At 41.4% G+C, this 47,424-nt stretch carries 51 protein-coding genes and 1 pseudogene; 26 read left to right on the top strand and 26 right to left on the bottom strand.

The annotated features are described in order from the left end of the window. Nucleotides 1–122 (top strand): annotated as a pseudogene (locus tag O9316_RS07195) (IS982 family transposase); the annotation flags it as partial. Here O9316_RS07195 and O9316_RS07190 read toward each other — a convergent pair. Then, complete coding sequence (locus O9316_RS07190) at nt 103–516, bottom strand: hypothetical protein (RefSeq protein WP_298347090.1); 414 nt, start codon at nt 514–516, stop codon at nt 103–105. The pseudogene O9316_RS07195 and the gene O9316_RS07190 sit on opposite strands and share 20 nt — an antisense overlap. A 6-nt stretch (nt 517–522) precedes the next feature. Beyond that, nucleotides 523–1,542, bottom strand: coding sequence for an SIMPL domain-containing protein (locus tag O9316_RS07185; RefSeq protein ID WP_298204696.1), 1,020 nt, complete (start codon nt 1,540–1,542; stop codon nt 523–525). 176 nt (nt 1,543–1,718) lie between these two features. On the opposite strand from O9316_RS07185, the gene O9316_RS07180 reads away from it, so the two are divergent. Both O9316_RS07180 and O9316_RS07175 read left to right on the top strand, forming a co-directional pair. Beyond that, nucleotides 1,719–2,633 carry a hypothetical protein gene (locus tag O9316_RS07180; RefSeq protein ID WP_298204697.1) on the top strand — a complete coding sequence of 305 codons (915 nt, stop codon included), beginning with the start codon at nt 1,719–1,721 and terminating at the stop codon, nt 2,631–2,633. A 2-nt stretch (nt 2,634–2,635) separates the two neighbouring features. Then, nucleotides 2,636–3,193, top strand: coding sequence for a hypothetical protein (locus O9316_RS07175; protein ID WP_298204698.1), 558 nt, complete (start codon nt 2,636–2,638; stop codon nt 3,191–3,193). Here O9316_RS07175 and O9316_RS07170 read toward each other — a convergent pair. The 5 genes from O9316_RS07170 to O9316_RS07150 form a co-directional block, all read right to left on the bottom strand. Continuing rightward, nucleotides 3,185–3,853 carry a DNA alkylation repair protein gene (locus O9316_RS07170; RefSeq protein WP_298204699.1) on the bottom strand — a complete coding sequence of 223 codons (669 nt, stop codon included), beginning with the start codon at nt 3,851–3,853 and terminating at the stop codon, nt 3,185–3,187. The two genes, O9316_RS07175 and O9316_RS07170, sit on opposite strands and share 9 nt — an antisense overlap. After that, nucleotides 3,840–4,451, bottom strand: coding sequence for an acyl carrier protein phosphodiesterase (locus tag O9316_RS07165; protein WP_298204700.1), 612 nt, complete (start codon nt 4,449–4,451; stop codon nt 3,840–3,842). Before O9316_RS07165 ends, O9316_RS07170 begins: the two co-directional genes overlap by 14 nt. Nucleotides 4,452–4,513: 62 nt before the next feature. After that, nucleotides 4,514–5,452 carry a hypothetical protein gene (locus tag O9316_RS07160; protein ID WP_298204701.1) on the bottom strand — a complete coding sequence of 313 codons (939 nt, stop codon included), beginning with the start codon at nt 5,450–5,452 and terminating at the stop codon, nt 4,514–4,516. A 150-nt stretch (nt 5,453–5,602) separates the two neighbouring features. After that, nucleotides 5,603–5,977 carry a hypothetical protein gene (locus tag O9316_RS07155; protein ID WP_298204702.1) on the bottom strand — a complete coding sequence of 125 codons (375 nt, stop codon included), beginning with the start codon at nt 5,975–5,977 and terminating at the stop codon, nt 5,603–5,605. A 2-nt stretch (nt 5,978–5,979) separates the two neighbouring features. Continuing rightward, entirely contained in the window at nt 5,980–6,351 is a 372-nt protein-coding gene (locus tag O9316_RS07150; RefSeq protein WP_298204703.1) for a response regulator, read from the bottom strand. Nucleotides 6,352–6,620: 269 nt separating this feature from the next. On the opposite strand from O9316_RS07150, the gene glmM reads away from it, so the two are divergent. Next, nucleotides 6,621–8,009, top strand: a complete 1,389-nt coding sequence (glmM, locus tag O9316_RS07145) for a phosphoglucosamine mutase (protein ID WP_298204704.1) — start codon at nt 6,621–6,623, stop codon at nt 8,007–8,009. A 29-nt stretch (nt 8,010–8,038) separates the two neighbouring features. On the opposite strand, the gene O9316_RS07140 is transcribed toward glmM, so the two are convergent. After that, nucleotides 8,039–8,419: a DUF2809 domain-containing protein gene (locus O9316_RS07140; RefSeq protein ID WP_298204705.1), complete on the bottom strand. Its 381-nt coding sequence runs from the start codon at nt 8,417–8,419 to the stop codon at nt 8,039–8,041. Between the two features lie 95 nt (nt 8,420–8,514). Between O9316_RS07140 and O9316_RS07135 the strand changes: the two genes are divergently transcribed. From O9316_RS07135 to O9316_RS07115, 5 genes are all read left to right on the top strand, one after another. Next, a complete protein-coding gene (locus O9316_RS07135; protein ID WP_298204706.1) occupies nt 8,515–10,125 on the top strand; it encodes a S41 family peptidase in 1,611 nt (536 codons plus the stop codon). 356 nt (nt 10,126–10,481) lie between these two features. After that, nucleotides 10,482–11,075, top strand: a complete 594-nt coding sequence (locus O9316_RS07130; RefSeq protein ID WP_298204707.1) for a hypothetical protein — start codon at nt 10,482–10,484, stop codon at nt 11,073–11,075. 56 nt (nt 11,076–11,131) lie between these two features. After that, nucleotides 11,132–11,614 (top strand): hypothetical protein, encoded by a 483-nt coding sequence (locus O9316_RS07125; RefSeq protein ID WP_298204708.1) that lies wholly within the window; start codon nt 11,132–11,134, stop codon nt 11,612–11,614. Between the two features lie 117 nt (nt 11,615–11,731). Beyond that, nucleotides 11,732–12,247: a hypothetical protein gene (locus O9316_RS07120; RefSeq protein ID WP_298204709.1), complete on the top strand. Its 516-nt coding sequence runs from the start codon at nt 11,732–11,734 to the stop codon at nt 12,245–12,247. Nucleotides 12,248–12,367: 120 nt separating this feature from the next. Beyond that, nucleotides 12,368–12,796, top strand: a complete 429-nt coding sequence (locus O9316_RS07115; RefSeq protein ID WP_298204710.1) for a hypothetical protein — start codon at nt 12,368–12,370, stop codon at nt 12,794–12,796. Between the two features lie 34 nt (nt 12,797–12,830). Here the strand turns inward: O9316_RS07115 and O9316_RS07110 are convergent, their stop codons facing one another. Next, a complete protein-coding gene (locus O9316_RS07110) occupies nt 12,831–14,399 on the bottom strand; it encodes a YdiU family protein (RefSeq protein WP_298204712.1) in 1,569 nt (522 codons plus the stop codon). A gap of 153 nt (nt 14,400–14,552) precedes the next feature. Between O9316_RS07110 and O9316_RS07105 the strand changes: the two genes are divergently transcribed. Beyond that, nucleotides 14,553–16,037, top strand: a complete 1,485-nt coding sequence (locus O9316_RS07105) for an aminotransferase class V-fold PLP-dependent enzyme (RefSeq protein ID WP_298204713.1) — start codon at nt 14,553–14,555, stop codon at nt 16,035–16,037. 71 nt (nt 16,038–16,108) lie between these two features. Here the strand turns inward: O9316_RS07105 and O9316_RS07100 are convergent, their stop codons facing one another. The 5 genes from O9316_RS07100 to O9316_RS07080 all read right to left on the bottom strand — a co-directional run bounded on the left by O9316_RS07100 (nt 16,109) and on the right by O9316_RS07080 (nt 19,689). After that, nucleotides 16,109–16,639, bottom strand: coding sequence for a hypothetical protein (locus O9316_RS07100; protein ID WP_298204714.1), 531 nt, complete (start codon nt 16,637–16,639; stop codon nt 16,109–16,111). Nucleotides 16,640–16,679: 40 nt separating this feature from the next. Next, on the bottom strand, nt 16,680–17,273 hold the full coding sequence (locus O9316_RS07095; protein ID WP_298204715.1) for a hypothetical protein: 594 nt from the start codon (nt 17,271–17,273) through the stop codon (nt 16,680–16,682). A 9-nt stretch (nt 17,274–17,282) separates the two neighbouring features. Further along, nucleotides 17,283–17,909: a hypothetical protein gene (locus tag O9316_RS07090; RefSeq protein WP_298204716.1), complete on the bottom strand. Its 627-nt coding sequence runs from the start codon at nt 17,907–17,909 to the stop codon at nt 17,283–17,285. Between the two features lie 43 nt (nt 17,910–17,952). Further along, nucleotides 17,953–18,411 (bottom strand): hypothetical protein, encoded by a 459-nt coding sequence (locus O9316_RS07085; protein ID WP_298204717.1) that lies wholly within the window; start codon nt 18,409–18,411, stop codon nt 17,953–17,955. 210 nt (nt 18,412–18,621) lie between these two features. Continuing rightward, a complete protein-coding gene (locus O9316_RS07080) occupies nt 18,622–19,689 on the bottom strand; it encodes a branched-chain amino acid aminotransferase (RefSeq protein ID WP_298204744.1) in 1,068 nt (355 codons plus the stop codon). Nucleotides 19,690–19,914: 225 nt separating this feature from the next. Between O9316_RS07080 and O9316_RS07075 the strand changes: the two genes are divergently transcribed. The 4 genes from O9316_RS07075 (at nt 19,915) to O9316_RS07060 (ending at nt 21,880) form a co-directional block, all read left to right on the top strand. Continuing rightward, nucleotides 19,915–20,430: a DUF4920 domain-containing protein gene (locus tag O9316_RS07075; protein ID WP_073362504.1), complete on the top strand. Its 516-nt coding sequence runs from the start codon at nt 19,915–19,917 to the stop codon at nt 20,428–20,430. A gap of 1 nt (nt 20,431) precedes the next feature. Then, nucleotides 20,432–20,908 carry a hypothetical protein gene (locus tag O9316_RS07070; RefSeq protein ID WP_298204718.1) on the top strand — a complete coding sequence of 159 codons (477 nt, stop codon included), beginning with the start codon at nt 20,432–20,434 and terminating at the stop codon, nt 20,906–20,908. Next, entirely contained in the window at nt 20,908–21,570 is a 663-nt protein-coding gene (mnmD, locus tag O9316_RS07065; RefSeq protein ID WP_298204719.1) for a tRNA (5-methylaminomethyl-2-thiouridine)(34)-methyltransferase MnmD, read from the top strand. The genes O9316_RS07070 and mnmD overlap by 1 nt, the downstream gene beginning before the upstream one ends. 112 nt (nt 21,571–21,682) lie before the next feature. Continuing rightward, nucleotides 21,683–21,880 carry a hypothetical protein gene (locus tag O9316_RS07060; RefSeq protein WP_073362501.1) on the top strand — a complete coding sequence of 66 codons (198 nt, stop codon included), beginning with the start codon at nt 21,683–21,685 and terminating at the stop codon, nt 21,878–21,880. 436 nt (nt 21,881–22,316) lie between these two features. Here O9316_RS07060 and O9316_RS07050 read toward each other — a convergent pair whose 3' ends face one another. Next, complete coding sequence (locus O9316_RS07050; protein WP_298204720.1) at nt 22,317–23,258, bottom strand: LysR substrate-binding domain-containing protein; 942 nt, start codon at nt 23,256–23,258, stop codon at nt 22,317–22,319. Nucleotides 23,259–23,393: 135 nt separating this feature from the next. On the opposite strand from O9316_RS07050, the gene O9316_RS07045 reads away from it, so the two are divergent. From O9316_RS07045 to can, 3 genes are all read left to right on the top strand, one after another. After that, on the top strand, nt 23,394–23,873 hold the full coding sequence (locus tag O9316_RS07045; protein WP_298204721.1) for a ferritin-like domain-containing protein: 480 nt from the start codon (nt 23,394–23,396) through the stop codon (nt 23,871–23,873). A 247-nt stretch (nt 23,874–24,120) separates the two neighbouring features. Further along, the gene (locus O9316_RS07040) at nt 24,121–25,764 is read left to right on the top strand and encodes a SulP family inorganic anion transporter (RefSeq protein WP_298204722.1); all 1,644 of its coding nucleotides are present in this window, start codon (nt 24,121–24,123) and stop codon (nt 25,762–25,764) included. A 28-nt stretch (nt 25,765–25,792) separates the two neighbouring features. Next, the gene (gene can / locus O9316_RS07035; RefSeq protein WP_298204723.1) at nt 25,793–26,431 is read left to right on the top strand and encodes a carbonate dehydratase; all 639 of its coding nucleotides are present in this window, start codon (nt 25,793–25,795) and stop codon (nt 26,429–26,431) included. On the opposite strand, the gene O9316_RS07030 is transcribed toward can, so the two are convergent. The 7 genes from O9316_RS07030 to O9316_RS07000 all read right to left on the bottom strand — a co-directional run bounded on the left by O9316_RS07030 (nt 26,428) and on the right by O9316_RS07000 (nt 34,720). Next, a complete protein-coding gene (locus O9316_RS07030) occupies nt 26,428–27,624 on the bottom strand; it encodes an LETM1-related biofilm-associated protein (protein WP_298204724.1) in 1,197 nt (398 codons plus the stop codon). The genes can and O9316_RS07030 overlap by 4 nt on opposite strands. 61 nt (nt 27,625–27,685) lie before the next feature. After that, nucleotides 27,686–28,207 (bottom strand): superoxide dismutase family protein, encoded by a 522-nt coding sequence (locus O9316_RS07025; protein WP_298204725.1) that lies wholly within the window; start codon nt 28,205–28,207, stop codon nt 27,686–27,688. Nucleotides 28,208–28,323: 116 nt separating this feature from the next. Then, entirely contained in the window at nt 28,324–30,114 is a 1,791-nt protein-coding gene (locus O9316_RS07020) for an acyl-CoA dehydrogenase family protein (RefSeq protein WP_298204726.1), read from the bottom strand. A gap of 77 nt (nt 30,115–30,191) precedes the next feature. Next, a complete protein-coding gene (locus tag O9316_RS07015; RefSeq protein WP_298204727.1) occupies nt 30,192–30,545 on the bottom strand; it encodes a four helix bundle protein in 354 nt (117 codons plus the stop codon). 42 nt (nt 30,546–30,587) lie between these two features. Next, nucleotides 30,588–31,769 carry an acetyl-CoA C-acyltransferase gene (locus O9316_RS07010; RefSeq protein ID WP_298204728.1) on the bottom strand — a complete coding sequence of 394 codons (1,182 nt, stop codon included), beginning with the start codon at nt 31,767–31,769 and terminating at the stop codon, nt 30,588–30,590. 103 nt (nt 31,770–31,872) lie between these two features. Beyond that, nucleotides 31,873–34,263 carry a 3-hydroxyacyl-CoA dehydrogenase/enoyl-CoA hydratase family protein gene (locus O9316_RS07005; protein ID WP_298204729.1) on the bottom strand — a complete coding sequence of 797 codons (2,391 nt, stop codon included), beginning with the start codon at nt 34,261–34,263 and terminating at the stop codon, nt 31,873–31,875. Between the two features lie 25 nt (nt 34,264–34,288). Then, nucleotides 34,289–34,720: a MarR family transcriptional regulator gene (locus O9316_RS07000; protein WP_298204730.1), complete on the bottom strand. Its 432-nt coding sequence runs from the start codon at nt 34,718–34,720 to the stop codon at nt 34,289–34,291. Between the two features lie 49 nt (nt 34,721–34,769). On the opposite strand from O9316_RS07000, the gene O9316_RS06995 reads away from it, so the two are divergent. The 3 genes from O9316_RS06995 (at nt 34,770) to O9316_RS06985 (ending at nt 37,054) form a co-directional block, all read left to right on the top strand. Beyond that, nucleotides 34,770–34,892 carry a hypothetical protein gene (locus tag O9316_RS06995; protein WP_298347088.1) on the top strand — a complete coding sequence of 41 codons (123 nt, stop codon included), beginning with the start codon at nt 34,770–34,772 and terminating at the stop codon, nt 34,890–34,892. Between the two features lie 166 nt (nt 34,893–35,058). Continuing rightward, nucleotides 35,059–36,297, top strand: coding sequence for a hypothetical protein (locus O9316_RS06990; RefSeq protein WP_298204731.1), 1,239 nt, complete (start codon nt 35,059–35,061; stop codon nt 36,295–36,297). 199 nt (nt 36,298–36,496) lie between these two features. After that, complete coding sequence (locus tag O9316_RS06985; RefSeq protein ID WP_298204732.1) at nt 36,497–37,054, top strand: thioesterase family protein; 558 nt, start codon at nt 36,497–36,499, stop codon at nt 37,052–37,054. Here O9316_RS06985 and O9316_RS06980 read toward each other — a convergent pair. The 3 genes from O9316_RS06980 to O9316_RS06970 form a co-directional block, all read right to left on the bottom strand. Beyond that, on the bottom strand, nt 37,051–37,437 hold the full coding sequence (locus tag O9316_RS06980) for a DoxX family protein (protein WP_298204733.1): 387 nt from the start codon (nt 37,435–37,437) through the stop codon (nt 37,051–37,053). The genes O9316_RS06985 and O9316_RS06980 overlap by 4 nt on opposite strands. Nucleotides 37,438–37,498: 61 nt before the next feature. Then, nucleotides 37,499–38,119 (bottom strand): SOS response-associated peptidase, encoded by a 621-nt coding sequence (locus tag O9316_RS06975; protein ID WP_298204734.1) that lies wholly within the window; start codon nt 38,117–38,119, stop codon nt 37,499–37,501. Nucleotides 38,120–38,205: 86 nt separating this feature from the next. Then, a complete protein-coding gene (locus tag O9316_RS06970) occupies nt 38,206–38,595 on the bottom strand; it encodes a hypothetical protein (RefSeq protein WP_298204735.1) in 390 nt (129 codons plus the stop codon). A gap of 305 nt (nt 38,596–38,900) precedes the next feature. On the opposite strand from O9316_RS06970, the gene O9316_RS06965 reads away from it, so the two are divergent. The 6 genes from O9316_RS06965 to O9316_RS06940 all read left to right on the top strand — a co-directional run bounded on the left by O9316_RS06965 (nt 38,901) and on the right by O9316_RS06940 (nt 46,848). Continuing rightward, entirely contained in the window at nt 38,901–40,211 is a 1,311-nt protein-coding gene (locus tag O9316_RS06965) for a TolC family protein (protein ID WP_298204736.1), read from the top strand. Nucleotides 40,212–40,259: 48 nt separating this feature from the next. Beyond that, nucleotides 40,260–41,339: an efflux RND transporter periplasmic adaptor subunit gene (locus O9316_RS06960; RefSeq protein ID WP_298204737.1), complete on the top strand. Its 1,080-nt coding sequence runs from the start codon at nt 40,260–40,262 to the stop codon at nt 41,337–41,339. A gap of 11 nt (nt 41,340–41,350) precedes the next feature. After that, nucleotides 41,351–44,545 (top strand): efflux RND transporter permease subunit, encoded by a 3,195-nt coding sequence (locus O9316_RS06955; protein ID WP_298204738.1) that lies wholly within the window; start codon nt 41,351–41,353, stop codon nt 44,543–44,545. An 85-nt stretch (nt 44,546–44,630) separates the two neighbouring features. After that, entirely contained in the window at nt 44,631–44,936 is a 306-nt protein-coding gene (locus tag O9316_RS06950; RefSeq protein WP_298204739.1) for a hypothetical protein, read from the top strand. An 11-nt stretch (nt 44,937–44,947) separates the two neighbouring features. Continuing rightward, nucleotides 44,948–45,133, top strand: coding sequence for a DUF2892 domain-containing protein (locus O9316_RS06945; RefSeq protein WP_298204740.1), 186 nt, complete (start codon nt 44,948–44,950; stop codon nt 45,131–45,133). Between the two features lie 110 nt (nt 45,134–45,243). Next, on the top strand, nt 45,244–46,848 hold the full coding sequence (locus O9316_RS06940; protein WP_298204741.1) for a hypothetical protein: 1,605 nt from the start codon (nt 45,244–45,246) through the stop codon (nt 46,846–46,848). A gap of 394 nt (nt 46,849–47,242) precedes the next feature. On the opposite strand, the gene O9316_RS06935 is transcribed toward O9316_RS06940, so the two are convergent. Further along, a partial coding sequence (locus O9316_RS06935; RefSeq protein ID WP_298204742.1) for a T9SS type B sorting domain-containing protein occupies nt 47,243–47,424 on the bottom strand: 182 nt, incomplete at its 5' end.

The raw sequence follows: 47,424 nt of genomic DNA, 5'->3' as shown, positions 1-47,424 counted from the left end.
AATCTTTTGAAGGTTTTAAAACAAGAATTTTAGCAAAAATAACAGCATTAACTTTGGTTCAGTATATCAATAAATTTATCTTTAATAGACCAATAAATAAAATCAAAAATCAATTAATTTAATTTCACCCAACGGGTTATTATTATCTGAAAAAAACAAAGGTTCCTCAAGCGAAAGTGATTCCATGCCATGAGTGATGAGGTAAAAAAGCGTGTTTTTTTGTAGAACCGTATCGCTACGATAAACCACCCCTTCATAAACGCATACCAAAGTGGGAAATTTGACCCCTACAATGTAATGGTTTCCACCTATAACGGTGATGGAATTGGTTTCTTCATTCGTTATACAATGGACATTTTCGATGTAATTTCCATTTTTCTCATAGACATACATTTTGATCTTTTCTACGGGAAATTTCCAATCAAACAAAAGGGTAAAAGAAAATGCGCTTGAACCCGATGCCTGGCTCCAACTCTGGAGGGAGAACAGTGTACATATTAATAAGACTTTCATCATCCCTAACTATAAATTCAACAATTTAATATCGCCTGCAGGAGTCACTATATAGTAGCGGTTATTGCGAATGATGGTGTTTTTGGGCAGTTGGTCTTCTTTGAGTTTGATGCGAATGGTTAAGTCATAAAACGCCTGAATAGAAGGTTCGGCAATATCGCCGTTGATGACAAAACTGTGGTCTTTCATGAGTGCGGGATTGTAGTATTCGGTGCTGTTTTTCTTAATATCGTTTACCGAACTTTTTGGGTCAAAATTTGCCGAAGCTTGGGCATAAGCCGTGTATTTGCGGTAACTTTCCATGGGGTACGACACGTTGAAACCTTCTTGCAATATTTTTTCTTTTTTACTCAAGTCCATGTTCATCAACAACGAATAGTTGGCCGTCATTTCTTTGAATTGTTCCAAGGCTTTGCGTTGCATTTGGGCGCGAATTTGATCAAAATTAACCGTGACATAATCGACTTTGGCCAAATCGTAAATTTCATTTTTGCCGCAAATAGAAATGATTTTATCCATATCGCGACTGGTACGAAAGCGAATGATGAGGTTCTTTTTCAACTCAAAGCCCGAGGGTTTCTCATTGTAGGTTTTGGGATTGAAGATTTTTTTCTCTACCGCATATTCATACGTGGGGACAAACGAAATCATGTCGGTCATGACCACAATATCTTTACTATACGCATCCAATTCTTTGATGACGTTATTGATGCGTTCATCCATTAAATTGGTGGCTTCTTCGGCCGATTTCCCCAATTGTAATACGCTAAAGGTGGCGACTTGTGTCGTGGCTTTTTCGTTGTAAATTCCTTTAATGACTATTACCATCTCATTTTCGGTACTCGATGTGGTTTGCAAGGTATTGACCCGATTAACGGAATACGGATTATTGCCATAGTTGGCATTGCCTTTTTGAAGTTCGTAGTTGGCATTGCCCGATGCTTCGTTATAATTCGCATTGCCTGAATGTTGTGCGGTGGCCCATAAAGTGGTGCACAGGGTTGCTGCTAAAATTACTTTTGTGTTCATGTGATTTGATTTTTAAAATTTGATGCTCCAAAAGTAGTTGGCAGGATTTCCAACCTTTAGCAAATCGACTTTCTCTTTACTGTAAAGTAATTTGGTTATTTTTACAGTGAATTTACAGTGAACTTTCTACAGGAATTTTCATTGTTCTCCTACCTTTGAACCGCGGCATGAATGAAATGCAACATTTTCAGGAATTGAAACGACGAGTGCTTGAGCGCTACCGTCAGGATTATCCGTATTTTCAAGGGGACTGGAAAACCTTTTCATCGCAGGATATTTTGAATCTGATTGCTTTATTGGAAAAGGAATGCAAGGAAACGGTGAGTGAAAAGTGGATTTATACTCATTTGAAACCCGAAACAAATTCGAAGTTGCCCCGAAAAAACATGCTCCATGTGTTGTGTCGTTTTGTGGGGGTGTCGAGTTGGGATGAATTTATTTATGCCCCCCTCGCAACGAACGCAGTAATTGTTTCAAAGGATGTAACGAATCGTTCAAAGCGAGGATATTTCTGGGGAATAGGGACGGGATTCTTGCTGTTGGCGTTAGGCTATTTTATTTGGCCAGAAAAAAAAGTAACGAAAATGCCTCCCGTAAAATTGCAAAATCAATATACCCAAGAAACCGTGGACAGTACAGAAGTTCAAGTCTTTGATGCGACCAATACCACTGCGGTCAAACCGATGACTCCACAACAATTTGAGGCAAAAGTGAGAGAAAAGCCTTTAAAGGTTTTAGTGAAAAGTCCGTTTTATAAAGATACCATCGTGCAAATTCCCCCAAGTTCCTCGGTTCAAACGCCGCCCGTAGTTACGTTGCAACCCGACGATTACGCCATGATGGTAAAAGCCTTTTTGAAAGCTGATATTACCGATTGGCAAAAACGAAAGATGCAATTGCAACACATTTTATCCGATGAGTTGCAAGTGATGGTAATGTTGAAAGACGGATTGGGGACGGAGTTTTACAATAAACCCCAATTTGTTCAAAAGCTTACGATTCCCACGCCCGTACTAAAACGGTGGGCGATTGTAGATATTAAAAATGAACCCGACGGAAGGCTGAAAGCGATCCGTATCAAACAAGAATAACTATGCGCAGTTGGTTAGTAGGTATCGTTTTTCTATGGGGTGCTTCGGTGTGGAGTCAGGCCGCAACAGAATCTATGAAAACCGCCAAAGAACAATCGTTGCAACAGGTTTTTGCAGCGCCGGTTTTGCAAGCCTACCAAGAGAATTCGGATGTAAAAATTCAAGAATTGTTTTTTTACCTGCAGCAACTCACACAACCCGGACTTGACCCATCGTTGCGCAACGAAATGGAAACCGCATGTTTGGCTTTATTTGTAAATGAAGAATCCTTGGTAGTAGACCTTACTTCACCTACGCCAACACTTATTCCGATTGCGAAGTTGCTTCAAAAATTGGCACAAGCTGCTCCGATACAAATAACAGTATCAGCACTTGTGAAATACAAAACGGTAACTTACCACAGTTGGAAGAGTGGCTTCACGATTAGTTGTATACAAAACGAACGTACTTGGGAATGTGCGCTTACGCAAGAGGTCTATTTTCAATTACTCCCCCAACAGTTTGGCGCCAACCAACAACAAACCTATCAGTACCGTTTGGGCGCGATGGAGTTACGGTAAATTGCGTAAAGCTTCCCGTTTGCTCAAAGGCTTTAAATCGGTAGTTTCTACAAAATCACGCACGCCTTTAGGATTGAACCGACTGTAATCACGTAATGCCCAACCGATGGCTTTTTGAATAAAAAATTCCTTGGAATCTTTGTGTTTAAAACATTCGGCTTTTAAAAGGTCAAAGTCCGTTTGGGCTTTATAAGCCAATTGAAAAAGGAGGCCACTACGGTTTAACCAAAGCGATGGAGCCACCGAAAACCGTTCGATCACCAACGGTATGGCTTCAGGAAATTGTTTTAAATACCCACCCAACAAATATTTGGCGATAAAGTCAACCGTATCCCACCACGAATGGGTTGTTATCAAATGTTCAATAAGCTGTATGTCTTCGGGGAGGTACTTTTTTTTCACCGCTTTATAAAAAAGTTCCATACCACAATAATGGAGTTCTCTGTAGGGTTGTTCAAAAAGTGCTATAGTGTACGTGCGGAAATTATGTTGAATGGATTCTTTGTTTTTTTCATACCATTGGTGAAACAAGTCCCTACGTGGGGTGGCTTTGATTCCTAAGAATTCAAAATGGTTTTTCATATACGCCTTCATCGGTGTGGCGTTTTCAGGATTTTGGTGCTGTTTCATGAGCTGCACCAATTCGTCAAGTGGATGCATTGATAAATTGTTGGTTTAAGGTTTCTCTTTTTTCCCGGCAGGCGAATTCTAATTCATCAAAAAATGCAAAAAATTCATTTTCAAATTCGGTGTAAAATTGTTTCAATTCGATCATAGCTTCATGCATTTGCACCCGTTGTTGGGTGCGACGGTCCATTTGAAATAAAATTTTTTCCAAACCTTCCAAGGAGGCATAGCTTACCAACCAGTTACGAGCAATCATATAGGGTACCATGTGTTGAGCTTTTTCGGTGAGCCAACTGTGTTTTTCTTTGAGTAGAGCATAAAAATCGGCAGCATACTCTTCGAGTGAAGTGGCGGAGTACCGACCCCAATTTTTCGCCAAAAAATGGTCGTAAAAAATATCCATAATAACCCCCGAATAGTGTCCGTACTTTGCATGCAGTCGGTGTTTGCTTTGGCGGTACAACGGATGTGTATCGGTAAAACTATCAATGAAGCGGTGCAAAAGTATTCCTTTTTGCAACTCGCTGGGAAGATGCTTGTATTGGGAGCCCCGCACACTGTCGGCCATAAAATTTCCGATCCGCAGTAAATCGGAGGCGCCTGAAAGGTAAATATGGGCGAGGAAATTCATAAAAAAAAAGTTGCTCTCAGGTAAAGATAGCAACTTTTCAAAGAATTGATAGTATAGATTTGTTAATTGATTGCTTGTTGGAGCGCATTCGTATTCGCCGGGGGTGTCTCAGGTAAAGGCTGTTCCAAAACCACTCTTTTACGGTATTGTTGCAATGCATCCTGCGATTCAGGTTGCAAATATCCATCCAATAAATGTATGGCAATGGCTCCTAGCGATTTGTGTGCGTGAAAGGCCAATTGTTGTAACGTGCGCATCTCCACAGGAAGTTTGTACTCTTGCGCTAAGGCCAGACAAAACCATAAAAATTGAGGTTCTGTAGCCTCCAGCCACGTCGGTAATTGCTCGGCTACCCATTGGGTTTGATGGCCATATAGGGCAACCAGTTGTTGTACATCATCTTTGGTAAGTGTGTGAGGATAGATGCGTAATGTATCGGGTTGGTAATTACATAGTTCCAATAAAGAGGCTAAAGCAGGAATTCGTATCGACTCAGCACCATAGAACGCCAATTGTGTCACGGTGTCTTTTAACTGTAGACTGGGAACCGCTTTGGCATATTCCAAGGTTTCTACCTTTACAGTTTCATTGGTGCTGGATAATTCTTTAACAATAAAGGCTTCAAGATTCCATTCCTTGACAAGGGTGTTCAACTTAGGGAGATTGGCTTTGTTTCGGTAGGGGGAAGCCGGTGCCAAAAGTTTACGTAAAACCAAACGACAAGCCTCAGCTTGGTCTAAAAAAGTATGTTTAAAATGGTCGATTTCAATTTGCGATTCTACCGTATCCCATTCTTCGGCAAAATAACCAGAGAGGAAATTGCTTAAGGCCACATTCAACTCAGGACGATCAACAACAGCTTCCGGCGATGATTTTGTACGAAAGAAAAACGCATACACCATATACAATACCGCCAAACCTGCGCAAACAGGCAGAACCACAGCGCCCCAGTCGGTGGCTGTAATTTGTTGGTAAAATGAAAGAAGCGTGTAGGCGCGCATGGGTTATTTTTTAACAAATCAAAAGTAAACGAACAAGGAGTGGAAATAAAATTTAATCGGTATAACGACAAAAAACTCGATAACGGAGCAAAAAAGTACGTTGGGAGGCTTTATCGATTCAAAAAAAAACTGATAACGAGTGGCTTATATTTATGGAAGGGTTAAACTGTATTGCATACGAGGAAGCAATTCGGGATCCCAAAGCAATCCCGCTACGGCCAAAATACTTATTGCGGTGAGGAAAATCCATAGCGCTTTTGGAATCAATCCCTCTGACGGTTTCATCAATAGGTGTGTTGTGCGGTGGGAAAGTAACAACAGTAAACCTGAAAAAAGTGCAATCAGAAGCCATTGAAGGCTGTAAAATAGTATAGGGGGCCAAGCGTAGTATTGTGCTTCATAGCTTACCCAATACATCGGACCAAAGGAGAGCGTGAGAATTCCCAAAGGAAAAGACCAGCAAAGCAATACAAACGCAAATGTTGGGAAATGTAAGGAGGGAAGGGTTGCTGGTGATTGTGCCATGGTTATACCGCTTCTAAAAGTAAAACGTTTCTAATTTTTTCAGCGATGTCCTCAAAAGCAATGGGTTTGGTTAAAACTTCGTTGGCCCCTTGTGCTAGGGCTTCTTCTACAATTTCGGTCTCACTCCCTAAAGAAGAAACCACAAAAACAGGTCGGTTGGGGTTCAGTTTTTTACTCAAAGTCACCAACGTCATTCCGGAGACATGCGGCAATTGAATATCGGTGATCACGACATCGGGGTCGGTATGGAGTAATTTCCGGGCACCTTCTTCGCCATCCATGGCAAAATCAATACAGTAGCCTTCTTTACCCAGTAAGTGGTTGAGGATGGTTTTGATCATTTTATCATCCTCAATTACGAGTACTTTTTTCATTCTAATGATAAACAACAGACCTGTTGTTGGGGTTTTTAACTAGGGTTTAACGGTACAAAAGTACTGGGCAGGCAGTGCTTACGAAAAAAAAATCGCTGTAGAGTACGAAAACTCGATTAATTAGCCTTTTTAATAAATCTAATGTAAATCAGCGATTTATTCGGTTGTTTAACCAAGGGTTCTATGAAAAAATCATTACTTTTTTTACCTTCGTGCCACTTATAAGCCTTAAACTGTATTTTTGTTCAACTCTAAAAAAATGAAAAAGCATGACACTTATTAAATCCATTTCAGGTATTCGCGGCACTATAGGAGGAGCTGTGGGTGAAAATTTGACGCCAATAGATGCTGTGAAATTTGCCGCTGCCTATGGAACTTTTTTAAAACAACACACGCCAAAGTCCACGTTGAAAGTCGTAATTGGTCGTGATGCCCGAATTTCGGGACCGATGATTCATCAATTGGTCGTCAACACACTGGTTGGTTTGGGGATTGATGTTATTGATCTCGGACTTTCAACCACACCAACCGTTGAAATAGCCGTCCCTTTGGAACAAGCCGACGGTGGAATCATTCTCACCGCTTCTCACAATCCAAAACAATGGAATGCCTTGAAACTCTTGAATGCAAAAGGCGAGTTTTTAAGTGGTGCCGACGGGGCTGCGATTTTAGAAATTGCCGAAACTGCGGCTTTTGATTTTGCCGATGTAGATGCGCTTGGCACAGTAACGGAGAACGATGCCTACATGGATATTCACATTGATGAGGTACTCAATTTACCATTGGTCGATGTTGAAGCCGTAGCAAAACGCCAATTTAAAGTCGTGGTCGACGGGGTAAATTCTTCGGGGGGTATCATTATTCCGAAATTACTCGAACAGATGGGCGTTGAAGTTGTCAAGTTGTATTGCACCCCCAACGGTCATTTTCCGCACAACCCTGAACCATTGAAGGAACATTTGGGTGATATCTGTCAAAAAGTAATCGAAGAACAGGCCGATTTTGGAATCGTGGTTGATCCCGATGTTGATCGTTTGGCGTTCATCACCAATGAAGGAGAGATGTTTGGCGAAGAGTATACCTTGGTTGCTGTAGCCGATTATGTATTGAGTAAAACCCCAGGTAATACGGTGTCTAATATGAGTTCCTCACGCGCCCTGCGCGATGTGACCGAGTTTCATAACGGATCGTATCAAGCCAGCGCCGTTGGGGAGGTTAATGTCGTCGAGTTGATGAAGGCCACGCAAGCGATAATAGGAGGTGAAGGGAATGGTGGCATCATTTACCCAGAATTGCATTACGGACGCGATGCCTTGGTGGGCGTGGCATTGTTTCTAACCCATTTGGCGGGCTTAGAGCAAACAGTGGCCGAACTTCGGGCGGGTTTACCTGAATATTTTATGAGTAAGAATAAAATCGAACTCACCCCACAAATTGATGTGGATGGGGTTATGGCCGAAATTGCTAAGCGCTATGCTCATGAACCTATAGCAACTATTGATGGGGTAAAAATTGATTTCCCGACAGAATGGGTGCATTTGCGTAAATCGAATACCGAGCCCATAATACGCATTTATACCGAAGCGCCATCGCAAGCAGCAGCCGATGCCTTGGCCAGTCGTTTTGTGAATGAATTAAAAAGTATTGCTGGGATATAATCGGCAAACATTCTAATAATTAGGCCACTTCATTTGGAGTGGCTTTTTTTATTACGTACATATTCTATGGGAAAAAGGGCCAAAAATCCGAAGCTATAACAAAGCAAATCATGGGCCGAAAAGGAAGTGCCTAGTACCGTTTGAGCGATGCGGTTGTGGGATAATTGTAACCATTCAATAGCTTTTACGTATTGTAAATATTCAATCAGGAACGCAAAAAGCAGTACCGCTGTAGCAAGGACTCCAGTGGATTGTTGCAACACACTTTGTAAAGCATAGAAAAGCAAAAAAATGACCAGTACATCGCCAAGATAGGGTCGTACAAAACGATCACGTACCCACAAAGCAATGGCGATTTCAACGGCCAAAAGAAGTATAAAAAGGCGAAATGCAGAACGGTTAAAATACATGAGGTAAAGGTATCCGTTTTTCGTTTTTTGGCAAGAGATTGTTAAGAATTTTGACGACTTGATGCGAATTATGTATCATTGCCAAAAATTCAGGTATGATCCCAACGTTCAGATTGTGGCTTGTTTTCATCGGTATTCTTGGCATGTGTTTTTCCTGTACCTCGGTGGAACGTTACAACCAGCGAATTGCCCAACCCATTCCTGTGGTGCAATTGCAAGAAGATATTGATTTTATCCAAAAAAAGCTAAAGCGCTTGTATCCGCAATTGCATGGCTATATCACTGAAGCAACGCTCAATCATAAATTTGACAGCATTCGTCGTGTGGTCCAACAGCCAATGACACCTAAGGATTTTTATTTTGTGATCGCTCCCGTTATTGCATCAGTTCGGCAAGGGCATATGAGTACCAGTTTTCCACAACCGACACTGACCCGGGCACAACGAAAACACCTCAAAGGTTTTGGTGAGGGACCCTTGTCTCAGTTTACTTCGGAGTGGATTGGGGGTGAAATGGTGGTGCTCAAAAATAAGTCCGCGCATAAACATATCCGTCCTGGCGCTTCCATCGTATCCATTAATGGCATTACACCACAAACGTTGTATGCGCAATACCGCCCGACACTCACTTCGGATGGATTCAATGAAACGTATATTCGCAAGGGTTTTGGCCGCCGATTGCCAACCTATTTTACTGCTGCATTTGGGGTTCGTGACAGTTTACAGTATGTATTTAAGCAAAATGATTCGCTTTATCATTTGTGGGTGAAACGCAAACCCAAACCTAAGCCGACGAAAAAAAACGTTCAAAAAACAATCAAAGAAGCGCCCAAAGATACCGCAGTGGCCGCCAAGAAGGTTGAAAAACCAACACCCAAAGGGCGGGTTCTTACACGTAAAGAACGTCGCATTTTTGGGTACGACCCAACAACGAAAGAGTGTGCGGTGAGTTTGAAACGTTCGGAGTTGGATTCATCGCTGTATGTGTTACGAATTAAAAATTTTTCGGCGAGCAGCCACCGCAAAGCGTATCCTATCCTTTTTGACTCTATTCGCAAAATGGGACTTACTACACTGGTGTTAGATTTGCGTGACAATCCAGGGGGTCGGGTAGCGGATGCGGTGAATTTATACCGTTATTTTACCGATCAACCGTTTACGCTTTTGCAACCTGCCGAAGTTACCTCCAAAACGAGTTTATGGAAGTTGGGCGCGTTGCCCAATATGTCCCCCGTAGCCTATCCATTTTTCTTTGTTGGTTATCCGTTTTACATGGCGTTTACCTATCTCCGTACCACCCAAAGTTCGAAGGGCGTCTATCAGTACAAACTCACAGGAAGTCGATCGGTAGTACCCGCATCTCAAGCCTATAGGGGTAAATTATATGTGTTGATTAACGGCGGTAGTTTTTCGGCGGCTTGTATTGAATCGGCGGCCTTGAAACAACGTCCAAACACGCATTTTGTAGGGGAGGAAACGGGCGGAGCCTTCAACGGAACTGTAGCCGGAATCATGCCGGTGGTTCGTTTGCCTCATTCCAAAATTTCAGTGCGCTTGGGATTGATGCATATCCAACCTGTAGCGCAATCGGAAGCGATGGGGCGCGGCGTTTTCCCTGATACACCAATTGTACCTTCGCGTGAAGATCGGGTCAAAGCCCGTGATGTTGAGATGGAGTGGGTGGTGAACGATGCAGCACGGAAGTAAGAGAAATGATTTCTTTGGGAAATAGGGACATTCGAATGGGATAAAAAAGCAAGTAATAGCTCTTTTTGTTCAAAATAGGTTACAAAGTAAGTATTTTGTTTATGAAATAAAGATTATTTTAGCGAAAGTAATCCGTTTACAGCTACAATTCTTTATTATTGAGCCATAAAAAAGTACAATTTAGGATGGAAAGAGAAGGTAATGATTTTAGTATTGGGCTATTTTTATGGCAGGTTTTGAATGTCATTCTTATCGTTTTGATTCTTTATTTTTTGTTCAAATTGTTGAAATGGTGCTTACACTATTTTAGACGTTCCCATTAAAAATCAAAATAATGGATTTATAAATTTTAGGTAATGAAAAAAATCTGGTCAATTGTTTTTGTTTGTTTTACGTACACCGTGTATACTCAACCCAACGAGGCACGACTCCAACAACTTAGAACGAATGTAACAATTGATGCTACTGATACTTCAGTTATTGATTTATTGGATGATTTTTATGAGCAAGGATTGCAATCGGATGCAGGGGAACTTAGTCCCGATCTCGCGCAACGGATCGAAAAAATTGCACGAAATAAGAAAACTAAAAATAAGCATCTTTTTCTCCTGTTTATGGCCTATCAAGATCACATTTCACAAACAGCTGCGGTGGGTAAAGCACCCAATTCGAAGTTTCAACTCGAACTTATGGTAGATTTAGCTCATGAGTGTAAAATGATCTATAACAAAATACCAGCAATTGTCTATGTGTACCATTACGAAGCCCTTGTTTCTAATGGACGCTCTACAGCGGCTGCCACCTTATTGCAAGAAGCTTTGAATATTTATCCCGATGCTATTCCGCTTAAAGTATACCAGTACTTACTATCAAAAGAACCGGCATTAAAAACGGATTTGCTTAACAATCATTCGAATCATTGGATGGTAAAGCAATTTGAAATTAAGTAAAAAAATATTGGGGTAAGTTTATTTGTAAAATTCTCGACATTCTTAAATAAAAAATCATGAAAAAGTTGTATGTTTTACCCCTCTTTTTGATGCTAATAAGTTGTGAAACAGATTATTATTTTTGGAGTATCGATAAATTTGAATTCAAGAAAGATGCGCTAAATGACGATGAAAAAGTAAAGCTATTATATACTTCAAATGGTCCTGATGAGAATACCAATCGCGATTATTATTATCATTTGATTGTCGTTTCGCAAGTCACTGGCGATACGGTCAATGTATTAACTGCCTCACAAAATGGGTTCAATGAAAGTTCTGAGAATGAGGTTTTTAATTTTTACAATGAAAAAAATATTATTACCATAATATCTCATAATAAATTAGATATCAATCAATTAGATGGTAAAAATATACGTGAAACGGAACAGATAAAATTGAAAAAAATTAGCAAAGTTGCCCGAGTTAAAGCGTATGATTACGTGGCGGATAATAATTTTCCAACGGTAATTGGTTCAATAGGTAAAACATCAAAAAACTAAATATTACTCCTGTTGACGGTTTGCCATGATGACAAAAATTAATCCTAAATCCTAATTCAATACAATCGAAATTACAGTCAAAAATCAATTTATTTTAAATATAAAAATTACACTACTTTGTACATCAATACCTTTTGGAAAATAATATTGAAAGCCATCGGACTTTGGTTATTAATGCATTGTATTTGGATTATTCCACAATTAACGGCTGTTTTTCATTTTGACAATGGTAATCTCGATTGGGATGTTTTATGTTGGGTTTGGGGAATCAGTTTTGTTACACTAATGATTTTTCTGTTGATTACCTGGGTTTTCTTGTTTCAAACGGATGGCTTGGTGCGACGATTGAAATTAGATCAAAGTTTTAAAGAAGATCGTATCGACATTCAAACCCCTCCAAAAACCATATTAACTATCATCATTACACTCATGGGTGGATTGTATTTTATGCAATCCTTCCCTCAATTTTTCAATACGGTTTATGAATTTTTAAAGCAAAAAATCTTATTCAAGGATTATAGGGATTCGGGTTGGATGATTTATTTGTTTTGCGCGTCGGGGATAGGTTTTTGGGTGATGACTAATGCACAAAAAATAAGTAACTACCTTTGGAAAAACACTTCAAATCAATAAGTGACCTTTCCTTTTTGACCTTACCTTTGGTTTCTTCCACAACTATTAAATTAATACTAATCTCGTTTTTTTTCAACAATTGCCTCTGATTTTCCATTATTTTTACCTAAATAAACTAACATGGCGAAGTCGCGTTTGTTTTTGTTTAACGTATTCGTTTGTTGCGCTTTCGGTATAACATCTTGGGCGCAATCCGCTACTGCATTGTCGCCTACTATTGAACATACGCCAACAAAATATACGTTTCGCTTTCCGTTGGGAACGCCAACATCAGCACCTTCAACTCCCCCCGTTTTGCATCCAATAAATGCCTCCACTACGATACGCCCCTCTTTTGCGACGGAAGTACTACCTATGGATACTCGAACTTGGAACGTCAATTCTACCGTTGGATTCCGCTCGCGATTTTCCATGCAAGATGTTCCCGTCCCTTTTTGCAGTCTTCCAACACAAGGCGCAGCTTTTAGTATTTCAGGACGCGACGTGTTTTTGCCCTGCCTCGCCGATCGATTGCTTCAATGGGCCGTGCAATCGGTTATCAACCGGTAACTTTTTTAGAATAAAATAGAAAAAGATTAACGACTTACGAACTACACGACAACATGGAGCATCCCACTTTAGTGCGGGCCCAATCCGGACGTTTGGCAAACCATTTCTCGTGTTCGGGTTGTTCGTCGTAGGGGTGTTTTAGGAGTTCATATAATTCGTGTACCAAACTAAAATCATCTTGATTGGCAGCGTCAATGGCCAATTGCGCCATATAATTACGGAGCACATATTTGGGATTCACCCGATGCATCGCAACAGCGCGCTCCGCATCGGTGCGGGTTTCTTGTGCCAATCGATGTAGGTAATTTTGCAGCCCATTTAACCAAGCCGTTTTTACTGCACCCGAACATTGACTAGGGGTATAAAAAGCCTCTTGAAGTTTCGCCAAAGCCGCTTCTGGGCTATCGTTTTTCTTGAGGTTAGCCAACAATCGAAAGAATATCGTGTAGTCGGTTTCAATGCGTTCCAAAAGCGTCAATACCTCACGAACAAGTCCTTCATCAGCATCCAGTTTGTGTTCTAGTCCAAGCTTGTTACGGTTCATTTGCAAAAAAGCGTCATCAAATTGACGTCCGTAAGCATTCAACACCGCTTCCAATGGTTCGGCCGCACCAATCAAGGGGTACAAAGCATTTGCTAACTGAATCAAATTCCACAGCGCTACATCGGGTTGGTTCCCATACGCATAACGGTGGTGCTGACTGTCGGTGGTGTTGGGGGTCCAATTCAAATTAAAATCTTCCAACCAACCGTAGGGTCCGTAATCGATAGTAATCCCGTGAATCGACATGTTGTCGGTATTCATCACCCCGTGTACAAATCCGACACGTTGCCATTCAATCATCAACTGCAAGGTTTGCTCACAGACAATTTTGAAAAAGGCTGTATATTTTTCAGGACCTTCGCATGCAATCGAGGGAAAATAGTCCCCGATTACAAAGTCGGCTAATTGTTGTAATTGCTCCTGTTCCTGCCGAGCGGCGTGGACTTCAAAGCTACCAAATCGGATAAAAGTGGGCGCTACCCGACACACCACAGCCCCTTTTTCATAGTCGGCATGGCCATCATACAACATATCGCGGAGGACTTCATCACCGGTACCTATCAAGGACAACGAACGCGAAGTAGGGACACCCAAATGATGCATCGCTTCGGCACAAAGGTATTCCCGTAGGGACGAACGCAATACCGCTAAACCATCCCCGCGTCGCGAATATGGCGTTTTTCCAGCGCCTTTGAGTTGGAGGGTCCAAACTTGATTACGGTATTCCACTTCGCCCAACACAATCGCGCGTCCATCGCCCAACTGTCCGGCCCAATTCCCAAACTGGTGTCCCGCATAGTTCATGGCAAAAGGTTGGGTGTTGGGATACACTTCCTTTCCTGAAAAATAGTGTAAAAAGTCGGCACTTTTTGTGTCGGCGGCTTCCAAACCTATACTTTCTGCTACTTCAGTTACTGCATGTATCAAGTACGGTTTGCTAGGAACGCGTGGGGTTACAAAGGAATAATCGGCCAAGGGAACCTGCCGTACAAAATTTGCGGTTTCTGCATCGGGAGTAAGTGCTTTTTGAAAACGAGGGATGAAATGGAGCTTTTTCATGGGGCAAAGATAGGTTTTTTTGAGCTTCTGAGAAGCTGAACTGCTGAGCTGCTGAGCGTTTGGGAGTGTGTAAAAATTAAATGATAGTCAAAACTTCTTTGAATAATTCAGACATTAATTTTAATTATCTTTGTGCCACAAACCAACAAACTCATGATTAGCACGGCTGTAAAAACCGAATTAGAAGCGTATTTTGCGTCTTTTCGCAACGGAATTATTGGCATTGACCAGGAATTTGAAACGCCCTATGGAACAAAACCATTGATTTATACCGATTGGACAGCGAGCGGTCGTTTGTATCGTCCGATTGAAGAAAAGTTAATGGATACCTTCGGACCCTTTGTAGCCAATACCCATACAGAAACTACAGTTTCGGGTACAGCGATGACGTTGGCTTATCATGAAGCCAAACAAATCATCAAGCGCCATGTCAATGCGAGTCCCAACGATGTGTTGATCAACACGGGTACGGGAATGACTGGGGTGGTCAATAAGTTTCAACGCATTTTAGGATTGAAAGTCCCCGAAAATTTGAAGGACTATCTCAATTTGCCTACCGAAGTTAAGCCCGTAGTCTTTGTATCGCACATGGAGCATCATTCCAACCAAACCTCATGGATTGAAACCATTGCGGATGTGGTGATTATTCCCGCGAATGAAGAAGGTTTGTTTTGTTTGGAGCAATTCAAACAAATGGTGGCCAAGTATGCTGACCGAAGTTTTAAAATCGCTTCGATCACCTCGTGTTCTAATGTAACAGGAATTCGAACACCGTATCACGAAGTGGCAAAAATCATGCACCAAAATAACGGGGTTTGTTTTGTCGATTTTGCTTGTTCGGGGCCGTATGTTCATATCGATATGCATCCTGCCGATCCCGAAGCGTATTTGGATGCGATTTTCTTCTCACCGCATAAGTTTTTAGGGGGACCTGGGACTTCTGGCGTGTTGATTTTTAATAAAAATTTATACAAAAATAATGTTCCTGATTGCCCGGGAGGTGGAACCGTGAGTTGGACCAATCCGTGGGGGGAACACAAATACATCGATGATATTGAAGACCGTGAAGATGGAGGAACGCCCGGTTTTTTACAGGTCATTAAGACTGCTTTAGCCATACAGTTAAAAGAAACGATGGGCGTGGAGAAGATCTTAAAGCGGGAACATGAATTGGTGGATTATATTTTTGAACATTTAGCGCCTGTTGAAAATCTTACCCTCTTGGCGGGACAGCATCGCGATCGTTTGGGCGTAATTTCGTTCTACATTCACGATTTACATTACAATCTTGGTGTAAAAATTTTGAACGACCGTTTCGGAATTCAAACCCGTGGTGGCTGTAGTTGTGCCGGTACTTATGGACACTATTTGTTGCATGTGGACCAAGAAACCTCACATCATTTGACCTGCTCGATTGACGAAGGTGATTTAACCCAAAAACCAGGATGGATTCGCATGTCGATTCACCCCACCACCACTTCAGCAGAGATTGAATATGTATGCCAAAGCATCATCGAGTTGGCGGCAAATCATCAGGAATGGGCTTCAGATTATGTGTACAATCCCAAGAAAAACGACTTTACACACAAAAATGCAGTTGCGGTAGAGAAGGCAATGGTAAAGGAGTGGTTTATTTGAAATGAAGAATTTTAAATTATAAATGGGAAAACTCAGTGACTCAGCTACTCAGATTCTCAGCGGCTAAATAGCTATTCCAACAACTTCTTCAACGCCTCATATTCCCCCGAGTGTCCAAAATCGGCATCGTTGTAGCGTTGTCCCACCATTTGATGACGTTGGCATTCAAAATTCAGTTTGACTGATCCCATGAATTTTCCTTTGTTTCGAAAAACTAAAATGTCGGTGTAACCCGTTTTACAGGAGGGTTGTATTGGTTGAGTAGGTTGGCGTTTTGAAAATAGATTCGCTAACGCCTCATATTTTTTGGGATCGATAATTTCTTTTTCAAAGCCAAGAATATCCATATTGCTAATGAATAATGAATCTTGTGTAGAAACCGGAATGTTCCCCGTTACAATTTGCAACAAGCCCAATTCTTTTCTGGATTTTTCAGATTTTCCAATAATGCTATCGAGTTCGCTTTTAGAAACGGGCACCGTATAATGAATGACTTGATCGAAAGTAAAAAAAGGCAAATTGCCGGTGGCTTCCGATTTTTGGTTTTGCTGGCAAGCTATGGCAAAACTGATAAGGGAGACTACTAAAAGGATACGTTTCATAAGCGTTGCATTAATTTTCAAATGCTAAATTTACAATAATCTACCAAAACTTCCACCAAGGTTTAGTTTCGGGTTCGAGGTAGCCCATCGGATTCTCGTTTTTTTCAGGAGTAATCCCTTTATGGAAGTTGACAATGGTTTGAAAAAGCGAAAAATACTCTTGTGTTTTGGGGTAAACATTATATAGGTAAAACCCTGTTAGATTGAGTTGTTCACTAGAAAAAGTAGTGTAATAATTTACCACAAAATCAATAACTTGTGGTCGAAGCGATTCGTGATAACTCCCCAAGCGAAGGTAAAAATCTAAGGCGTGGATGCCTTGATCTGTTTTTTCGGTTTGTGCTTTTTCTTCTAAAAAATGAAGATGTTCTTTTTTGTAATTAGAACCAATTATAGAGGTAATCGCATGCAATAAGGTATCTTTTAACCCTTTGTTGTTTGGGTTTTCATCGGCGTTTGCTTGTATAAATACCAAACTAACGGCATTGAATTGATCTTCGTCTTCCGATATTTTTCCGTAAATATCCAACCCGTCGACGATACTTCCGTCATGCGTTTGTTCATGCTTCAAAAAAGCGGCTGCCCCTTTCCATAATTGATCGGCTAGGGGATGAGGTGTTGTGGTATTTTCCATGTGCAAGGATTAAGGTAGTTGTGGAATTTCGCGGGGATCATTTATGTAAATCTGCTGGAAACTCTTCTGTTCTGAAGGAGTTAATAAGAAAACCGACAAATCATTAGTTCCTTCATACAGTAAATAAAACTGTTCGAGACAATTTTTTGCTTGTAAAAGGGCATTGATTTTTTTAAAAAATGCTTTGGGTCCGGTCGTCCAATAGGTGCCGTTTTTCAATTCGGCAGGCGTATATAAAGGCACTTTTTCTCCTTGTATAAGCGCTGCGAGACTTTTTTCAGCATCGGGAGCTGGTGCAACCGAAATTTGGATATCTCGTTTGGCCAACATGCGTTTGATTTGTGTATTAAAAAAAGAAAAGTCAAATTCGATCAACGCTTCAGCATCCACAAAGGCATATTTATTAGTATTCTCATCATACACATTGAGTTCACTATTGGGGACTATTTTTTGAGTTTCGGCATACTTCAAAAAGCCGCCTTCAATCAACTGTTTGTTGAATGTTTCAGGAGCCAATGGGGTTGAAGTGGTTTCGGTAGCTGTAACCGAATGGGTAGCGGTTGAAGTGGCCTCCTGAGTTTTGGATTGGCAACTGTACAACAAACCGATTGTAGCAAGTAAAAGTATTTTTTTCAACAGCGTATTCATTTAGTGGGCTGTAAAAATAACAATTCCCTTTTCAATAGGTATTCAATTCATTCATAAAGGCTCTTAAATTGTCTTCTTTGGTGTTGTAAGTGATGGGGATGCTATATAATCCAAAAGAAATTGAATTTAAATCTTTACTTAATAGGGCAGTCTTAATTTCTGAAGTAATAGGTATTATGAGTTCATATTTGAATAAATTATGTGAGATTTTGGCAGAATTTATAAATAGAAATGATTTTATAAAAATATTAGTGTTGTCTTTAAATGAAAGTGCAATTTGATCAATTTTCATTGAAGGCAGTTGTGTAACTAAAACCATTTTCTTTTCAATGACTTTAGCTTCATTCATTTCAAATCGTAGTTCAAGTTGTGTATTCGGATGCAGTAATTCCATAACCATATCAATTCGGTCACCGGGTTCGCGGATATCGGCCTGACTGAATACGACTTGGGTAATCAAAAAAGAAAAGATAAATACAAATGTGCGCATAACCCTTGGATTTTGGGTATAACGCAGTTTTTGTACGAAAAGTATTTGAAATGTAGAAACATACCATGGTAATTTTCATTATAGTAATTAGGGAAAAATGTAAAATCACCCTTGTAGAAACTTACCATTCTAAGTTTCACCATTGTAAGTTTCCAAATGATTAGGAGACACATAACCGTCCATAAAAAAAAGCAGCCGAAGCTGCCTATTTTATACTTTAACCGTCCATCCAAACGGATCGTCTTCCAATTTGTATTGTATGTTGGTGAGTTTTTCTTTAAGGAATAAAGCTATGGGGTGCTCTTGCGGAGGGAGTTCGTAGTAGTGCTCTTGGTATTGAAAGCCTTTAATCGGACTCACCACTGCGGCCGTACCCGCGCCAAACATTTCTTTTAAATGGCCCTCTTGCGCGGCTTGAACAAGTTCGGCTACTGTTAACGAACGTACTTCTACAGCAATTCCCTCCTTTTGTGCTATATCAATTAGGGATTTACGGGTAACACCGTCTAAAATTCGTTCGCTTGTGGGAGCCGTGATTAACGTATCATTGATGCGGAAAAACACATTCATGGTGCCGGCTTCTTCCAATTTGGTATGGGTTGCATCATCGGTCCAAATAATCTGTTGGAACCCTAGTTCATTGGCTAATTTTGTGGGGTAAAACTGCGCTGAATAGTTTCCTGCGGCTTTAGCAGCACCGATTCCACCATTGGCGGCACGGCTGTAATGTTCGGCAATAATCACTTTCACTTCGCCCGAATAATACGATTTTGCGGGTGAGAGAATAATCATGAATCGGTATTGTGTGGAAGGTTGTGCAATGACGCCCGAACCGATTGCAATCATAAACGGACGAATGTAAAGTGAATTACCTTTCCCCCCTTTTACCCATGCTTTTTCTAAGGCAACCAGTTGTTTGAGTCCCCCAATAAAAAGGGATTCAGGAACTTCAGGCATGGCCAAGCGTGTAGCCGATTTATTAAAGCGGTCCATGTTTTGATCGGGTCGGAATAACCAAACCTGATCGTCGGTATCGCGATAGGCTTTCATCCCCTCAAAAATCGCTTGTCCGTAGTGAAAAACTTTGGCCGAAGGATCAATTAGAAAAGGCGCATAGGGTTTGATTACCGGGGTCTGCCATTGTCCGTCTTTAAAGTCACAAACCAACATGTGGTCGGTAAAAACATTGCCAAAGGTAAGATTTTCAAAATCTATGGTATCAATTTTGGAAGTTGACGCCTTCAAAAGGGTAATTTCAGGGGTGTTTGCTGCATCCATTATAATCATAAAGCCCGCATCAATGCTGGGATAAAAGAAGTTGGTGTGTTGTTTTGGTTTTTGGCTAAACTACTAAAAAAAAATGTAGGTTGGACGGCTTTTGCATGAAAACATCAAGCATTTTCATTCACCGTTTGATTTTAGTGTATTTGATGAAAAAAAAGTGTTGAAATACCGCCCATTACTGAGAAGATTATAACTTTGTAGTCCATTAAATACTCAAAAATGAAAAAAATAGGATTTTTATTCGTCGTAGCCTTACTTATCGTAGGCGTATCTATTGAAGCCCAAGAGCAAAAAAAGCAAGCCAAAAAAGCTACTGCGGCATACAATGCTAATGATTACAAATTGTTTGGTGAAAAATTTGAAATCAAAAAGGTGTTAACCGAAAAGCAAATGTTGAAAAAATACAAAGGCTTGAAAAAAGGCGATACGTTAACAGTCGTTTTTAAGTCCAAAATCAATTCTGTTTGTAAAAAGAAAGGGTGTTGGATGCGTTTGGATCTTGGCGGTTCGGAAGAATCCTTTGTGCGTTTTCAAGATTATGGTTTTTTCGTTCCGCTGAATGCCGATAATGCCGAAGCAATTGTTCGAGGAAAAGCCTTTGTCGATGTGGTTTCTGTCGATGAATTGAAGCATTACGCTAAAGACGGTGGTAAATCGAAAGAAGAAATCGCAAAAATTACCAAGCCTGAGATTACTTATGCGTTTACGGCTACGGGCGTTTATTTGAAAAAATAGTATGAAACGAATTGTACTCAGCGTGTTAGTTGGTATTGCCCTACTATCCTGTCAGCAAAAAGAAACATCCAAAGTTGAAAAAAAGCAAACAACTCCCAAAGAAGCTTGTGATAAACCCAAAACCGTTACGGATGAGGATGGCTTTGAAATGTATCAGATGACCGAAATGGCCGCTTTGATGGAGCAAATGTATGTGGATAACAAACGATTGCGCGAACGAATTATCAAGGGTGAAGCGGTAGGGAGTTTTCCTGATCATTACCTGAAAATCCATACGGCTGAAATGACTGATCCCTCCGAAAACGATGCCTTTTTTAAAGCACGTGCCAAAGCCTATATCGAAGCACAAAAGCAATTGTATGCCGATCCCAAAAACGCGAAAACGCATTTTAATGCAGGAATCGATGCCTGTGTGCAATGCCATGAACAAAAATGCGGTGGTCCTTTGGTGCGTATCAAAAAGTTGTACATTCCCTAGTGAAACGTCAAATTATCCATACCGCCGACGGTTCGACCACTCTCCATATTCCCGAGTGGGAGGAGAGCTACCATTCGAAACACGGTGCAATACAAGAAGCGTATCACGTATTTATACACAGCGGACTTTCTCTATTTGAGGGGAAGTCCGTTGCTGTTTTAGAAATGGGTTTTGGTACGGGTCTCAATGCATTTATTACGTGGCTTGAACATGAAAAGCGCGGGCAGTCGATTGATTATGTGGGACTCGAGGCGTATCCTATAGCACAAGAGGAAGCGGCGCAAATGAATTATCCTTCAGCATTAGATGTAGCAGACCATCAAGGTATTTTCAATACGATGCATGAACTTCCATGGAACCAACCCACGGCAATCAGCGCTCATTTTACACTCACCAAACGGCAACAATTTTTTCAAGACCTAAACGAATTCGAGCGCTACGATTTGGTCTATTTTGATGCGTTTGGATTTCGTGTACAGCCCGAGTTATGGAATCCTGCAATGTTTCAAAAAGTATACACCGCCATGCGAAAGGGAGGCGTTCTCGTAACCTACGCCTGCCGAACCAGTATCAAAAAAGCCATGTTGGAAGCGGGATTTACTGTGGAAAAACTTCCAGGCGCCCCCGGAAAACGGGAAATGTTAAGGGCTTTTAAAAACTAAGTTAAAATTGGTAATCCTAACAAAAAATTAATAAATTTGATATACGAATCCTAGATTTGTATACGTTCTTACCCCAACGCTATCTGAAGTCTAACCCATAAATTGTCAGACTATGCCAAGAGCTATTTATGAATTTACAAAATCGGTGCTCGAGCGAGTCAGCTTTGATGCGACCCTTTTTTGTAAAGAATTAGAAAAAGCGGTTCGGGTTTTATTACCTTACGAACTCGAAGAACTCACCGAATGGGTCCTTCGATTTACGGAAGGAAAACCGGAATTACGCCAATGTATACGGAGTATTAACGGATAAAACTAAAGGGAGTTTAAACGGCTCCCTTTTTTTGTGACGCGATTTATTTTTGTAAGAAAAATATACAATAAAATTAAAAAATAGCATTTAAGCGATAAAAAAAGCATTTCAACGATATTTTTTTGGAAAAATGTTTGGTCAATTCAAAAGAACAAGTTACTTTTACTATCCCAATCTATTAATAACTTAACCTTTTAAACCCTAAATGCTATGCCCAGATTGATTTACGATTACACGAAATCAGAATTGGAGCGTGTAAGCCTCAGCCCCGAACGTTTCAAAAGAAAGTTGAAAAAGGCCGCAAGTAATTTGTTGCCTTACGAAATTGAATTGTTGCACAAGTGGCTACAATTCTATACCGATAACCGACCGGAACTCAGGCAATGTCTGACCGAGGTTCCCTTAGAACAAAAAGGTGTCTGTTGAGACGCCTTTTTTATTTTGTAGGCTTCGGACTAACAATTTGAACGTTTTGAAAGGCAATCGCACCACGCACTACCCCCGAAATTGTGGTTCGAAGGGCATCGATAAGATGAATTTTTAACTCATTTTTGGGGTAAATGAGACTCACCTCACGTGCCGGTTTGGGTTCGACGAAGTGCCTTAATTTAGCTTGATCACTTTCCTTCAGGTCCAAAGTGTGCAAATAGGGAAGTAACGTTGTACCCAATCCTTCGTCTGCCAGTTTGATCAATGTTTCAAAGCTGCCGCTCTCCAACTGAAAATGCGTTCGTTTATCGTCGGCATTTCGTTTGCACAAATTCAACACGCTATCCCGAAAACAATGCCCATCCTGTAACAAAAGCAACTCATCCACATCCAAGTCCTCAATTTGAATCTCTTTTTTGGCAAAATGGTTATGGTGCTCCGGAATATACGCTACAAAGGGTTCAAAATACAAAACGATTTCTTTGATCTTTTCCTCGTGTAATGGAGTGGCTGCAATGGCCGCATCCAAGTGACCATTATTGAGTTTGAAAATAATGTCCTCCGTATTCAACTCCTCAATAATCAGTTGCACTTTGGGATATTTTTTGATGAAATTGGTTAAAAACATTGGCAAAAGCGTGGGCATAATCGTTGGAATGATTCCCAAACGAAATTCACCGCCTACAAAGCCCTTTTGCTGGTCTACAATATCTTGAATTCGTTCGGCTTCATTCACAATATTTTTGGCTTGATGCACAATTTTTTGCCCAATATCGGTGAGTTGAATTGGTTTTTTACTGCGGTCAAAAATCAATACGCCCAATTCTTCTTCTATCTTTTGAATCTGCATACTCAACGTGGGCTGGGTCACAAAGCATTTTTCTGCTGCCAAAGTAAAGTTTCGATGTTCAGCTACTGCCAAAACATAGTGTAGTTGTGTAATGGTCATTTATAATGAAATTTGATGCAAATATAAAAACTATCAATTTAACTTATACTAATTTACCTAGAAATTGGGATACTTTTGACAAATAAAGCAGCCATTTTTTTTAGGAATGCTTACCAATTTATAAAACAACCTTCTATGAAACACAATAGCTTGGGATTACCCCAAAAAGAAACCGAAGTCATTGCTTCTGAATTGAATCGCTTACTTGCCAATTTTCAAATGTATTATCAAAATTTACGGGGGCTGCATTGGAACATCCGTGGAAAACGTTTTTTTGATTTGCATCTAAAGTTTGAAGAGCTCTACAATGATAGCCAGTTGAAAATTGATTTAATTGCCGAGCGTGTACTCACTTTAGGAAGTACGCCTTTGCATACCTTTGAGGACTATACGTTACATAATCAATTGCCTGTGGGGCGTAATATTTCGAGTGATGAAGCGGCCATTGCGCTACTTTTGGAATGTTTACCTCAATTATTGGTGATGGAACGGAAGATTTTACAATTGGCCGATGCCATCAGTGACGAGGGTACGAGCAGTATGATGAGTGATTTTATCGTTGAACAGGAAAAAACCATTTGGATGTTGAGTGCTTGGTTGGAACGTGAAATTTAAGAAGTGTTTAATTTTTCAAAATAGTCTTTCGTATTCTCTTGGAATGGCTATTTTTGTTTAGTGATTCGCTTTGATTTTACTTTTAGATTTTTTCAGGTAGTGCTATTGGGATTTCCCATAGCCCTAGTGCGTTGCATGCACAATATGCGTATGAAAATAGACCGGTGCAGTCAAGCCCTTTCGTTTTTCATGAAACGGTTAACAACGATTCTACATTCCTCAACCTTTTCACTTGTTAATCGTGCACATGTCTAAAACCACTTCACTATTCGCCCATTTAAAGTCCGATTTTGCCGCAGGTTTGGTGGTGTTCTTGGTTGCTTTACCGTTGTGTTTAGGCATTGCTTTAGCTAGTGGAGCACCCTTATTTTCAGGTATAATTTCAGGCGTAGTAGGCGGCATTGTGGTGGCAGCCATTAGCAATTCCCCTCTAAGCGTTTCGGGGCCTGCGGCAGGGCTCACCGCCATCGTTTTTGCTGCGATTCACGATTTGGGTTCTTTGCCCTTATTTTTTGCAGCGGTCGTTATAGCCGGTATTTTACAAGTTATTTTAGGATATCTAAAAGCGGGAACCCTTTCCAACTATTTCCCTAACAATGTTATTGAAGGGATGTTGGCAGGTATCGGTGTTATTATTTTTCTCAAACAATTACCACACGCTTTTGGTTACGATCCTGATTTTGAGGGGGATGAGGCTTTTTTACAAAACGACGGTCAAAATACGTTGAGCGAACTTTGGGCATTGCATCAACATATTGAACCCGGAGCGCTATGGATTACATTGTTATCCCTAGTGATTTTACTCGCTTGGCCTAAAATTAAGGCTGTACAAAAAATACCCTTCGTACCTCCCGCTCTGATTGCCGTATTGATGGGAATACTTCTTAACAGCTACTGGAATAACATCCACCATCCTTGGGCCTTACAAATGGATCATTTGGTACAACTTCCTGTTCCCGATTCTTTTGACGCATGGAAAAAGACATTTATTTTTCCTGATTTTACCCAGTTGAGTCACCCCAAATTATGGATGATTGCAGTTACAATAACCGTTGTCGCTTCAATCGAAACCTTGTTGTGTATTGAAGCAGCCGACCGAATGGATACCGAAAAACGATTTACGAATACCAATTTGGAATTAAAAGCGCAAGGTGTTGGAAATATCGTAAGTGGTTTACTGGGTGGTTTACCTATGACATCGGTAGTGGTGCGAACTTCGGCCAATCAAGCAGCTGGTGCCAAAACCAAAATGGCTGCCATCATTCATGGGTTGTTGTTGTTACTCTGCGCAGTGACGATTCCACATCTGTTGAATTGGATTCCCAAAGCCACGCTGGCGGCGGTATTGTTGTTGGTCGGTTACAAATTGGCCAATCCTAAGATGTTTTTGCATTTTTACCACCGTGGAAAATTTCAATACATTCCTTTTGTAGCTACATTTATTGGAGTGGTTTTTACCGATTTGTTAAAAGGAGTTGCGCTAGGATTGCTCATCAATGTACTTTTTATCATTTGGGGCAATATGAAACGCGCCTATGTTTTTCGCGCCGCCGACTACCAACCGGGCGATATTATTCATATTGATTTGGCACAGGAAGTTTCTTTTCTCAACAAAACATCAATCAAAACGACGTTGCGCCAACTTCCCGAGGGCGCTCATGTGGTGATTGATGCGTCGCAAACGGTCTATATTGCGCACGATGTGCAGGATTTGATAAAAGAATTTCGGGATGTGATTGCACCCAGTCGCGCCATTAAATTAAAATTAATCGGATTTAAAGAACATTACGATATTGAAAATTTTGAGGATCAGAATTTTGTAACTATCGAACAACGCTACAATGTATTGCGGCGTCGTATGGAACCCGTCATCAAGAAAAAAGAATCGTAACCCCCCACCGACCTAACCAACCTTTCTTATGAGTCAAGATTTTTATAAAAAGATTTTAGATAACAACAAAAAATGGGTAGAAACCCAGTTAGCCTTAAATCCCGATTATTTTAAGGATTTATCCAAAGGGCAACAGCCGCCCTTACTTTGGATTGGTTGTTCTGATAGTCGCGTACCAGCCAATGAAATCATCGGGGCAAAACCGGGTGAAGTATTTGTGCATCGTAACATCGCCAATATGGTGGTGCATACCGATATGAATATGTTGAGTGTTTTGGACTATGCGGTCAATGTGTTGAAAGTGAAACACATCTTGGTCTGTGGTCATTACGGTTGTGGAGGAATAAAAGCCTCTATGGGCAACCAATCCATTGGAATAATAGACAATTGGATTCGCCATATCAAAGATGTTTATCGCATGCATGAGGACTATCTCAATGCCATTGTCGATGAGGAAGAGCGATTTAATCGTTTTGTGGAAATCAATGTGCAAGAACAAGTATTTGATTTGGCCAAAACGTCCATTGTGCAAGCCGCTTGGCGAAACGGTCAGGATTTGACCCTTCATGGTTGGGTCTATGGACTTAATTCGGGATATGTAACCGATTTGGATGTTAATTTGACATCCAACGTCGATTTGGATGAAGTCTACCGTTTGAAGTTTTAATCCTCCAAGTTTTCATTAAAAGCCGAGGGAAGGAGCTGCGGAATAAATTTTATCAACAACGGAAGCAGCAAACTACCGCCGGGCAACAAAAAAATTGTTAACGAAGGGATAGTTTTACACACATCCAAGAGTTGTTTTTTGATTTTCTTTTTTTCTTCGGCATCCAAATCGCGTTGCGTTGATTGGGCCAACAATTGCATAAGTTCCTTGCTTTCCCGAATTTCTTTCGTCAGTCGTTTCTTATTCCGTTTAATCAAAAAAATGACGCTTTGTGCCGTTTGATCATAAAAGTGCTTCACCGGATGCGAATAGTTAAAATAATGCATTTCCGAACGATGTGTACTGATAAAATGATGGGTAAAAGCCAAGGCCGTTTCGGTAAAGGAATCCTCTACTTGTAAATATTGCCCCAACGCATAGACAAAATACTTTTCTTCATTTTCAATCTTTCCATCATTCCATAAGGCTAAAGCGGCCATATCTACAAAATAATAGGATTCAAGCGGATCTTTAAACGCTTCAAACGGTAATTGTTGAATTGCTGTGATGTTTATTTTTGAAAATTTGGTATACCGCACCGAGGCATCAAATAGTTTGATCAACAAATCATCATGCACTGTTTTTTCCCCCTTAACGCGTAACGCTAATGATACAAGTCCCATTAAAGTTTCCTCGATGCGCTTCAAATACTTATCGGGGATACTTCCTTTGAGGAGGAAATGCCGAAACGCAAGGACATCGACAAAAAGTAACGCATTGGTTACAATATGGGAAAAGTTTTTACGAAAAATGTCTTTGTTCGTTTGAACTCGGCCATCGATAAAACTTTCGAGCTTTTGTGAAGGTGAAGTGGGGAGTAGATTTTTCCATAATTGTCCAATTCCAACAGGCGACATTTCTTGGTAAAATGCACTGGCGCGTTGGGTAAAATCAAGTCGCTCTTGTTGTTTTGTGGTCAATTGATACACGGAAAACAAAGCGTATAATAAGGCAATTTTGGAACGTTCTTCTGCCGACCAAAGGGCATTGGTCTCATTAGGAGTACCGGGTAATTGTAATGTATGCCCGTAAATGAAACCTGTTTCTCTCAGTTGCTCGTACCATTTTTCCGCGGAAAGGTTATCCCTTAAGTGTGCAAAAGGCACTTCAGCGAAATACTTTTCAATCCAACCGTGTACTGAAGGGTTAATCATGGAGCCGTAGCGTTTGGGAATATTGAAATGGGCGAAATAGTTAACAGTCGATTTCCAAGGCTTATTTTATGATTCCTGCACAAGCCACGCGACCACCCGCATTTCCGGTAGGTTGCGACACAAAGTCGTCGGCTTTTTCATGGACGATCAATCCTTTGTTGAGGATGTCTTTATTCGGGTCTCCACAGCCAATGCACCATTGATCGGTGGAAAATTCAACCGTAGCATTCCCATTAGGATCCGCGGTAAAATTGCCAATATCTCCTTTATGATAGTCGCCTTCGCCCCATTTCCCGTGTTTGGAAAATGTGGGATTCCAATGGCCTCCCGCCGAAGTCGCATCTGCCGACGAACAATCGGCTTTTTCATGAATATGAATGGCATGCACCCCCGGTTGGAGTCCGCTGAGGGTCACTTTCATTTGAACGGTTCCTTTTTTTTCGGTAAAAAGAGCTGATCCCGCAACTGTACTTTTACTTTTGGGTTGCAAAGTTATTGTTACGGTTTTGTCGGGTTCGGTTGATGACTTACATGAAAATAGTAAGCTTATTAATACCAACGAGCGAAGTATCGTGATTTTCATCTTTTTTTATTTCAAAGATATTAATTCCCTGCATGCGCTTCGGTGTCTTATTTCAAAAAAAAAACCGCCTCTCCAAAGAAAGACGGTTTTCAAACAATTAAACGTAACTAATTATATTAAAAACAATAGCCGTTGGCGGCAATTAATTTTTCGGCAATGGTTTCGCGTAACGCCACTACATTGGGCATGTTGGTGTATTTGGTGAAACGACGTAAGCCCATTAACATCATGCGTTGTTCATCGCCTTCAGCAAAAGAAATGATTCCTTCTTTCCCTTTGGTATATACCGTATCAACAGCATTGTACAAATACAATTGCGCCATTGCAATCTGTTCTTTACACGCGTCAGCTCCGTTTTTCTTTGCCATTTTCTCTACGCGCAATACGGTACTTTCAGCCATATAGATTTCAATCAACATATCGGAAGCGGCCATCAATAGTTGCTGGTGTTTCTCTAAATCGGGACCGTATTTTTGAACGGCTGCCCCCGCCACCATCAAAAAGGCTTTTTTCAATTTGCCAATGATTTCTTTTTCTTCGCTAAACAATTCTGAATAATCAGGCGTGTCAAAGGATGGAATGCCCATTAATTCTTCTTGCACTTTCATGGCAGGCGTAATCAAATCCACATGACCTTTCATGGCTTTTTTGATCAACATTCCTACCGAAAGCATGCGGTTGATTTCGTTGGTTCCTTCATAGATACGGGCAATACGGGCATCACGCCACGCACTTTCCATGGGCGTATCTTCCGAGAATCCCATACCGCCATAAACCTGGATTCCTTCGTCGGCACAGTTTTGAGCATCTTCAGAAACGGCAACTTTTAGAATCGAACATTCAATGGCAAATTCTTCAACCCCTTTCAATTCGGCTTCTTGATGAGAAGCGCCTTCGCTTTCACGAATGGCAATACGGTTTTGAATATCGTATGCGGCACGGTAAGTTGCACTTTCTCCAGCAAAAGCCGAAGTGGCCATGTTGGCTAACTTTTGACGAATCGCACCAAACGAGGCAATCGGAACGTTAAATTGGAAACGCTCGTTGGCATAGCCTACCGCATTGTTGGCCAAACGACGTTGCGCATCTAGACAAGCCGCGGCCAATTTGATACGACCCACATTTAAGGCATTCATCGCAATTTTGAAGCCTTCACCACGACCGGCCAACATATTTTCAACGGGCACCAAGGTTTCATTAAAGAAAACTTGACGGGTAGAGGAGGAGCGGATTCCTAATTTATGCTCTTCTTCCCCTAATGAAATCCCGTTATTGGGGTCATTTTCGACAATAAATCCAGTGATGTTCTTATCGTCTTCAATACGGGCAAAAACAATGAACAGCGAACAGAATCCCGCATTGGAAATCCACATTTTCTGTCCAGTGATTTTGTAATGTTTCCCGTCAGCCGTTAATTCCGCTTTGGTTTTTCCTGAATTGGCATCCGAACCCGCTCCAGGCTCTGTTAAGCAATACGCACCAAACCATTCGCCAGAAGCCAACTTAGGGACATATTTTTTCTTTTGCTCATCCGTTCCATACAAGGTAATGGGCATCGTTCCGATTCCGGTATGTGCGCCAAATGCAGTTGAAAACGAACCTGTAGCTCCCGAAATATAGTCACACACCAAACAGGTATCGACAAATCCCATACCCATGCCTCCGTATTCGGCAGGAACGGCTACGCTTAAAAAGCCCATTTCTCCGGCTTTGCGCATTACCTCTTCGGTAAAGGCATAGTCTTTTTGCTCGAAGCGCACTTTATTCGCCCAAATTTCTTTGTCCACGAATTCCTTTACAGCATCGCGCATCATGATTTGTTCTTCTGAAAAATCTTCAGGAGTGAAGATATTCTCACACGGGGTTTCTTTTACGAGGAATTGACCACCTCTAGTGATATCTGCCATGATTTGATATTTTATATTTTAAATGATAAATTTTAAATTTAACTTCAGAAAAAAGAAGAAAGAAGCAAGAGAAAAGACTAAGAACTTAACTTAGTAATAAGACCACTAATCATCTTTTGTAATTCGATAATCTTATTTTCTATCTCAATTGTTTTCTCTTCTATAATGTATTTTTTTTTATTTGCTATTAGTAATTGCGTTTGTAATTCAAATGAAGACCCCAAACTTATATTCAAAAAATGAACAAAATGTTGGTCTCCACGATTAGAGCCTTCGGCAATGTTTGAAGGAATAGAAATCGCAGCTCGATTCATTTGACTAGCCAGACCATAATTTTCAAACTGTGGAAATTCTAAGCATATCGAATGAATATCTAAAGTGATTTCCATAGAAAGCGTCCAAATTTTCAAATTTTTGAAATTGTGTTTCATTCTATTTAGGTACTCTTTCTTCTTGCTTCTTTCCTCTTTTTTCTATAATAATTCATAGATTCCCGCAGCTCCTTGTCCCGTACCCACACACATCGACACGATGCCGTACTTACTGCCGCGTTGTTTCATTTCATCAAAGAGTTGGACGGAAAGTTTGGCGCCTGTACAACCCAGTGGGTGACCTAAAGCAATCGCGCCTCCGTTGACATTGACGATATCTGGATTGATATCCAATTCGCGGATGACGGCCAAAGACTGCGAAGCAAACGCTTCATTCAATTCAATCAAATCGATATCTTTCAATTGCAATCCGGCTTGTTGAAGCGCTTTCGGAATCGCTTTCACCGGACCAATTCCCATGATTCGGGGTTCGACACCCGCAGCCGCATAACTGACCATGCGTGCAATGGGTTCGAGGTTGAGTTCTTTCACCATTTGCTCGCTCATAATCATCACAAAAGCGGCACCGTCACTCATTTGGGAGGCATTTCCTGCGGTAACACTACCGTCGGCTGCAAACACAGGGCGTAATTTAGCCAAGGCTTCCAAATTGGTATCGGCACGTGGCCCTTCGTCTTGGGTTACGGTATAATTTTTTGTTTCCTTTTTGCCCGCTTCATTGATGAAAGTGTGCTCTACAGTAATAGGTACAATTTGGTTGGCAAATCGACCCTCTTGTTGCGCTTTGATGGCTTTTTGGTGCGAAGCAAAGGCGAACGCATCTTGGTCTTCACGCGATACATTGAATTGCTTTGCTACAGCTTCAGCCGTGAGTCCCATACCCCAATAATAATCCTCATGACCGGCGGCGGCCACTTTATAATCAGGCGTAGGTTTGTAGCCTCCCATCGGAATGTAACTCATGCTTTCGGCACCACCCGCGATGATACAGTCGGCCATGCCGCTCTGAATTTTCGCTACCGCCATACTGATGGTTTCCACTCCTGAAGCACAATAGCGGTTCACGGTTACTCCAGGTACATCGGTTACTTTCAATCCCATTAATGAGATTAAACGTCCCATATTAAGTCCTTGTTCCGCTTCAGGCATGGCATTGCCCACCATCACATCATCGATGCGCGATCGGTCAAAATCAGGGAGCTGTTGCATCATATATTCTATTGTTTCCGCGGCCAATTCATCCGGACGTTTGAATCGGAATAATCCTTTCGGGGCTTTCCCTACTGCGGTGCGGTATCCTTTTACGATATAAGCTGTCTTCATTGTTATTGTGAATTTTATTGAGAAGAAAGATCATTTGCATTGCAAGAAAAAAGACCGTTTCACTGAAAGAGACTTCTTTTTTCTTTCTTCTTTTTTCTATTTTCTAATTACGTAGTGGTTTTCCTTTGGTTAACATAAACTGAATGCGTTCCAAGGTTTTACGTTCGGTACACAAACTCAAGAAGGCTTCTCGTTCGATATCCAATAAATATTGTTCTGAAACCAACGTTGGTTCGGATAAATCCCCACCAGCCATTACATAGGCTAGTTTATTCGCAATTTTACGGTCGTGTTCCGAAATGTATTGGCCTGCGACCATTTGATCGGTTCCGACCAAGAACATGCCCAAGGCTTGTTTTCCAAGCACTTTGATGTCTTTGCGTTCAACGGGTTGTGTGTAGCCTTGTTCCGCCATTTGCAACGCGATTTGTTTGGCGGTTGCAATCTGACGATCACGGTTTACAACCACGATATCTTTTCCTTTTTGTAAAATACCAAGGTCAAACGCTTCATACGCTGAAGTGGCTACTTTGGCCATACCAATGGTTAAGAAATATTCTTGCAACACATTCAATTCCACATCATTTTTACGGAAAAGGTCGGCTGCACGCAAGGTCATTTCTTTCGAACCGCCACCGCCAGGGATTACCCCAACACCAAATTCGACCAAACCAATATAGGTTTCAGCAGCGGCAACTACACGATCGGCATGTAACGTCATTTCGCAACCACCTCCCAATGTCATGCCGTGTGGTGCTACGACAACAGGTATGGACGAATAACGACAGCGCCTCATGGTGTTTTGGAATAGTTTGATAGCCATGTTTAACTCGTCGTATTCTTGTTCGACAGCCATCATGAAAATCATTCCGATATTGGCGCCCACCGAGAAATTGGCTCCTTGGTTTCCAATCACCAATCCGTGGTATTCTTTTTCGGCCAAGTCAATAGCTTTGTTGATGCCCGTTAAAACACCACCCCCAATGGTATTCATTTTGGAGTGGAATTCTAAGTTTAAAATGCCATCACCCAAATGGAAGAGCGAACAATCGCTGTTGCCCCAAACTTTCTGGGTTTCACGAATGTTGTCTAAGATGATAAAGCTTTCTTGTCCGGGTTTTTTGACCTGTGATTTCGATGGAATATCATAATAATAGGTGGCTCCATTTTTAACCGTGTAAAATGAAGTTGATCCTGAAGCGATCATTTCACGAACCCATGCCGCGGGTTGATAGCCCTCATTTTGCATGATTTCAATAGCCTTTTCCACTCCGATGGCATCCCAAATTTCGAACGGTCCATTTTCCCAACCGAAACCGGCTTTCATGGCATCGTCGATTTTGTATAATTCGTCGGATATTTCAGGAATGCGATTGGATACGTAAGCAAACATCGCCGCAAAATTCTTGCGGTAGAATTCACCCGCTTTGTCTTTTCCTTTTACCAAAACCTTGAAACGATCAATCGGTTTGTCAATCGTTTTGGTCAGTTCAAGGGTAGCAAACGAAGCTTTTTTGTTGGGACGGTATTCCATTGTATCCAAATCCAACGATAGGATATCTTTCCCCTCTTTTTTGTAAAACCCTTGCTTGGTTTTGCTGCCCAACCACTGGTTTTCCATCATTTTTTGGATGAATTCCGGAAGTTTAAACAAATCATGCGCCTCATCGTTGGGACAGTTGTCATACAAACCATTGGCCACATGGACTAAGGTGTCTAATCCCACTACATCTACGGTTCGAAACGTAGCCGACTTCGGACGACCGATTACGGGGCCGGTCAATTTGTCTACTTCTTCGATGGTCAATCCCAATGCTTTGACTTGGTGGAACAAACTCATAATGCCGAAGATTCCGATACGGTTACCGATGAAGGCAGGGGTATCTTTGGCGATTACAGAGGTTTTTCCTAAAAATTTAGAACCGTATTCAAACAAGAAATCGATAACCTCCGGACTCGTTTGCGGTCCCGGAATGATTTCAAACAATTTTAAGTAACGCGCAGGGTTAAAAAAGTGGGTGCCACAGAAATGCGCTTGAAAATCGGCACTGCGTCCTTCACTCATAAATTGGATGGGAATACCCGAAGTGTTTGAGGTAACTAAGGTGCCCGGTTTGCGAAATTTGTCGATTTGCTCAAAGACCAATTTTTTGATGTCCAAACGCTCCACCACCACTTCGATAACCCAATCACAGGTAGCGATTTTCGCCATATCGTCGGTAGTGTTGCCCGTGGTGATGCGGGAAGCGAACTTCTGACTGTAAATCGGGGAGGGGTTCGATTTTAACGCATTCGCCAAATGGTCGTTGACCAAGCGGTTTCGAACGGCCTTGTTTTCTAAGGTAAGCCCTTTCTTTTCTTCGGCTGGAGTCAACGTGTTGGGCACAATGTCCAACAGTAAAACCTCCAGTCCAATATTGGCAAAATGACACGCAATGCCCGATCCCATGATTCCGGATCCGACAACCGCCACTTTTTTAATGAGTCGTTTCATAGATAGTTATGCTATGGTGTTGGTTTTAAAATATTTTTTTTTCAGCAATCAAGTCATTGATGAGTTCGGTAACTTGCATAAAATGGGCGAGTTGAACATCGGTCACATGGTGCCGAACCACTTCGTTAAATCGTAATACGGTGTTTTTCGACAATTCGCGTTTTGACTTTCCTTCCTCAGTCAAAAAAATCAGCACCCCACGTCCGTCCTCTGGATTTTTTTCTCGGTAAATCAATCCGCGGTCCTCAAGGGTTTTCAACGTTCGTGTCAAACTCGTCGGCTCCATTCCCATGCGGCTACTGATATACGAAGAGGGTGTTCCTTCTTCTTTATCAATACTCAATAGGGCAAATCCTACCGCCATCGAGGCATCGTATTTTGACGCTTCTTCGTTGTACATCCGCGCTACCGCTTGCCATGTCGCCCGAAGTGCGTAATCAATCGTTTTATCTTTCATAAAGGTTAGGTTACGAAATCGATTTCAAAAATAACAAAAAATACTATGCATGCATAATAAATCGCAAAAAAATTATGCGTGCATACTAATTATTGTGGAATTTGTAAAAAATCATGTAAAATGGAAAGAAGCGTTGCGTTATGTTTTGTTTAATGCCCTACAGTGTTGGTAAATATGTTTTATTTTAACAAAATTTAGTTTTGGGCGTGCCCCTCCGGGTCGCGTTTTTCGCTCTATCTTGGGTTCCGTAGCCTCCACCCAAGGATGCCGCTTCACCCGCTCACGCACGTCTTTCTAAGAACGTTTTTAAAAATGTCGTACCTTGCCGTTTTAAACCAATGACCTTTTTAGACGCTTATTTTTTTGCTCAAGCCTTCCATTCCGAACCCCCTTCGCAATGGCCGGAGGATAGTATTATTAAATTTGAAAAACGCTTACGGCTCGAAAGTCAACTCACTGCCCCTTCCGAGAGTGTGAATGCCTTAGCGCAATTTTTAGAAGTACTCAAAACCAAGTCACCCCTACTCGCTTTTCTCGATGCACATCCCGAATTTGCTTTGCATTTTCGTCAACAAACAAATTTGCTACAGACCTATCCCGATCCCGATTATGAACAGTTTGGTTGGAGTCGCTTAGCCGCCGAGGTCGAAGCTTATCTTTCTCCCGATTGGGAAGTTTTTATTGCCGAGGAGTTTGAAGCGGAACGGTTTTATTACCTAAAGTTTACTTGGCGTTATGTTGACATCATGCCCGTAGGGGTGCGTCGTTTGATCATCAACAAGTTGGAAGCCAAATTAGAATCTTACCGATGGGCAATGACCTCTTCTAAATTTAATGTCGAAGAACGTTTGTTTGACTACTATGCTGAATTGGCCGATAAAATAGGGGAGAAAAAGTTGATCCAGTTGGTGCAATATATTCGCAGGCAACAACACGAACAACTGACGGACATTCTAGAAAGTGTCAACAAACCCGGCATCGTAAACTTTTTTGAAATTTTATTTGGGGGTTTTTACTACTTGTTTTACCATCCCACCGATCCAAAAGAACAACGCAAGCGCAAGCGGGTTATGGGGGATTTTAAATTTACGCTCATCCTTTTGGGGATTATTGGAATGCTGATTGGTGTTGCGGCCCACTACGGGAGCAAAAAACGCGAAGCCATTCAAAACCAAAGAGAAATGGCCAAAATAGGGTTTTATCCATCCCTTTACTTTTACGATAAAAACGGCATTCAACTGGGACACCCTTATTCCGATACGTTGCAAACGGGATACGATTTTTTCCAAAAGCGGAAACGGCCACCAGAACAATCGGGGCTCACGTTTATCAATACGTCTCCCTTTGAGGTGCTCCTTTTTTCAGATTCAAATAGTATTGAGGCCTTTTTTAAAGAGGAAGAAAAACGGCAAGCCGCCCGACATTGTGTTTGGATTCGTCCCGGTGATACCTTGCGATGGGACACCCATGGCATTCCTTTCCATTTGTATGTCGGAAAAAAAATCAGTCCCACAATCCAAGGGAAGCAAACGAACCTACCCCGTTTTCAAAACCCCCATTTTCGTGTGCAACCCTAAACGGCGTATCCTATTGAAATTCAAGGTGGTTTCATGGAATTGTTGGGTAGAAATTATGCCATGGTACTCCGCGCCGATCGTCCCTTTTATGTCAACGGACAGCAAAAATACCGCGATACAATTTTCTCGGTATTGTAAGCTGAGTTTTTTTTTACCGTTGCGGATTTCCTTTGTATTCCCGTACTTTGTCAAAAAACCGATGCATCTTTTTGTATACAAATGCTGGCTTCTCCTACGGAGTATTTTTCGGCCGCGCATTACTGATTTTTCAGCCGTTGTAAAACATACCTATTGGGTAACGCCTTTCGATTTAGACGAATACATTCACATGAACAATGCGCGTTACTTGAATTACATGGAACTAGGACGGTTTGATTTGGTCATTCGCAGTGGCTTTTTTCGCTATGCCTTGCGACACAACATCATGGCTCCTGTAGTCAATACCACCATTATTTATCGCCGCTCCTTACAGTGCTTTCAAACGTTTTCCGTGCAAAATCAACTGGTCTATTGGGATGAACATAAATTAGTTGTCGAATCGGTCATCACCCGTAAAGGCAAACTTTATTGCATAGCGCTAAAAGAATTACGTATGGTGCAAAAAGGAAAGGCAATCCCGTTGGATACCGTCATGCTAGGCATGGGCATTCCTTTACCAGAGTTGCCTTTTTCAAGAGAATTGATACATGACAAACAAGCCCTAATCAAACAGCTTTTACGTCATGCAGAACAAAAATTTGAAGGGAAAATTGATTAATCCCAACGGCTATTTTTGGACACAGCAAACGCTCCACCGCCTGTAAAAAAAAGCGACAAGGCACCCACTAAATACAAGGCCAGCAATTCCAAAGCATACCCGCCGTATTCATTCAATTTCAAAATATCGGTTGAATGTGCAATGGCTACCGCAGCAATACAATTGATTCCAAAAACCAAAGCCGCCAATCGGGTGCGGTATCCCAGTACGATGGCCAATGGCGCCAATAATTCGCCCAAATAAACACCATAAGCCAAAGGACCTACTGCCTCTTGGATAAAGTCAATGCCGTGTTCCAATTTGGCCACGCCGTGAAACAGCATGAGTCCGCCTACGGCCATGCGTAAGATCAATAAGCCTAAGTGATGATTTCGTTCTAACATAGTTTTTTGTATTGGTTATGACCTAAAGATACAAAAAAGTTGAAACGAGTTAAACTATTTTTTAGTAAGGAAAAGCCAAAAGCGGCACCTCATAGGGAAACGCCAGCGCGTTGGGTTCGATTTCATGATTTAGCCAACGTTGCTCATCCTCTCGTTTTACAATGACAGGCATCCGTTTTTTGGTGTTGTGAATGAACGCCATCGTTGCATTGGCCGCTGTAGTAAGTAGGGTAAACGTATTGATAGTTTCGCCCGTTTCAGGATGTTGCCCACAACTATAAAGTCCGGCAAAGGCAAAAAGTTCCTCCGACGTATGAATGCAATACCGTTGCTTTGCTTTTCCTTGTGGGTCTAACCAATGCCAGTCAAAATATGCATTGGCAGGAATCAGACAGCGTTGGTGTGTAATGTTTTTAAAGCTGGGTTTTTCAGTAAGGGTTTCTAGTCGTGCATTCAGCGTATTTTTACGAAAATCACTGTCTTTAGCCCAAGAGGGTAGAAGTCCCCAACTAAAATTAGTTTGCAGTCGATCGGGAGCCGTATCGGTAATTAGGGCCATCTTTGGAAAACTAAATCCGTTGAAGTATTCCGATTGTGGCCACAACGCATCAGGAGCAACTTTTGCATGAAAACGCGCTTCCACTTTGGGCTTGGGATCTTTCATTTGCATGTAAAAACACATAAGATACGATTTCGATACGTCACGAAAGTACATAAAAAAACACGAACCCAACGATTCGTGTTTTCCACTAACCCAATTCAATATACTTAGCTGAGTTTACCGTTGACTACGGCCACGATAGCACCCATTAAAGCCGAAATAATAAGCATGGTAAGCGTGTCGATTACCATCAATTGAACATCAATTTGAGGTTGATTCATTGCTTGGAAAAAAAGAACATAAAGTGTGGTAAACAAACCAATCCCAAACCCTGCCTTAATGCCCGAAACACATTTCCCAATCCCTTCATTAAGTTGGAAAATCCAACCAAATAAAAATCCATAACTCATCGAACCCAAAAAAATAAACGTCAGATTTTCACTGCCTTCTTCCTGCGGAAAATAGTCCTTTAAAAGCATGCCATAGGTAATCCAACCCAACAAAAAGAATGAAATCCCTCCGACGATTCCGCCTCCTAAAAGTTTTTTCAAATTCATAATCAAATAGTTTATTGGTTAACAATATTAAAATTAAAGGGTTATGAATTTGAATTTAACAAATGTTCGACGAAGTTATCAACTGTTTTTGAAGATAAATTGTTGATAATGAGATGGTCTTTATTTTGGGTAAGCGAAACGAGAAATTTAGAAATGCAACAGGTTGTAAAATGGATGTTCTGAATTTAACCACCTCTTTTTTTTATAAACGATAATGCCCTTTGTAACCCAAGTTACACAGTAACAATTGTAACTGTACACCCCAAAACCCACCCTTATTTTTGCTTCATCATAACCGATATACGATGAAAAAAGCAGTCTTATTTACTACATTGATTCTTGGAAATATGCTCGGACTCCAAGCCCAAGACACCCTATCCATTTCCAAAAGTGGATTACTAGAAAAAGTAACCCAAAACCTTCAACTAAAAATAGCGCAACACAATTATCAAGGGGCAAAAGCCGACTACAAACAAACCCGTGCCCTCTTTTTGCCCTCCATTTCCGCTTCACAAACGGCCATGGTCACCACAAATCCGTTGATGGCTTTTGGATCAAAATTAAATCAGGAAATTCTAACACCAATGGACTTTGATCCCAATCGTTTAAATAATCCTAATCAAACCCAAAACTTCGCCACGCAAATTGAAGTGCAACAACCCCTAATTAATCTGGATGGTTGGATGGGACGAAAAGCAGCCAAAGCCAAAATGGATGCCTATGGTTTGCAATCAAAGCGCACACAGGAATACTTGCAACTCGAAGTGGTGAAAGCGTATATGCAATTGCAATTGGCTTACAAAGCGGTTGCCGTGATGCAAAAAGCAGAAGGCACTGCAACGGCTAATTTAAAACTCGTAGATAATTATTTCAAGAATGGAATGGTCCAAAAAACAGATGTGTTAAACGTGCAAGTCCGCGTAAACGAAATAAAAAATCAATTAGCATCGGCCCGTTCTAATGTTCAAAACGCATCCGACTATCTCGCTTTCTTACTCAACGAAGATATAAAAGGAATTTATAAACCCACCGAGACGCTGGAAGCAAGTCCAACTGAAATTGCCCTGATTGCAACACTGAACGAAAACCGTTCTGATTTTCAAGCGTATCAAAAAACTACCGAAGCCTACAAGAATATGCTTAAAATGCAGCAAATGAGTTTGCTTCCGCGCTTAAATGCTTTTGGGAATTATCAACTTTATGATCGTAAAGTAATGGGATTTCAAGCGAATGGCTATCTATTAGGTGCCCAATTATCCTGGAATCTTTTTGACGGAATGAAATCCTATGGTAAAATCGATAAAGCCAAAGCCGAATTTCAGAAGGCTGAAACCGAAGCCGATCAATATAAAAAACAAAGTCAGCTTGAATTTCAAAAAGCACAACGACAATTTCAAGATGCTAAAAGTAAAGTTTCTAATGCGCAGTTGGCTTGGGAACAATCCAAAGAAGCCTACCGTATTCGTCAAAATCGATTTGCACAAGGATTAGAAAAAACGACCGATGTTTTGCAATCCGAAACCTTGATGTACCAAAAAGAATTGGAATACCAACAATCGATTTTCGAATATCAATTTACAGAACAGTATCTCCAATTTTTGAATCCAAAACCCTAATAATAGTAACCTACACTGAAAATGAATCGTGAACTAAATTCAAAATCCATGAAAAAAATACAAATCATAACCGTTTTTTCCACGGTGCTTCTTTTTGCTGCCTGTGGTCAGGATACCAAAAAAATAACAACGGAAACCGCAGTTCCTGTCACCGTTTCAGGAGAATTAACCACTTCAAACAAGGATTATGTCTCCGCAAGCGGAAAAATTGAAGCCGTGAGTAGTGCCAATGTAAGTACCCGAATGATGGGTTATGTAACCAAAGTCCATGTAAAAATGGGCCAACGCGTTGCCGCAGGTCAATTATTGGTGCGTATTAATAATACTGATTTACAAGCCAAAAAAGCTCAAGTAGAAGCCTCTATTCTTCAAGCGAATGCAGCGTTTCAAAATGCGAAAAAAGATTACGAACGGTTCCAAAATTTGTTCCAACAACAATCGGCTTCTCAAAAAGAACTGGATGACATGACTTCACGCTATGAGATGGCAAAGGCCGGACTCGAAGGCGCGAAACAAATGCGAAACGAAGTGATGGCTCAATTCAACTATGCCAACATCACCGCTCCTTTTGCAGGTGAAATTACGGGAACTTTCGTAAAAGAAGGTGATATGGCCAATCCAGGGATGCCCTTAGTGAGTATCGAAGGTGGAAAAGCCTTGCAAGTCACTGCCATGGTGGCGGAAAATGCGATCGATCAAATTCACAATGGAATGAATGCTACTGTACAAGTAAAATCCCTTAATAAAACCGTTGCTGGAACCGTTACCGAAGTTTCCGCTTCCGCTAAAAATACAGGCGGGCAATATTTGGTTAAAATTAATTTGAATACCCAAGAAGCTTCTTTGAAATCGGGCATGTTTGCACACGTTCAATTTCCAGTTGCCCCCAAAACAACAGCAACGCAAACACAATCGGTTGTCGTTCCCGAATCCGCTTTGGTGCATCAAGGCCAATTAATCGGAATATATACGGTTAGTGATCAAAAACGCGCCGTATTACGTTGGATTCGCATTGGTAAAACCTTCGGCAGTCAAGTCGAAGTTTTATCAGGATTAACTTCTGACGAACCCTACATTGTTTCAGCACAAGGACGATTGTATAACGGTGTACCCGTAACGGTACAGTAATTTAGGGTAGTATGAAAGAAGGAATTTCTGGGAAAATAGCCCACTTTTTTATCCATTCAAAACTGACGGTTTTGTTGATGGTTGCACTGATGATTATCGGTGTCTACAGTTCGTTTCTGATTCCCCGTGAAGAAGAACCTCAAATTAATGTGCCCATGGCAGATGTCATGGTAGGATATCCTGGTGCCAGTTCAGCCGAAGTGGAAAGTCGGGTCATCAAACCCTTAGAAAAAATCATTGGAAATATCAAAGGGGTCGAACATATTCACAGTATGGCGATGAACGGCCAAGGAATGATTATTGTCCAGTTTTATGTGGGTCAAGATATCGAACGTTCCTATGTGAAATTGTATGACGAATTGATGAAACACGAGCATGAATTTCCACAAGGCGTTTACAAACCCATCGTAAAAACCCGTTCCATTGATGATGTACCGATGCTCGGACTCACCCTTTGGAGCGAAAAATACAACGACTTCGAATTACGTCAAATCGCAGAAGAAGTGACTTCCGAAATTGAGAAAGTGAAAGATGTAGCCATCACCAAAGAAATCGGGGGACGTAATCGCGAAGTGAAAGTGATTTTAGATAAAGATAAAATGGCTGAAACAGGGGTGGATCCTTTGGGAATTATGCAAATGATTCAAGCCAACAACGGCAGTTCACAATCCGGTGCACTAGTGCATGGGGATCAAGAATATTTGGTGACTACCGGCCAATTTTTGCAAACCGCTGAAGATATTGAAGAATTGGTGGTTGGGGTTTACCAAAATAGACCCGTGTACTTAAAACAAGTGGCTACCGTGGAAGACGGACCTTCAACGCCCCGAAGTTATGTTTCTTTTGGTTACGGCAAAGCCAATGAAAAAGGGAAAGGAAATCCCTCAGATTATCCTGCCGTGACGATTTCGGTTGCCAAGGTCAAAGGGGCCGATGCGATGAAAATTTCAGAGAAAATCAGTACCAAAGTGGAGGCACTTAAGAAAACCATTATTCCAAACGATGTCCATGTGGAAGTGACCCGAAATTACGGAGAAACCGCTTCCCATAAAGTAGGGGAGTTGCTCATGCACTTAGGAATAGCCATCATTGCCGTAACTGTTTTAGTCATGTTGGCCATGGGATGGCGCGGTGGATTAGTCGTTTTCCTTTCTGTACCGTTAACCTTTGCGTTGACCTTATTTAGCTACTATTTGTTAGGATATACGTTAAATAGAATCACCTTGTTTGCCTTGGTTTTTGTAGTCGGAATTGTAGTCGATGACAGTATTATTATTGCTGAAAATATGCACCGCCATTTTAAAATGAAGCGCTTACCGTTTAAGCAAGCCGCGATCTTCGCAATTAATGAAGTGGGTAATCCTACAATTTTAGCCACATTCACCGTGATTGCCGCTATTCTCCCAATGGCATTTGTTTCGGGGATGATGGGACCTTACATGAGTCCGATGCCTATCGGTGCCTCCATCGCAATGCTTCTTTCTTTATTCGTAGCCTTAACCATCACGCCGTACTTAGGGTATCATTTTCTTCAAGAAAAAGAGGAAAATGAACACAAAGCAGAAGAAGGACTGGAAACTTCTTGGATTTATAAAGTCTACAATAAACTGGAACGACCTTTCCTGGAGAGTTCGAAAAAACGCCGCTGGATGTTAGGCATCACCGTACTCTTATTGTTGGGTTCTGTTACGATGTTTTTTACCAAAAGTGTCGCCGTGAAAATGTTACCTTTTGATAATAAAAATGAATTCCAAGTGGTAATCGATATGCCCGAAGGCACTACTTTGGAGCGAACCGCAGTGGTAACGCAAGAAATTGCACAATACCTTTCTACCGTTCCCGAAGTGGTGAATTACCAAAACTATATTGGTACTTCGGCGCCGATTACCTTCAACGGATTGGTACGTCATTACGATATGCGCGGAGGAAGCAATATGGCCGATATTCAGGTGAATTTGTTGCACAAAGAAGAACGTGATCCGCAAAGTCATGAAATTGCCAAACGCGTTCGTCCCGAAATAGTGAAAATCGCTAAACGATACGGAGCCCATGTGAAAATCATCGAAGTCCCACCCGGACCTCCTGTATTATCGACATTAGTGGCCGAAATCTACGGTCCCGATTACAAAGAGCAAATCAAAGTGGCCAACCAAGTGAAAACCATTTTACACCAAACACCCGATATTGTGGATATCGATTGGATGGTAGAGGAACCTCAAACCGAATATCATTTGGAAGTAGATAAAGAAAAAGCCATGCTCAATGGTATTGCACCGCAACAAGTAGTGGGGAATCTGACCTATCTTTTAAAAGAATATCCAGTTTCTAATTTGTATGATGAAACCTCCCATGACAATGTAGGAATCGTCTTGTCATTGGATGACAAAGATAAATCCTCGTTGGACGATATTGGCGCCCTTAAGATTAAAGGAAGTCATGGAAATGTAGTTCCTGTCAGTGATTTGATTCAAATCAAAAAAGATACCCTTCAGAAAACCATATTTCGTAAAGACCAAAAAAGAGTGGTCTACGTTACAGCGGATATGGCAGGCGCGCTTGAAAGTCCGGTTTACGCCATTCTAGGGATGAATGAAAAACTGCAAAAAATTAAATTACCTGCAGGGTATTCGGTATCCGATTTATACATGGGCCAACCCGAAGATGAGAGTAATTTTACCGTGAAATGGGACGGGGAGTGGCAAATCACCCTCGAAGTTTTCCGTGACCTTGGCACCGCATTTTTGGTGGTTATCATTATCATCTATATGTTGATTGTCGGTTGGTTCCAAAACTTCAAAACACCCATTGTCATGATGTTAGCGATTCCGCTTTCTTTAGTCGGAATCGTATTAGGGCACTGGTTGCTCGGCGCCTTCTTTACCGCAACCTCTTTTATCGGAATGATTGCGTTGGCTGGAGTAATGGTTCGAAATTCCGTACTGCTCATCGACTTTATCGAAATTCGACTCCATGAAGGTATTCCCTTAAAACAAGCGATTATCGATGCAGGTGCCGTGCGTACCACACCGATTTTGTTGACCACAGGAGCGGTTGTGATTGGGGCTTCGATTATTTTGTTCGATCCCATTTTTCAAGGATTGGCCATTTCACTTGTAGCAGGAGCCATTGTTTCTACCTTACTTACCCTAATTGTAGTGCCCTTGATTTATTATATCACCGAACGAAAAAAATGGGAAAATAACTAATTCAAAAGCGTCCGTTTAGCGCTAGTGACTTCATTACATACCAAGGAATTGGGTGGCTAGCGGATCTTTTTTTAAATAAAGAATTATGAAATTAATACTGATTACAGCAATAACCGATTATCAAGAAGCAATTCAAGAGGTTTTGAAGAAAATAGGCGTGAAGCACTATTCCTTCCACGACGTAAATGGCTATAGCCAGCCCGTTCAAGAGCCGTTAGAAAGCAATTGGTTTGGTACTGAAATACCAACTACCGATTCCGTTTTGTACCATATTTTTCTAGAAGACGATCAATGGAATCCCCTTTTTTCGGCGATACAAAGCCTAAATGCTACGTTAGACACGCCGTCCAAAGTCCATGCGGCTTCTTTCCCTATTGAGCAATACATTTAAAAATAAAAATTATGAAAAATAGAATCATTCGCGCCATCGCTGGCAGTTTTATCCTCATCAGTGTGGCATTAGGCCTTTTTGTGCACCCATATTGGTTCGGTTTCACCGCCTTTGTGGGGGCCAACTTACTCCAATCGTCCCTCACCAAATGGTGCCTCATGGAAGATATCCTCACCAAACTCGGGGTTAAAGACTAAAAAAGCCAACCTGCAATAGCGCTTGTAGGTTTTTTTATACCGAGGGTAAATCGTAACATTGGTTACAGTCGGTAGGAGAATAATCGGATACCTTTGAAAAAAATAACACCATGCAAAATCGTTTATTTTGGATTGCTTTTTTTGGGATGCTCTGGAGTACTTCCGAAGCGCAATCCGACTTTAATTATCAAATTCAGTTAACTCCTATCAATGTTCCCGGTTTTGGTGGCATTCAATCGTTTGCAAAAGCGCAATACCAAGGCAAATGGATATTTATTGGTGGGCGTCTCGATGGATTACATGCAAGGCAACCCTTTAATGCCTTTCCTGCATCGGCCAATAACACCGAAATTCGTGTAGTAGACACTGCAACTTGGCAACAATGGACAGCTCCCTTATCGAGTTTAAGTGTTGGTTTGCAGGAGCAATTGCAGGCCACCAATATCAATTTTTACCAAGAAAATGATACCCTAATTTTGATAGGAGGATATGGGTTTTCAAATACCGCCAACAATCACATTACCTACCCCAAGTTGACCCTCGTAAACTTACCGGCATTAGTAGCCAATGTACAAGCTGGGAGTTTGCAACCTTCCACTTTTCAACAACTCGACGATACCCGTTTTGCAGTGACGGGGGGACAGTTAGGTAAAATTGGGGATACGTTTTATTTAGTGGGAGGACATCGGTTTGACGGACGCTATAATCCAATGAACAATCCCACTTTTACGCAAACCTATACTGATGCGATTAAAAAGTTTAAGTTATCCTATCAAAATATGCTTTGGCAGGTCACTGATTACATTGAAACCATAGACGCAGTTCATTTACACCGTAGAGATTACAATTTAATTCCCCAAATTTTCCAGGATGGAAGCACTGGTTATATGATTTCAAGCGGTGTTTTTCAGGTTAATGCCAACCTTCCGTTTCTGTATCCTGTCGATATCAATACATCAGGTTACATTCCGCAAACGACCTATAGTCAGTTACTGAGCAATTACCATGGTGCCCATGTGGAGTTGTATGATGCTGTAACGCAAAAAATGCATACCCTATTTTTTGGTGGATTAAGTCAGTACTATTACCAAGGTAATACCCTAACGCAAGACACCAATGTTCCTTTTGTGAAAACGATTAGTCGAGTAACCCGCGACCCTATAAACGGTTGGGTCGAATACCGTCAGCCTGAAGAAATGCCCATTTTTGTTGGGGCTGGTTCCGAGTTTCTTCCCAATCTGCAATTACCCCATCGCGAAAATGACATCGTTAAATTGGATGAAATTACAAGCGATAATTTTGTTTTAGGTTACATTGTTGGGGGAATCGCTAGTGCGTCTCAAAATCCTTTCACCAACAATCAAACGGCACAAACCGCACCTTCATCGGTCATTTATGAAGTGCGTCTCGTAGCGCAACCCATACTTCATGTACAACCCGTGAGCGCACCACATCCCTTTCAGTTTTCAATCGCCCCTAATCCAAGCAGCGACCAAAAAATCAAACTCACTTACGAATTTCCTTACGAGGCTTCCATGGAATACCTTGTCACCGATGGCACGGGTAAATTAGTTATGGAAGGACGGTTAACCAAATCCAAATTAGGAACCAATATCCTTGATTTTGAACTTGATGCCGTGTATTCCGAAGTGCTATTTATCACGCTAATCTTTGATCGCAACTATTATCAAACCCAAAAATTATTGCGACGGTAAATACGGTTATAGGATTTTTATCTCTATCACCCCAACCTGCATCGTACTCCCATACCTGCAGGTTTTTTTATTCTCTATTACCCCATTGTAACATCGACACACCTGCCAGCCGGTAGGTAGGTTGCTACAATCATTAGGGCGCGCCCCCTCGGAATTACCCCCGTTTTCCTATGGAGGTTAACCGCCTCGGGGTCGGGTCGTTCGTTGCAATCTTGCCTCCGCTGCGCTGCGGCAAGGATTTCCACTGCCACCCCTCGCGCGGAAAGAATTAGGAATTATGAATGATGAATGATGAATTTTCTAATTGTAAAAAAAGCCGCCCATTTCTGAGCAGCTCTTTTTATTCTAAAGTCTAAAGTCTAACGTCTAAAGTCTAACGTCTAACATCTAAAGTCTACCTTTTCAACGAGAAGTGCGCTCTAAATTCCTTCGCAACATTCCCCTCAAAGTACTCTACCAAGAACCAGTAGTCGGTGGCAGGCATCAAGGCACCGTTGTAGGTACCATCCCATCCTGCTGCCGTGGGACTGATTTGCTTTAAGAGTTTACCGTAACGGTCAAAAATGTAAATCTTCG

It is taken from the genome of Flavobacterium sp. (genome assembly GCF_027533505.1).
In the GTDB taxonomy this organism is placed as follows: Bacteria; Bacteroidota; Bacteroidia; order Flavobacteriales; family Flavobacteriaceae; genus Flavobacterium.
Note: the sequence above shows the minus strand (reverse complement) of the source record. Positions and strands in the feature narration are given on the sequence as shown.

Excerpts from the sequence above, each read along its gene's own strand:
- O9316_RS07050 (WP_298204720.1), bottom strand. The coding sequence starts at position 23,258 with ATGACCATTACACAACTACACTATGTTTTGGCAGTAGCTGAACATCGA.
- O9316_RS07175 (WP_298204698.1), top strand. The coding sequence starts at position 2,636 with ATGCGCAGTTGGTTAGTAGGTATCGTTTTTCTATGGGGTGCTTCGGTG.
- O9316_RS07070 (WP_298204718.1), top strand. The coding sequence starts at position 20,432 with ATGAAACGAATTGTACTCAGCGTGTTAGTTGGTATTGCCCTACTATCC.
- O9316_RS07170 (WP_298204699.1), bottom strand. The coding sequence starts at position 3,853 with ATGCATCCACTTGACGAATTGGTGCAGCTCATGAAACAGCACCAAAAT.
- O9316_RS07080 (WP_298204744.1), bottom strand. The coding sequence starts at position 19,689 with ATGGATGCAGCAAACACCCCTGAAATTACCCTTTTGAAGGCGTCAACT.
- O9316_RS07030 (WP_298204724.1), bottom strand. The coding sequence starts at position 27,624 with ATGATTAACCCTTCAGTACACGGTTGGATTGAAAAGTATTTCGCTGAA.
- O9316_RS07115 (WP_298204710.1), top strand. The coding sequence starts at position 12,368 with ATGGCGAAGTCGCGTTTGTTTTTGTTTAACGTATTCGTTTGTTGCGCT.
- O9316_RS06975 (WP_298204734.1), bottom strand. The coding sequence starts at position 38,119 with ATGTGTTTTTACATGCAAATGAAAGATCCCAAGCCCAAAGTGGAAGCG.
- O9316_RS07075 (WP_073362504.1), top strand. The coding sequence starts at position 19,915 with ATGAAAAAAATAGGATTTTTATTCGTCGTAGCCTTACTTATCGTAGGC.
- can (WP_298204723.1), top strand. The coding sequence starts at position 25,793 with ATGAGTCAAGATTTTTATAAAAAGATTTTAGATAACAACAAAAAATGG.
- O9316_RS06960 (WP_298204737.1), top strand. The coding sequence starts at position 40,260 with ATGAAAAAAATACAAATCATAACCGTTTTTTCCACGGTGCTTCTTTTT.
- O9316_RS07085 (WP_298204717.1), bottom strand. The coding sequence starts at position 18,411 with ATGCGCACATTTGTATTTATCTTTTCTTTTTTGATTACCCAAGTCGTA.
- O9316_RS07180 (WP_298204697.1), top strand. The coding sequence starts at position 1,719 with ATGCAACATTTTCAGGAATTGAAACGACGAGTGCTTGAGCGCTACCGT.
- O9316_RS07015 (WP_298204727.1), bottom strand. The coding sequence starts at position 30,545 with ATGAAACACAATTTCAAAAATTTGAAAATTTGGACGCTTTCTATGGAA.
- O9316_RS06965 (WP_298204736.1), top strand. The coding sequence starts at position 38,901 with ATGAAAAAAGCAGTCTTATTTACTACATTGATTCTTGGAAATATGCTC.
- O9316_RS07165 (WP_298204700.1), bottom strand. The coding sequence starts at position 4,451 with ATGAATTTCCTCGCCCATATTTACCTTTCAGGCGCCTCCGATTTACTG.
- O9316_RS07100 (WP_298204714.1), bottom strand. The coding sequence starts at position 16,639 with ATGAAACGTATCCTTTTAGTAGTCTCCCTTATCAGTTTTGCCATAGCT.
- O9316_RS06985 (WP_298204732.1), top strand. The coding sequence starts at position 36,497 with ATGCATCTTTTTGTATACAAATGCTGGCTTCTCCTACGGAGTATTTTT.
- O9316_RS07005 (WP_298204729.1), bottom strand. The coding sequence starts at position 34,263 with ATGAAACGACTCATTAAAAAAGTGGCGGTTGTCGGATCCGGAATCATG.
- O9316_RS06990 (WP_298204731.1), top strand. The coding sequence starts at position 35,059 with ATGACCTTTTTAGACGCTTATTTTTTTGCTCAAGCCTTCCATTCCGAA.
- O9316_RS07110 (WP_298204712.1), bottom strand. The coding sequence starts at position 14,399 with ATGAAAAAGCTCCATTTCATCCCTCGTTTTCAAAAAGCACTTACTCCC.
- O9316_RS07190 (WP_298347090.1), bottom strand. The coding sequence starts at position 516 with ATGATGAAAGTCTTATTAATATGTACACTGTTCTCCCTCCAGAGTTGG.
- O9316_RS06945 (WP_298204740.1), top strand. The coding sequence starts at position 44,948 with ATGAAAAATAGAATCATTCGCGCCATCGCTGGCAGTTTTATCCTCATC.
- O9316_RS07135 (WP_298204706.1), top strand. The coding sequence starts at position 8,515 with ATGATCCCAACGTTCAGATTGTGGCTTGTTTTCATCGGTATTCTTGGC.
- O9316_RS07010 (WP_298204728.1), bottom strand. The coding sequence starts at position 31,769 with ATGAAGACAGCTTATATCGTAAAAGGATACCGCACCGCAGTAGGGAAA.
- O9316_RS07045 (WP_298204721.1), top strand. The coding sequence starts at position 23,394 with ATGAAACACAATAGCTTGGGATTACCCCAAAAAGAAACCGAAGTCATT.
- O9316_RS06950 (WP_298204739.1), top strand. The coding sequence starts at position 44,631 with ATGAAATTAATACTGATTACAGCAATAACCGATTATCAAGAAGCAATT.
- O9316_RS07150 (WP_298204703.1), bottom strand. The coding sequence starts at position 6,351 with ATGAAAAAAGTACTCGTAATTGAGGATGATAAAATGATCAAAACCATC.
- O9316_RS07095 (WP_298204715.1), bottom strand. The coding sequence starts at position 17,273 with ATGGAAAATACCACAACACCTCATCCCCTAGCCGATCAATTATGGAAA.
- O9316_RS07140 (WP_298204705.1), bottom strand. The coding sequence starts at position 8,419 with ATGTATTTTAACCGTTCTGCATTTCGCCTTTTTATACTTCTTTTGGCC.
- O9316_RS07020 (WP_298204726.1), bottom strand. The coding sequence starts at position 30,114 with ATGGCAGATATCACTAGAGGTGGTCAATTCCTCGTAAAAGAAACCCCG.
- O9316_RS07125 (WP_298204708.1), top strand. The coding sequence starts at position 11,132 with ATGAAAAAGTTGTATGTTTTACCCCTCTTTTTGATGCTAATAAGTTGT.
- O9316_RS07155 (WP_298204702.1), bottom strand. The coding sequence starts at position 5,977 with ATGGCACAATCACCAGCAACCCTTCCCTCCTTACATTTCCCAACATTT.
- O9316_RS06970 (WP_298204735.1), bottom strand. The coding sequence starts at position 38,595 with ATGAATTTGAAAAAACTTTTAGGAGGCGGAATCGTCGGAGGGATTTCA.
- O9316_RS06940 (WP_298204741.1), top strand. The coding sequence starts at position 45,244 with ATGCAAAATCGTTTATTTTGGATTGCTTTTTTTGGGATGCTCTGGAGT.
- O9316_RS07025 (WP_298204725.1), bottom strand. The coding sequence starts at position 28,207 with ATGAAAATCACGATACTTCGCTCGTTGGTATTAATAAGCTTACTATTT.
- O9316_RS07000 (WP_298204730.1), bottom strand. The coding sequence starts at position 34,720 with ATGAAAGATAAAACGATTGATTACGCACTTCGGGCGACATGGCAAGCG.
- O9316_RS06980 (WP_298204733.1), bottom strand. The coding sequence starts at position 37,437 with ATGTTAGAACGAAATCATCACTTAGGCTTATTGATCTTACGCATGGCC.
- O9316_RS07185 (WP_298204696.1), bottom strand. The coding sequence starts at position 1,542 with ATGAACACAAAAGTAATTTTAGCAGCAACCCTGTGCACCACTTTATGG.
- O9316_RS07105 (WP_298204713.1), top strand. The coding sequence starts at position 14,553 with ATGATTAGCACGGCTGTAAAAACCGAATTAGAAGCGTATTTTGCGTCT.
- O9316_RS07060 (WP_073362501.1), top strand. The coding sequence starts at position 21,683 with ATGCCAAGAGCTATTTATGAATTTACAAAATCGGTGCTCGAGCGAGTC.
- O9316_RS07040 (WP_298204722.1), top strand. The coding sequence starts at position 24,121 with ATGTCTAAAACCACTTCACTATTCGCCCATTTAAAGTCCGATTTTGCC.
- O9316_RS07160 (WP_298204701.1), bottom strand. The coding sequence starts at position 5,452 with ATGCGCGCCTACACGCTTCTTTCATTTTACCAACAAATTACAGCCACC.
- glmM (WP_298204704.1), top strand. The coding sequence starts at position 6,621 with ATGACACTTATTAAATCCATTTCAGGTATTCGCGGCACTATAGGAGGA.
- O9316_RS06995 (WP_298347088.1), top strand. The coding sequence starts at position 34,770 with ATGCATAATAAATCGCAAAAAAATTATGCGTGCATACTAATTATTGTG.
- O9316_RS06955 (WP_298204738.1), top strand. The coding sequence starts at position 41,351 with ATGAAAGAAGGAATTTCTGGGAAAATAGCCCACTTTTTTATCCATTCA.
- O9316_RS07130 (WP_298204707.1), top strand. The coding sequence starts at position 10,482 with ATGAAAAAAATCTGGTCAATTGTTTTTGTTTGTTTTACGTACACCGTG.